Genomic DNA, 57,671 nt, shown 5'->3' with positions numbered 1-57,671 from the left:
TGCTGCCCAACATGCTGGGCGCGCGCGACCTGCCGTTTCCGCGCCTGTCCGCGTATTCCTACTGGATGTATGCGGTCGGCGGCCTGGCCTTCTATGCGACGCTGTTCTGGCAACTGGCACCGGACAGCGGCTGGTTCATGTATCCGCCGCTGAGCGGGGCGCGCTACTCGCCAGGACTGAACGCGGATTTCTGGTTGCTGGGGATCGGCTTCATCGAGATCTCGGCGATTGCCGGCGCCATCGAGCTGATCACCGGCATCCTCATGACGCGGGCGCCGGGCATGACGCTCAGCCGCATGCCGGTCTATGCCTGGTCGATGCTGGTGGTGGGTCTGATGATCGTGCTGGCCTTCCCGGCGGTGATTGCGGGCACCGCCTTGCTGGAGATCGAACGGGCACTGAACTGGCCGATCTTCGACGCCACCCGCGGCGGCGATCCGCTGCTCTGGCAACACCTGTTCTGGTTCTTCGGTCATCCGGAGGTCTACATCATCTTCCTGCCGGCGGCGGGTCTGGTCTCGACGATGGTGCCGGCGCTGGCGCGGACCTCGCTGGTGGGTCGCCATGCGGTGGTGGTGGCGCTGTGCGGCATCGGCGTGGTGAGCTTCCTGCTGTGGGCGCATCACATGTTCACCGCCGGGCTGGGCGGACTGGGCATGAGCCTGGTGTCGATCTTCAGCGTGGCCATCGCGGTGCCGGGCGCGCTGCAAGTGTTCGCCTGGATCGGCACGCTGTGGCGCGGCCGGCTGCGATGGACCACCGCCACCTGGTTCCTGATCGGCTTTCTCGTGGCCTTCGTGCTGGGCGGCCTGACCGGCGTGATGCTGGCGCTGCTGCCGGTGGACTGGCAGGTGCACGACACCTATTTCGTGGTCGGCCATTTCCACTATGTGCTGATCGGCGGCATGGTGCTGCCGATGTTTGCCGCGCTCTATCACTGGCTGCCGGTGTGGCGCGGGCGGCCGCTGTCGGAGCGCCTCGGCCGCTGGGTGTTCGGACTGATCTTCGGCGGCTTCAACCTCGCCTTCTTTCCGATGCACATCGCCGGCATTCTGGGCATGCCGCGCCGGGTGCACACCTACGACGCCGGCCTGGGCCTGGAACTGCCCAATCTGCTGTCCACCGTGGGCGCGGTGGTGGTGGCGGCCGGCGTGCTGCTGTTCGTGATCGATCTGGTCCGCAGCCAGATCGGCCCCGAGCTGGACCATGGCGACCCCTGGGATTCGCCGACGCTGGAGTGGCTGCCCTCCGAGAACTACGGCACCCGCAGCATTCCGCAGGTCAGCCACCACGAGCCGCTGTGGGATCAACCCTCGCTGCACCAGGAGGTGCATGCCGGCGCCCATTGGCTGCCGGGCACGGTCACCGGCGGACGGGAGACGCTGCTCACCAGCCCGGTCAGTGCCCGTCCGTTGCGGGTGGCGGTGCTGGCGGGCGACAGTCTCTGGCCGGTGCTCGCCGCGCTGGGCACGGCGGCCTTCTTCCTGCTGATGACGGTCAAGAGCGTCGCCGGCACGGTCACCGGCGGCGTGGTCGCCCTGGTGGCACTGTGGTGCTGGCTGTGGCGCACCGACCGCGCACCGCCCTTCGACGATGCCGAGGTGGCGGACGGCATCCTCCTGCCGCTGGGTGCCACCGGCTGGCAGGCGCCCTCGTTCTGGGGCGTGGTGATCCTGATCGTGGTGGAGGCCAGCATCTTTGCCTCGATGGCCTTCGCCCACCTGCATGTGGCGATGGCGCTCGAGGTCTGCCCACCGCCGGGCGTGGCGATGGCGTCGACGGGCAGCCTGGGAGGGCAGTCGCTGGCCTACCTGCTGAGCCTGGTGCTGGTGTGCGTGGCCGGCTGGGGTGCACGTCGCGCGCCGGTGGCGCGATGGCGCGCGCTGCTGTTGCTACCGGCGTTCGGTTTGGCGGCGATCGCGTTCCTGTGGGGGCTCTCCACCGCCTGGCCCGCCGAGCGGCCACCGACGCTGGACGCCTGGACTGGCACCCTGGCCGCGCTGCATGGGCTGCAAGGCATCCATCTGGGCGTGGCGGCGATGCTGGCGGCCTTCCTGGCCGCCCGCATCGGTCACGGCATGCTGCGCCCGCGCCAGCATGCGACCCGGGAAGCGGTCTGCCTGCTGTGGGGCTGGATCTGCGTGCAGGGGGTGCTGGTGCTGTGGTGGCCGCTGATGGCGGCGTGAGCTTGCTTCCGCAACTTTGCCAACCCCACGCCATCGGTTGACAAATCTTTTCAGCGACGACGCGGTTGGTGCCCTAGCCTACGGGCATCGCAACCCTCCCTGAGACCGATCCATGACATCCGTTCTGACTTCCCTCGGTGTCGCACTCGTCACTGCGCTCGCCATGACCGCCGCCGCCCCCGCCCATGCGCAAGACAGCAAGGCGGCGAAGGCGGCCCAGCAACTGGACGCGCGTTTTGCCGCAGCCGACAAGGACCACGACGGCAAGCTCACCAAGGCGGAAGCCGAGGCCGGCATGCCCCGCGTGGCCAAACGGTTCGACGAGATCGACACCACCAAGTCCGGTGCCGTCACGCTGCAACAGATCAAGGCCTATGGTGCGGAGCACATGAAGAAGAAGTGACCCCGAAGCGGGGCATTGCCCCGTGGCGCCACCGCGCGACACAGTGCCCGTTCAGAACCGTCGGGCAGCGACCGCTGCCGAAGGTGGTCGTGGTCGTAGTCGTGGTGGCTTGGGTGGCGGTCATGTCCATGACCGAGGCCCATGAAAAAACGCCCGGCGCTTCGCAGCGTCGGGCGTTTTTTTCATTGCTGGAGCGGGCGACACCGGCTGCGCTCGCCGCAGGGCGAGGCGCCGGGCGCCGCTCGACCGCAAGCGGCTTACTTGTTCACCGCATCCTTCAGCGCCTTGCCGGCGGTGAACTTGGCGGCCTTGGACGCCGGGATTTCCAGCACTTCGCCGGTGGCCGGGTTCTTGCCGGTGCGGGCAGCGCGATCGCCGACCTTGAAGGTGCCGAAGCCCACCAGGGCGATCGAATCGCCGGCGGCCAGCGCCTCGGTGATGGTCTCCAGGGTCGCGTCCAGGGTGGAGGCGGCCACTGCGCGGGTCACGCCGCTCTTGGTGGCGATGCTTTCGATCAGTTCACTTTTGTTCATCAGATTTCCATCTAGGTATCAGGATCCCGTTGCCGGGGGTCGCGATTATGGGGCCGGACCGCAGAGGGCCCGGTTTCGAGGTGCGACGGCGCCAGCGTTCCGAAGAGCGGCTGTCGCGCCGGGCAGCGTCCGCGGCTTGGCAAGTCCGAGGCCCGGTGCCCTGAAGCACAGGCCGCAGGACAGGCATTGTCAGACCTGTCGTCCCCGGATCGATCGGGCCGGAGCCGGAACCGATCCGGGGCAGCGTCCGCCAGGCGCCCGGGCCCCGAACTGTAGACGCTCCGCGCCGCCCGAGGGCGTTCCCCGCCTGCTTCCGGTGCTGTCGGCCGGGCGCGACCCGCACAGCCGTGCCGTTTCCAGCGCTTGCGGCGTCCGTCCCCAATGGCCTTGAGCGCCTTGAAGTGCTAGGCAACCCGGCCGACAGGGCTGGCAAGCCCGCACGGGCGCCTCGGCGAACCCGATATGATCCGCGCCGTTGGTGCTCGCGCCCGGCCCTCCGCCGGCGCAGTTCAACGGGAATCAGGAAGGGTCGCGCCAGGCATGGCCTCGACCCCCACCTGAGCTGCCCCCGCAACGGTAAGCGGAAGGCGGGTGATGTGCGTCATCGCCTGCGGCACGTGTCTGAGACCACTGGACGATCCGTCCGGGAAGGCAACACGGGTTCATCTTCCGACAGCCCGGATACCGGCCAACAGGCGGACCGCCCGCGCCTTGGCGCGGCCAGGTCCTTGTCGCATGCGGCCGCGGGGAAGCGGCCGTCCTGCCGTTTGATGTACCGCCGTACCCATGTCCTCCTTCCATCTTCGCGCCACCGCGAACGCTGCCCTGCTCGTCCTGATCACGGCCCCTGCCCTGCCCACTGCCTTCGCGCAGACCCGCATCGATCCGGTGGTGGTCACCGGCACGCGTGAAGCGCAACCCCTGCGCGACGCCATCGCCGACGTGGTGCTGATCGACACCGCCACCCTGCGCGACAGCGGCACCGCCAGCCTGGCCGATGTGCTGCAGCGCTACGCCGGTGTCCAGTTGCTGCGCAACGGCGGACCCGGCCAGACGACCGGCTATTTCGTGCGTGGCGCCAGCAGCAACAGCACCGTGGTGTTGATCGACGGGGTTCGGGTCGGCTCGGCCACGCTGGGGCAGACCGCGCTGGAGGCGATGAGCCTGTCGCAGATCGACCGCATCGAAGTGCTGCGCGGTCCGGCGTCCGGCCTGTACGGCGCCGATGCGGTCGGCGGCGTGATCCAGGTCTTCACCAGGAAGGGCCAGGGCGCGTTCAATGTCACGGGCTATGCCGCCGTCGGCGAGGACCGCTCCCGTGAAGGCAGCTTCGGCCTCAGCGGCGCACAAGGCGGCTTCGACTATGCGGCCGGACTCAGTCGCGAGACCAGCCACGGCCGGACCGCCATCCGACCCAACGACCAGTTCGGCAACTACAACCCGGACAAGGACGGTTATGGCCGCACCGTCGGCAGCGCGCGCCTGGGCTTCACACCGGCCGAAGGCCACCATGTGGGTGTCTCCTTCATCCAGAGCAAACTGAATGCGCAGTACGACGGTGCCGATTACCGGCCGGACTTTAGCGTGGATCCGTCGGCGGACTTCCGCAACCGCCTGACCACGCGCACGGTCACCGCCGACTACCGGGGCCAGTTGTCGCTGCTCTGGACCACGCAGCTGCAAGTGGCCAAGAGCACCGACGATCTGTCCTCCGGCGGCCAACTCGTCGACCGTTTCAAGACCGATCGCGACCAGATCAGCTGGCAGAACACGCTGCGCTTCGCGCCGGGCCAGCAACTGCTGCTCGCCTATGAACACCTGCGCGAGAAGGCGCAGAGCACCGTCTACCTTGCCAATGACAAGCGCACCAACAATGCGGTCTTCGCCGGCTACACCGGCCAGTTCGGCGCCGCGGGCGTGGAGGCCAGCCTGCGCAGCGACGACAACTCGATCTACGGTGGCAACACCACCGGCAGCCTGGGCGCCAGCTATGCCCTGTCCAGCACGCTGAAGCTGCGTGCCGTGGCCGGCACCACCTTCCGCGCGCCCACCTTCAATGACCTGGACTATCCCGGCTACGGCGTGCGCAGCCTGCAGCCCGAGGAAGGCCGCAGCGTCGAGCTGGGTCTGAACTGGCAGTCCGGCAACAGCAGCGCCGGCGCGACGGTCTACCGCAACAAGGTGCGCAACCTGATCGGCACCGAGAACGACCCGACCCGCTGCCCACCCGGCTATGACTTCGGCTGCGCCACCAACACCTCACGCGCCACGCTCGAAGGCGTGACGCTGACCGGTGCGCATCGCCTCGGCAACCTGAGCCTGCGTGCCACGGTCGACTTCCTGGATGCGAAGAACGACGACTCCGGCAGCCGGCTGATCCGCCGTGCCGCGCACCAGGAGAGCATCTCGGCCGATTACGACACCGGCGTGTGGAGCGCGGGCGCCTCGCTGACCGACGTGGGCGCGCGTCCCGACGGCGTCACCCTGGGCGCCTATGCGGTGCTGGACCTGCGCGCCAGCTGGCGCTTCCTGCCGCAGTGGCGTCTGGAGGCCAAGCTGCTGAATGCCGCCGACCGCGACATCCAGCCGGTGCGGGACTACCAGGGCCTGGGCCGTCAGGCCTGGGTGGGCGTGCGCTACGACATGAAGGGCTTCTGATCGAAGCCTGATCGACGTTCGATCGAGGCATGGCGGCGAGCGACGCTCGGCCATGCCCCGCTGCCCTCACCGTCGCGGCTTGCCCTCATCGACGGTGTCCGGCATCAGCCGCAGCAACGCCTGCAGAAAGCGCTGGGCCGCGACGTCCGAGGGCCACGGTTCCCAGGCGGCGCCGCCATACACCGCCTGCAAGGGATCGGTGTCCAGCACCGGATGGGAGATGCCCAGCACCTCCCGCACTTCCGTCACGGACCAGCCGGTGCAATGCACCGCTTCCGAGGCCGCGGCGATGCTGTCCGCGCGCTTGTGCAGCGCGTAGGTCTCGGTCGTCCAGTCCGGCAGTTGGTAGCGCATGGCGATGGCCTGCATCAGCCGATCGCCGACGATCCGGAACGGCTCCCCCAGCACCCGCTTCAACGGCGAGATGCAATCGAAGCCGAGGAAGCCTTCCTCGGCGTCATGCAGCAGTTCGGCCAGTGCGGCCGCGTTGGAGAGCGTCTCCCCCTCGGCCTGCGCCCACTGCTGGCGCAACTGCAGCACCAGCATCGAGTGCTGCGCCACCGACAGTGGCCACGGCCACACCGATTCCCCACCCCAGCGATAAGTCCGCGCCAGGCGCAGCGCCAGGTCGTGGTGCGTCCAGGCCTCAGGCGAGGGATGGATCAGGTCGAGTGCGGCCCCGGAGGGCAGGCGGATCCAGGCGCGGGTACGGTCGCTCATCCGGGACGTCCAAGGCGGGAGGGATGGAAGGACCTGCCAGTGTGCACGGGAAATCGTCCGTCCCTGGGCCATCGAACCAGAGGATTTGCGAAGGCGGCGATCTGCGAAGGCGGCAAGACATCTGCCAGTGCCACCGCCCCCCGACGCCTTGGCACTGGCAACGCCGCTTCACCGCTCACTTCAGGCGCACATGCGCGGCCCAGTACACGGTCTGTCCGCCGGTCGGCACGTTGTAGCCGCGCACCCGCACCTTCCACTGTCCGGACGGGACGGCCCCGGCCGCCCGCACCCGCTCGAACACGCTCGGAATCGAGACGCTGGAGCCCCGCACGACGCCAGACGGATCGATCAGGCTCAGGTCCACATCGTTATGGGCCTGAGAGGCGGTTTCGGGCCACCACAGCGCGGCGTCGAAGTTGTTGGGTGAGCCACCGGACACCTCGATCGGGATGTCGATCGTGCCGCCGTGGGTGATGGTCACCTTGCCCCACCAGGCCCAGCCGTTGATCGGCAGGTTCAGCTTGCCCGCACCGCTGGTGTTGTTGAACGGATAGGGTTGTTGGCCGGAGAGGATCAGTTGGGCATAGACCTGACCCGGATCGATGCTGAAGCTGGTGCCGCGCAGCCAGTTGCGCAGCAGCGCGGCGGCGCCTGCGGCATACGGCGTGGCCCCGCTGGTGCCGCCGAAGACGCGGAAGCCGGTGTCCGATCCACCGCTGGTGCAGTTCTGCTTCCAGCCGCAGCCGTTGCTCGCCGTCTCGGTGTTGGTGGGTGCCTGGATGTCCGGCTTGATGCGGTTGTCCGGCGCGGGGCCGCGGCTTTGGCCGTCCACCTGGTTGCCGGTCTGCACATCGAAATTGCCGACGCCGATCACCTTGTGGGCAATGGCCGGCTCATTCACCGTGGCGGCCGCCGAGCCGTTGTTGCCGTTGGCCGCGATGATCACGGCGCCGGCATCGAAGGCGTTGTCCGCCGCCACGGAGATGGTGCCGGTGTCGCTGCCGCCGGCCTGCATCTCCGCCACGATCACCCGGTCCAGGACCGCGACCGCCCGCTGAAAGCCCCGCACCGAGGCGCTGACGCTCAGATTGCCGGTGCACAAGTTGCTGCTGTTGAAGGTGGTGGGATAGACCTTGAAGCTGTCCAGCGTGATGCCGGTGACCCCGCGGAACGCATCGCCGCTGCGGTTGTTGCCGGAAATGATCGCGGCGCTGGAGGTGCCGTGATCCCAGCAGTCGTCGTTCGGATTGAAGCCACTGCCGCTGTTGCAATTGGCGCCGCCGTTGACGCAGTCCAGGCGGAAGTCAATGTGCGAGGGGCTGTTGAACAGGTTGTGGGTGAAGCGAGCGCCGGTGTCGAGCAGGCCGATCCAGCCACCAGTGAGGCCCAGCCCGAAGTACGGATCGCTCACCATGCGGGCCCGGCCGTCCTGCACATCATCATTGCTGTTGGCATTCTGAGGCGGAATGGTGCCGGTGTCGTCGAGCTCGATGGACAGCACATCATCGAGCGAGGACAGTTCCTTGGCCATGCGCAACGGCATCTCCACGGCCATGGCATTCACCAGCCAGAAGCGCTCCCTGACCTTGCCGCCGTACCGGTCACTCAGTAGCGCCACCAGCTCGCGCTGCTGGACATCGCGCCGTTCTCGGAATTCACTCAGCAGCGCATCGGCGCGCTTCATCGCGGCCTGGTTGACCTCCGCATCACGGCCTTTGTCGGTGTCCGGCTCGGGCAGCAGCGGCAGCGTCAGGTGGTCCCGAAAATTCACCACCAGCAGCGCCGTGGCGCTCGGGTCTTTCTCCAGCAGGCGCTGCAGACGGGGATTCAGCTTGTCACGCACCAGCTCGCGCGGCGGTTCGGGCTTGTCCTTCTTGAAGTCGACCCGCGTGCTGGCGTCGACCGGCATCGGGCGCGCGGTGTAGGTCACCGTCTTGCCGTCGGACAGCAGTGCGCCATGGATCACATCCACGGCGTCCGCGCTTTCGCGCAGCACCAGCGAGCGGTTTTGCGCTGCCGCGGGCAGGCTCACGCCGATCATCAGCAGCGGCGCCATCATCGCGGCCGATCCGCTCAGCATCCGGCGGCGCAGTCGCCGCGTATTCATTGCTCGTGTCATCTCAGTCTCCTTGGTTCCACAAGGTCCGATCGGTGTCTCACATCGAACCGGGGCGCATCGTGCGCCCGGCGGATGGACCCGGGCACCCCTAGGAAACCAGCTCATCCCTAGAACGCAAAAATCCGGAGAATACCGATGAACACGGGGCAAAAAGCCGACATGCGGGTCGCGGAGTTTGAAGGGACAAGGCCTCCCCCTTCAGTGGGATGGAAGGCGAGCATTCGATCGACGCGCGTTTCAGCTCGAGACGCCGTGCGCGGCGCTCTCGCGGGAAGTCTGCAGAAAGTTGCCAACTGTTGCGGCTTTAAGAGATCGAGATACGCGAGTGCATGAAACACTGCGGATCGCGCTGATATAGACAAACAAATGGCCGCAGCGCAATGCCGACGTGCTGCGATCTGCATTCGCGATGCGTCGACTCGAATGGCCGGCGACTGTCTGCACAGTTGCCGGCGAAGGCCGCGGCCTGGTGCATGGCGTTGTCGGTGCAACAACGATGCCACGCACATCGGCGGCCTTTCGCAAGACCGCGGGTCTGGCGGCCACGGCCATGGGCTGGTGGTTCGCCCCCGCCGATGTGTCAATTCATCCGATTCAGGAGACTCTCGATGCAATTCATTTCTACCCAGGTCCGCCGTGCGGCCATGGCGCTGTGTGGCGGTCTGATGTTGGCGCATGCCGGCGTTGCGCTGGCGGATGTCAGTCCCTTGTCGGTCAGCGGCAACAAGGTGTTGGCCGGAGGCCAGCCGGCCAGCTTTGCCGGTAACAGCCTGTTCTGGAGCAACACCGGATGGGGCGGCGAGAAGTACTACAACGCCAATGTGGTGAGCTGGCTGAAGAACGATTGGCGGTCCAAGGTCGTTCGCGTGGCCATGGGCGTGGATGAAAGCCAGGGTTACCTGTCCGACCCCGCGGCCAACAAGGCCCGGGTGAAGGCGGTGGTGGACGCGGCCATTGCCAACGACATGTACGTGATCATCGACTGGCACAGCCACCATGCGGAGGACTATCGCGCCCAGGCGGTGAGCTTCTTCGAAGAGATGGCCCGCACCTACGGCAAGAACAATCACGTCATCTACGAGGTCTACAACGAGCCGCTGAATGTGTCGTGGAGCGGCACGATCAAGCCCTATGCGCAGGCGGTGATCAGCGCGATCCGCGCGATCGACCCGGACAACCTGATCATCGTCGGCACGCCGAACTGGTCGCAGGATGTGGATGCGGCGTCACGCGATCCGATCAGCGGCGCCAACATTGCCTACACCCTGCACTTCTATGCCGGCAGCCACGGCCAATGGCTGCGCGACAAGGCGCAGACCGCGTTGAACAACGGCATTGCGCTGTTCGTGACCGAATGGGGTTCGGTGGGCGCCAGCGGTGATGGCGGCGTGGCCGAAGGCGAGACGCAGGCCTGGGTGGACTTCATGAAGGCCAAGGGCATCAGCAACGCCAACTGGGCGCTGAACGACAAGTCCGAAGGCGCGTCCGCGTTGGTGCCAGGCGCCAGCGCGCAAGGCGGCTGGTCGGCGGGTCAGCTCACCCGATCCGGCGCATTGGCCAAGCAGATCATCAGTGGCTGGTCGGGCACACCGCAGCCGCCGGCGGGTTGCTCGCGCGTGTCGGTGCCGGCGCAGATCCAGGCGGAGGCCTACTGCAACATGTCGGGCGTGCAGGTGGAAACCACCACCGACACCGATGGCGGCAGCAATGTCGGCTACATCGAGACCGGCGACTGGATGACCTATGACGTCAACGTGCCCACCGCCGGCACCTATGTGGTCAAGTACCGCGTGGCCAGTGCCTCGGGCGGCGGCGTGGTGCAACTGGAGCGTGGCGGCGGCGGTGCCACCTACGGCACGGTCAATGTCGGCGCCACGGGCGGCTGGCAGAACTGGACCACGGTCTCCCACAACGTGACGTTGCCGGCGGGTCAGCAGACGCTGGCGATCCTGGCGAAGTCGGGTGGCTTCAACATCAATTGGCTGGACATCAGCCGCCCCGGCGAGCCGCCTGCGACCGGCACCACCATCCAGGCCGAGAACTTCGACGCCATGTACGGCGTGCAGACCGAGGCCACCACCGATTCCGGCGGCGGCCTGAACGTGGGCTATCTGGATGCGGGTGATTGGCTGTCCTACCCGACGATCAACGTGCCCACCGCGGGCAGCTACACGGTGGAATACCGCGTCGCCAGCCTGAACGGCGGCGGCAACCTGCAGTTGGAAGAAGCTGGCGGCAGCGTGGTCTATGGCTCGGTCAACATTCCCGCGACCGGTGGCTGGCAGAACTGGGTGACGGTGAAGCAGACGGTGCAATTGCCTGCGGGCAATCGCAAGTTCGGCATTGCGGTGCGCAATGGCGGATTGAATCTCAACTGGTTCCGCGTCACCAAGAACTGAGCCACTGAAAGCGCACCTGCACCGGGATGATCCGGTGTGACGACGGACCGCCTGTGGCGGTCCGTTTTGCTTTCGGCGTGGGAGGGTCAGGTGTGAATGACGAGGATCTGAGTCATGGGTTTCGGGCTCATTGACGTGATGGGGCGAACCGAGTGCCGCCGCGGTCATTGTTCCAGCACGCCGGCATCGCCGACCGGCAGCCCCACTCACCACACCCCTACCCTGCCAGCGTCAACGTCCCATCGGGATACCGTGCAGCCAGGAACTCCACGAAGGCCTTGACCTTCGGGCTGGCCAGTCGCCGAGAGGTGTGCAGCACCCACAGCGCCACCTCCTTGCCGGGCACCGCGCCCCACTGGACCAACTCGCCCCGTGTCAGCTGGTTCCAGACGATGGACTGCGGCAACAGGCCCACGCCCGCACCGGCAATGACCGCGTCCCGCGCCATCAGCATGGACGACAGACGCAACACCGGCTGCGGCAGCAGCGTGAGGCTGGCCCCGTCCAGCACCCATTGATCCCCCTCGCGACCGGTCGTCACCACAGCCGGCACGCTCACCGGCGTGGGTCCTGAAGGCGGCATGGCGATCTCCGGGGCGGCGACGATCACCAGCCGATCGGTCGCAAAGCGGCGCCCCACCAACGCCGAATCCATGCGGGGATTGGGGCGGATGGCCAGGTCGAATCGCTCATCCACCAGATCGACCACCCGGTCCTCGGCCACGACTTCCACCGTCACGTCCGGATAGAGCCGGCGGAACTCCGCACAGAGCCGCCCCATGGCGAGCTGCGAGAACAGCAGCGGGGCCGCGATGCGCAGCGGCCCTCGCACGCGTTCCCCGCCCTCGATGGCCGACGCAAAGGCCTCCGTCACCTCCTGCATCGGACCCGCGGTGCGGTCCAGCAACTGCCGACCGGCCTCGGTGAGCTCCAGCCCCTTGGCGTTGCGCTCGATCAGCCGAACACCGAGCTGCTCCTCCAGCTCCGCCACCCGCCGAGACAAGGTGGCCTTGGACCGCCGCCCCGCACGACTGGCTCGACCAAATCCCCCGTGGGTCGCGACCAGATTGAAGTCGGCCAGCGCATTCAGGTCCATCACGTTCCAATATTGAGACACCCCATCTGAATTCTGGCGTCTGTGTTTATGAAGCGCAACACCCTATCGTTCATCCATCGCAACACACCCCCACAAGGAACCGACGATGAACACCCTCCGCGCCCTGACCCTGAACGCCTACGGCGGCCCTGACACCACCACCGTGACCACCCGCCCCGTTCCCACGCCGGGACAGGCCCAAGTGCGGGTCCGCGTCCGCGCCGCCGGTCTCAACGGTCTGGACTGGAAGCTGCGCGAAGGCTTGGTCCGCGACGCCTTCCCGATCCCGCTGCCCACCGTGCTGGGCCTGGAGTTGGCCGGCGTGGTGGACGCCGTCGGGCCGGGCGCGTCGCGCTTCTCCCCTGGCGATCGGGTGATGGGCCCGATGGGCGGACTGGGCGCCTATGCCGACCTGATCGTGATCGATGAAGCCCACCTCGCGCCGATCCCCGACGGCCTGGACGACCTGACCGCCGCCGCGATGCCAGTCGCCGCGCTGGCCGCCTGGCAGAGCCTGCACATGGCCGGTCCGGTGCTGCCGGGACAGCGTGTGCTGGTCCACGGCGCCGCCGGCGGCCTGGGCGCGTTCGCGGTCCAGTTCGCCAAGCAGGCCGGCGCCCATGTGATCGCCACCGCGTCCGGCGCCGATGCCGACGCGGTCCGCCAGCTGGGCGCCGATCAGGTGATCGACTATCAGACGCAGCGTTTCGATGCCCTCGTCAGCCACATCGACCTGGTGCTGGACTACGTCGGCGGCGAAGTGCTGGACCGCAGCTGGCGTGTGCTCTCTGCGCAGGGCGTGGTGGTCGGTACCTCGTCGCCCGCCATCCTGTCCCGCACGCCATCCGGCCTGCGCGGCCTGTGGTTTGTGATGAAGCCCGATGGCGCCCTGCTGGCGCATCTGGCCAAGCGGGTCGCTGCGGGCGCGTTGCAGGCCCGGGTCGGCGAAGTCGTGGCCTTCCAGGATCTGCCCGCCGCCATCGAGCGCCATCGACTCGGCCAGGTCCGCGGCAAGGCCGTCGTCGACTTCAGCGCCTGAAGGCCTGAGCGATCAAGGCCTGGCCCCCATGCCCAGGACCCGGCGTTCGCCCCACCGTGTCGCCTGTTCCGCTGGACGCCATTCCGTTCCCGTTCCTGTTCCCGTTCCTGATCACGTTCCGCTTTCCGCTTCATTCATTCATTCAAGGAGATTTTCATGAGCATCCTCGTTACCGGCGCTGCCGGCACCATCGGTTCCCTCGTTGTCCAAGGTCTGTCGCGACAAGGCGCCGCCGTGAAGGCGCTGGTGCGCCGGGCCGGACGCGCGCCGCTTCCGACCGGTGTGCAGGAGGTGGTCGCCGACCTGACGGACGTCGCCTCGATGCGATCGGCGCTCTCCGGCGTGCGCACGCTGTTCCTGCTCAACGCCGTCAACCCGGATGAGGTCACCCAGGCGCTGCAGACGCTGAGCCTGGCACGGGAGGCCGGCATCGAGCGCATCGTCTACCTCTCGGTGATTCACGCCGACCGGTTCGTCGACGTGCCGCACTTCACCGGCAAATTCACGGTGGAACGGATGATCGACACCCTGGACCTGCCCGCCACCATCCTGCGGCCCGCCTACTTCATGCAGAACGACCTGCAGGTCAAGCCGGTGATCGAAGGCTACGGCGTCTACCCGATGCCGCTCGGATCGGCGGGCGTGTCGATGGTGGACACCCGCGATCTGGCGGATGTGGCCGTCGCCGAACTACTGCGCCGCGATGCGGCGGCCACCCCGCAGCCCCGACTGCGCCTGGACGTGGTCGGCCCGGACAGCCTGACGGGTGAGTCCGCCGCAGCAATCTGGAGCGCCGCACTGCAACGCACGATTCAGTTCGGCGGCAACGACCTGCAGGCGTTCGAGGCGCAACTGGCCACGGCCGTCCCGGGCTGGATGGCCTATGACATGCGGCTGATGATGGGCCGCATCCAGCAGCACGGCATGATCGCCGAGCCCGGCACGGTGCAGACGCTGGAAGCCCTGCTGGGCCGGCCGCTGCGTCGCTATGCGGCGCTGGTGCAAGAGCTGGTGACAACGTCCTGACCGGGCTGGGGCGATGGCCAAGCCCCTGGCCGTCGCCCCAAACCCACGACGAAATGCTGACTCCGAGGCCCGACCTGCGGCAACATCACCTCCCTCGCGGAACCCGGACCCCTCATGAGTGAACTCGCTACAGCCCCTCGCCCATCGGTCGCGACGACGGCCTCGCCCCCGCCCCCGGCGGGCGCCGAGTCACCGATCGGTCCGGACACACCGGCGATTTCGGCCTGGCCGGATACCGAGCAGCTGTACCGCCGTCTGGCCGATCTGGTGGCCCAGCCGATGCGGCCGATCCGGCCCGATGCGATGTCCAAGGTGCTTCGCTGGTTCGACGCGCACTGCCAGGGCTCCAAGCAGTTGGCCGAACGCGCCTGCGCCGTGATCCCGGGCGGGGTGCAGCACAACCTGTCGTTCAACCATCCGTTCCCGCTGGCCATGTCCCGGGCGGATGGCCCGTATCTCACCGATGTCGACGGCAATCGCTACATCGACTTCCTGCAGGCCGGCGGGCCGACGCTGCTGGGCAGCAATCCCGCCGCCGTGCGCGAGCCGGTGAAGGCGTTGCTGGACCACTGCGGTCCGGTCACCGGCCTGCTGCATGAGTACGAGGTGAAGCTCGCCGAACTGGTCTGCCGTCACATGCCCGGCGTGGAGATGATCCGGCTGCTGGGCTCCGGCACCGAGGCGGTGATGGGCGCGGTGCGCCTGGCCCGCACGGTCACGCGCCGCCAACGGGTGATCAAGATCGGCGGGGCCTATCACGGCTGGAGCGACCAGTTGGTCTACGGCATGCGCCTGCCCAAGACCGGACGCATGGAGGCCACCGGCATTCCGCGCGGCGCCACCGCCCACACCCAGGAATGCCTGCCCAATGACCCGGAGGCCTTGCGTCGCCTGCTGCGCTGGAACCGGCTGCGAGGCGGCACTGCGGCCGTGATCCTGGAGCCGCTGGGACCGGAGAGCGGCACCCGGCCGGTCCACCGGAACTTCAACGCCCAGGTGCGCGCGCTGTGCGATGAGTTCGGCGCGTTGCTGATCTTCGATGAGGTGGTGACCGGCTTCCGCGCCGGCATGGGCGGCGCGCAGGGGTATTTCGGCGTCACGCCCGATCTGACGGTGCTGGGCAAATGCCTCACCGGCGGTTATCCGATGGCGGGCGCCATCGGCGGCCGCCGGGAGCTCATGATGTCCCTGGTGGGCGGCATCGGCAGCACCACACGCCGGGCGTTCGTCGGTGGCACCTTGTCGGCCAATCCGCTGACCTGCGTGGCCGGTTATCACGCCCTGCTGGAGACTGAGCGCACCCATGCGCCCGCGGTGGCCGGCCGCGCCGGCGACCGGCTGCGGCGCGGGCTGGACGAGATCATCCAGCGGCGCGGTCTGCCGTATGTGGCCTACAACATGGGCTCGGTGGTGCATCTGCAGACCTCCGGCGTCCTGCTGCTCGACACCAGCAGCCTCTGGAAGCTGATCAAGGTGAAGGCCGAAGCGCAACGTCGCAAACACATGATGGAAGAGATGGGCGCGGCCTACACCGCCCACGGCATCGTCAGCGTGGCCGGCAGCCGGTTCTACACCAGCCTGGCCGACACCGATGCGGTGATCGACGACGCCCTCCATCGCTTCGACGACGTCTTTGCCCTGGTCTGAGCCGCAGCGCGACACGGCGGCCCCGCCAGCGCCACCGACCACCGACTTGCTGGCGCACCCGTCGGAGCGGCGCCGCCTGCGCCGCCTGCTGGGCCGCCCCCGTTGACCGCGACGGCGCGAACGACCGCGCCTGATCGGACAGCCCACGAGATGCCTCAGCGCACGCCAATGGTGTCGCCGCCGAGGGCAACTGAATGACCTGACCCCAGGCAGCGCAGCGGCATCCCCAGTCCTCAAGCCCGATGGATGCGCAGAGGCGCCCGCCCTGATGGGCCATGTGCGCTGACCATCGGTGTTTGCACCAAGGACACCACATCGCGACGCCTGTGCCCGCGCAGCCGGCGGTGCGTCGCGAACCCGGCCGGCACGCCGCTGGCCGAGTTCGTCGCACCGGCCGCGCGTCACGATCGCGTCACGATCGCGTCACCAAGGCGTCGTCCCGGCGTCGTTCGGGCTTTGGCGCCACAGCGTCGCCCCGCTTTCTCCCCGTCCCCGCCGCGCCGCCCGCGCCTCTTAGGGAAACATCTACCCCTCCGTCTGAGGGGGGACCTCGTGTCGTCCCCCGTAGCGTTTCGTGACCTCCGTCACAGAATCAGGCGCCCCGAACGACCGCCGGTGTCCTCCCCGTCGACGGTCCAGCCGGACTTCTGCGCCACCCGTCACCCGGGGACGCGCACCTCCCCACCGTGCGGCGGACATCCCGTCGCTTTCGAAGAAGGATCTTGCAATGTTCAAGAAAGCCTCCGTGGCCTTGGCGCTGGTCGCCGCCGCGGCCTCGGCCCATGCGGACGTCTCCCTCCTGAGCGAGGGTTTCGACCAGGTGCCAGGCCTGACCAGCGCCGGCTGGATCATCACCAACACCGGCACGCCCGGTGGCGCCACGCTCCCCTGGGTCCAGGGCGACGGCAACATCTTCAGCGCGCTCACCGGCACCGCCGAGTCCTACATCAGCGCCAACTACAACAACGCGCCGGCCGGCGGCCTGCTGGGCAGCTGGCTGATCACGCCGGTGTTCTCCACCGCCGAGAACCTGGTGATCTCGTTCTGGGCCCGCAGCGACATCCTGGACGGCTATGCCGACCAGTTGGCGTTCGGCCTGGTGGATGCCAGCGGCGACATCAGCAACGCGCTGCTGGGCACCACCGTCACCACCACCGGGGCCTGGACCCAGTACAGCCTGTCCATCGCCGGCCAGGGCCTGGGCAGCAATGCCCGCTTCGCCATCGAATATGTGGGCGCTGCGGACGGCGCGAACTATGTGGGTGTCGACAACCTGGTCGCCACCGTGCCGGAGCCCTCGTCCTGGGCACTGGCCGGCCTGAGCCTGCTGGGTCTGGCCGCCATCCGTCGCCGCCGCCAGTCGCGTTGAGCCACCGTCTCGAGGAGTTTTCCATGCAGACCCGCACCATCCTGGGCCTGGCGCTTGCCGCCGCCCTGCCCCTGAGCGCGCTGGCCCATGAGGGCCATGAGCGTCAGGAGGCCCTGCCCGTCAGCGCCGCCGCAGCCGCCGACACCACCAACCAGATCGTCGTCGTGCGCGACGCCGAGACTGGCAAGCTGCGCGCCGCCACCGCCGAGGAGCATGCCGCGCTGCAGTCGCTGCGCAACGTGCGCCGCTCCGTGCTGCGCGCCGCACCGGTCACGCCGCAGATCAAGTACCACGCCAACGGCGCCACCGGCGTTCGGGTGACCGACGAAATGACCAGCTTCTCGGTCATGGTCCGCCGCGCCGACGGCAGCCTGGCCGAACGCTGCTTCGCCACCAAGGAAGAGGCCGAGGCCGCCGTGCGCAACGGCATCGTCGAGTCGTCCGCGCTGCCCACCAAGTGAGAGGTCCCATGCACAAGAGCATCAAGCAGACCGCCCTGCGCACCGCGCTGCTGGCCGCCTTCTGCGGCGCCGTGGGCGTGTCCCAGGCCGCGACCATCGTGATCCAGAGCCGCGACCCCGCGGGTGTGGGCTTCAACGACACCACGCCGGTGAGTCCCGTCGGCGGCAACCCGGGCCTCACGCTCGGCGAGCAGCGGATGTATGTCTACCGCTATGTGGCCGACATCTGGGAACAGGCGCTGCAGTCGCCGGTCACCATCACGGTGAATGCCGGCTGGGAGAGCCTGACCTGCACCGCCACCTCGGCCACGCTGGGCAGTGCCGGCGCCTGGAACATCTGGCATGACTTCCCCGGCGGTCAGCCCGGCACCTGGTATCCGCAGGCCCTGGCCAACAAGCTGGCTGGCGTGAACCTGTCGGACGGCCAGGCCGACGACGGCTCCGGCTACGGCAACGTCGACATCAAGACCCAGTTCAATGTGAACCTCGGCAACACCGGCTGCCTGGAGGGCTCGCCCTTCTACCTCGGTGTGGACGGCAATGCCGGCGACAAGGTGAACTTCGTCGAGACCCTGCTGCATGAGCTGGGCCACGGCCTGGGCTTCTCGGTGGTCTCGGTCTACACCGGCTCGGTCGCCTCGGCCGTGGGCTACCGGCTCAATGCCGCCGGCACCTCCTACGTCAGCTCGGGCGGCCTGCCCAGCGTGTGGGAACAGTTCATGTACGACAACACCGCGGGCAAGACCTGGCTCAACATGACCAGCGCCGAGCGCCGCGTCTCGGCCGTCAACCCGGCCGGACTGGCCTGGAACGGCCCGAACGTGGCGGCCGGTGCGCCGATGTTGACCGCCCAGCCGGTGCTGAAGATCGCCTCGCCGGCACCGGGTTCCGCAGGGCTGTATTCGTACAACACCGCCTCGTTCGGACCGACGGTCGCCACCGGCCTGAGCCTGGGGGCGCTGGCCACGATCAAGGCCGACACCGTCAACGGCCAGGGCTGCCTGCCCTTCGATGCCGCCGACACGGCGGCAGTGACCGGCAAGGTGGCGGTGATCGACCGCGGCACCTGCGGCTTCGCGGTGAAAGCCAAGAATGCGCAGAATGCCGGCGCCATCGGGGTGATCATCGCCAACAACGCGGCCGGCTCGGCCCCGGGCCTGGGCGGGACCGATGCGTCGATCGTGATCCCCACGGTCAGCGTGTCGCAGACCGACGGTGCGGCGCTGCGCGCGGCCATCACGGCGTCGGTGCCTTACGGCACGCGCGGCAAGCCGGGCTCGGCCTCGGCATCGCTCGCGGTGGATCCGAACCGTCGCGCCGGTGCGGACCTGGCGGGCCGTCCGCTGCTGTACACGCCCAATCCGCTGATCTCGGGCTCGTCGGTCTCCCACTGGGATGTCTCGGCCACGCCCAACCTGCTGATGGAGCCCAACATCAGCCGCGACCTCGGCACGGTGCTGGTGCCGCCGAAGGACCTGACCGTCCCGCTGCTGAAGGACATCGGCTGGTAAGCCGACGGCGTTGACGCGACGAGGCATTCACGCGCTGGCGCGTGGACGACTCGAGGCGTCGACCGAGACAGCCGGGCCGTTTCGCAGGCCCGACTGTGTCCCGGAACCCGACGAGGCCCGACCGAACCCGACGGTCGCCCGTCGGGTTTTTTCATTCACTGCGCGCGCTCAGCGGCGCCGTCCGAGCCTCGGATCCGCGTCTCCACCCGTGCGACGCTGTTGCAGCCATACGGTGCGCCGGTGTCGGACACCGGCGTCAACGCCCCCTGGGATCCTGCCGGTGGTGCGATCGCCGCCAGCCGCTCACACGCCGCTGCCGGCGCACCGGCCTCACGGCAAGCGGCGGACGTCGGCTCCGGCTCCGGCAAGGCCGCGCCCTCCATCTGGAGCTGCAACAGCAGATCACGCATCAGATAGGGCGTCACGCCTGACCCGCCTTGGGCCCCCGACTCCTGCAGCAGGGTGCGCGCCATCCCCAGCCGATCGGAGGTCCAGCGGCTGGCGCGCTGCAGGCCCGCCCAGGCGGCGGCCGACTGTTCCGGCTCCTCCTGTGCCCAGGCCATCCAATGCAGCGCGTTCTCAGGCTCCACCCGCACCCGCGCGCGCAGCAAGGTCAGCCGGCACGACGGTCCGTCGGCAGCGAAGGGACAGGCCGCAGCGGCCCAGTGCATCGCCTGCGCTTCACCGCTGTGCAAGGCCGCCCGCATCACCGAGGCGGCCCACACCTGCGCGGCGCCCTCGCCCGCCTCGTCGGCGGGACGTGACATCAACAGGCTCACCACCCGGGCCCGCGCGGTCCCCTGCATCAGCCGCGCCGCCACCTGTTGCCGCGCCTGTCGCAACGCGTCCTCGCCGAGCGACGGTGGCAGCTCGGCCGCCGATGCGCCCGCCCCCGGCGGCACTGGCATCTGGCCGAGACCGCACAGTTCCCAATGGGTCGGCCGCAGCGAGGCTTCGCCCTCGGCGGCCTCCGTGACCGTCGACGACGAGCCGGTATCGTTCAGGTCCGGCGAATCCACAGGCAGTGACGCCAGCACCGAGCGCGGCGCGAGGCGCACGCCTTCGTGTGCGGATGCGGTGTCGGCCCACCAGCGTGCGGCGAACACGGCGCCCACCGACAGCGCCACCGCCAACGCGCCCCGACCTTTCCAAGGCCGTGCGGCTCGCCGGGTCGATTTGCTTTTCATGGGTCTCCTCATCCGCCATCGTCGACCGGATGGCGGTTTTTCATTGTGTCCATCGGGGATGCAGCGACGGATGGTCTCAGATCGCCATCCCGTTGGATGCCCCTCGATCGCGTCGACGTCTGGAGGCGATCGGTGCTCATCGGCGTCAACCGCACCAGGCGATCGCCGTAGAGCAGGAGGGATCCATCACCGCCGGCTTGGCCGTTCAGGCCGTCCTCGTCCGCCACGATCACGCCGCGCAGATGTTCGGCGGTGCGGGTGAACACGCGTTGCCAAGTGGCGCCGTCATCGGCGCTGGTCAGCAGCACACCGTCTCGGCCGGGCATCCACCAACGCTGCCGGCGGTCATCGCGCACCGGCGCCCGCAGTCCGGCGGCGGTGCCGGTCTCGACCGCCTCCCACTGCCGCCCGCTGCGATCGCTGCGCCAGAACGCGCCGCGGGTACTGCCGACCATCAAGCGCTGTCCATCGGCGCTGCGCCGCACAAAGCGCCAGCCCCCCACGGTCGCCGAGGCGCCGGGCAGCGGCAGCAACTCTGCCGCGCCGGTCGGTTGATCGCCGTCGAGCGTCACCCGCCACAACTGTCCACTGTCGCCCGCCAGCACCACCGCCCGACCGTCCGGCGTCACGGCACCGGCATGCAAGGTCGAGCCGCCCAGCGACCGACGGAACCAGTTCGCGCCGTCCTCGCTGCGCCAAGTCAGCACGCCCTGTTCACCAAAGAGCAAGGGGCCTCGGTCCAGCATCAAACCGCCGAACAGGGTGGTCGTCGTATCGACCAGTTGGTGGCGCTGCCATCGTGCGCCGGCCGCATCGACCTGGGTCACCAGCCCCCCGCTGCCGAACAGCCAGACGTCCTCGCGGCCCGCGGCGGTCAACGCCTCCAGATGATCGGCGCCATCGCCCAGGCTGTCGCTGCGCCAGTGCTGGCCATCGGTCGACACCAGCACCGCCGCGTGACCGCCGCCCACCACCACGCGGCCACCCACCGCTTTGACTCTGAAGAGATAGGCGGGTTCATGCAACTGGACAAACTGGTGGCTGCGCCAATGCCGGCCGTGGTCGTCGGAACGGGCCATCCAGCGATCGGTCAGGCCCGCGACCAGCCGACCGTCGCCCAGATCCGCGATCTCATGCACATGACCGGACGGCGCGCTGTGCACGATGCGCCAGTCCCGCGCCGGGCCATCGGCACGCAGCACCACACCGGATTCGCCCGCGATCCACCAGGTGTGGCCGGACACCACGACCACCTGCAGGCTGCGACCCCGCACTTGCGGATCCTGCAGCACAGGATGGCGCACCGATCGCCACTGTCGCCCCTGGGTGCGGCTTTCCATCAGCAGGCCGCCCTCGCCGGCGGCCATCCAGCGGCTGGTGCGGACGTCCGCGGCCAAGGCGAGCACGGTGGATGCGGTCGGCAGTCGGCAGCTGTGCAAGACCGGGCGCGCGGCGAGCGACGTGTCGCGCCACCACAGGCAGCGCCCGTGGCTGCCGAAGGCGACCCAGCGGTCGCCGATGCGCTGGATGCGGTGATAGCGGTGGTCTCCGGCGCTGATCAGCGCACGGGTCCAGCGATGCGATGGCGGCACGGCGTGGCGCGGTGACCGGGCTGCGGACGCTGCGTCGGCGGTCCGGGGCAAGTGGGGTTCCGACTGAGGCGAGGCCATCGACACCAACGACCAGAGTCGGCCATCCACCGTGGCGGCCCAGGCGCGGTCCCCGTCGGCGCTCAGCGCTTCGACGCTCGCCCCCAGGCGCTGCATTCGCCAGGCGGCGAGATCGGTGTCGGTGTGCCAGACCTGCCCTTGCGCGGTTGACAGCCACCATTGGCCACGCCCATCCGGGGCCACGCCGGTCCATTCACTGCCGACCGCTTCGGCGGGCATGGGGAATGGCCTCCAGTGCCGGCCGCCGTCGGCACTGTGCACCAGCGCGCCCTGGTCGCCGATCACCAGCACGTCTCTGCCCTGGTGCGCAATGCCGAACCAGTGCCGCGTTCGAAAGAGGTCGCTCTCGGCGGCAGGAGCAGAAGCGCTTCCTTCCACCATCGCGCCGGTGTCCTGCACCGTCGGCAACGGCACCCGCCAGTGCCTGCCGGCGTCCTCGCTGTGCAGGAACAGACCCTGGGCGCCGACCGCCACTGCATCCTGCCCATCGGACAGCAGCGCCAGGTCATGGATCGCGCCGCTGTGCGGCAGATCGATCAGGTCACGGTCTGCATCGAGCGAGACCTGCTTTGCTTGCGCAGCAGCGCGGCCCTCACGCTCACGTTCACCGGGTGCTGCCGAGTCGCCCGGCGTTCGCCGCAAGCGCCACAGCATCGCATCCGTGCCCCACATCAGCGCACCGCCATCGGCCGGCAGGGCCAGGCCCGCGCGCCAATGCGGATTGAGGACTTCTGCCCGCCAGGCGGAGGGCCCGCTCGTGTCGGACGTGCCGGGTGAGCGGACGTCGCGGCCCGAGTCGGCCGCCACGCCGGAGGCCGCGCCGCACGCACCCGCGATCACCAGCATCGCGGAAACGACGGCGCGGCGCATCCCGGACTCAGAACTTCGTGATGTCGGTCTTGCTCACATTGCAGGTGGTGGTGCCCCACTCCACCGGCAGTTCCTTGGCTTCGCCGTTGCCCTTGATCACGCCGTTGAACGGCACGCAGACCTTGGTCTTGTTGACGTCGAAGTTCTTCCACTTCACCTTGCGGATGCTCACCGTGTCGCCGTAGTTCTTGTTGACGCCCGCCAGGCCCGACTTGATGGTGCCGTTGACCGTCACATCGGTGATCGCGCCGGTGCGCTTGCCCTGACTCGAGCAATTGCCGCAGGTGCGATAGAGCTTGCCGTTGGTGCCGTTGACGGTGACATTGGAAATGTTCACCTTGCTGCCGATGCCGTTGTGCTGAAAGATCTTGTCGTCGGCGTTGTTGACCGTGGCGCCATTGATGTTCATGGTCTTGCCCGAGCCGCCCTTCATGGTCGCGGCGTCTTCACAGACGTCCTCCCAGGTGACGTTCTTCAGGGTGCAACTGCCTTCGCAATGGATGCCGTCGGCCGCCTTGCCGGCCGCCAGCACCACATTCGAGACCGTGCCGCCGTCCTTGATCAGGATGACGGGTTGCTGGCTCTCATCGCCGCCCGAACAGGACGTGCCGACCTTCTCACCGCCAAAGTCCCGGGAACCGGTCACCGTGATGGTGGCCATCGCCGCGCTCGCACCACACATCCAGGCCGCCGCGACAGCCCATCGTTGCCATTGCTTCATCTCTGTGTCTCCATGCCCGTTGAGGGCTCTTCGGCAAGCACCGGCCGGGCCGACATCGGCACCGACCTTCCACAAACTGTCAGCGTGCTTGCCTGTCGCTGACAGTTCGAAGGCGTTCGGTCCCGAAGATGGAGCATTCGACGCAGTAAACCTTCGTTCGCCGCCTCCGAGTCGTTGTCATCGGAGAAGATTGAATCGAGGTTGCGTCTTTATTGAAACGGCGTTTCTATTATTGGACGAGCGAATGTGGCTGCTGAATGGGGGATTACCCGAACCCGGAAAACACCGGCGCAGCGGCCCTGAACGCGCGCTCGGATCACCCGCAGATCGACGGTCCTCCCGATCACCTTCAACGCCTTCCCGGCGTGGCTGGGTGCATCGTGCGCAAGACTGTGCGGCAGTCCGGCGCTCGCGCTAGCGGGCTCAGTCGCCGTCGCCGCGATGTGGACGACAGACGGGGACCTTCAAGCGGAGATCAGGCCGCAGCGGGCAACCCCACCGCTGCGGCCTGGTTCATCGATGCCGAGCGCTCTGCGCTCTGCGCTCTGCGCTCAGCGCTCAACCTTCAGCATCAGCCCTGCGCGCGGGCCGATTCCAGCGTGGCGATCGCCTCGGCGGTGTCGCCATGCCGCACCAGCCAGATCGCCTGCTCCAAGCCACGAACCTTGCCCGCCGCCGCCTCGTCGCGTTGCGCCAGCAACTGCCGGCGGGCCTCTCGCATCATCGACATCGCCTGCTGCGAGTGGTCGCAGTAGAGCTCGACTTCCACCGCACGCAATTGCTCGTTCACCTGCGCTCGACGGTCCGCGCGTCGGTCCAGCTCTTCCGTCACCGGCGCCGCTTGCGCCGAGGCCGCTGCGAACGCGGCAACCAAAGTCCAGGCCGAAGTCGTTTTGCTCATGATCAAACTCCTTGTCGTCAGCCCGTGGCGGAACAACCGTCGCGGTGTCTGGTTGGCATCCGTCGGCGGGATTGCCTGGGATGCCATGGCCCTACGGTCCCACCTGCGCATTAGGGAACGCTTAAGAACCATCGCTTGCTGTGCGCATAGTCGCGCTTCTGCGGTCGCGTCTTTTCGGTCGCGCCGCTGCAGTCGCATCGCGGCAGATGAGCGGCGCCAAGTCACTGCCTGTAGCCCCCTTGGTTCGCAGGTCGCGCAATGCCGCCTCCTTAGGGCCTTCTGTGTCGCTCTGAAGCCCTTGCATCCGAACGTAACCATGCCCTAGGTGTTTCTCCCGCATTTATTTCGTGCAACGGTCGAACTAATATTCATCCCAGTCTGCGGCTTGACCCGTGGACATCAAAAACAGGAGACAACGGTGCAGCAGCCCGAATCTGGCGGAAGCCAACAGCTGTTGAAGGTCATCAACCGGATGGCGCTGGTGCGCCATCTGTGCGTCCATCCCGGACTGTCGCGCGCCGATCTGGCGGCGGAAGTCGGGCTGACGAAGTCGACCATCAGCCTGCTGGTGCGCGAATTGATCGCCGAAGGCTGGCTGATCGAGAGCATCGTTGTCCCCACCGGCGACCTCGGCCGCCGCCCCACCCCGCTGTTCATCAATCCTGAGCGCCTGCTGCTGCTGGGCGCGGAAGTCGGCATTGAATCGGTGCGGGTGGTGGCCACCTCGCTGACCGGTGAGATCCGTGCCCGCGCGGTCGCCCATTACGGCGCCAGCCGCTCGGCCAAGTCCAGCATCGGCGTGCTGGCCTCGTTGCTGCTCAAGGTGCGCGGGCAGCTCGAAGCCTCGCACCGCATCATCGGCATCGGCGTGGGTCTGCCCGGCGGGGTGGACGAGAACCTGGGCGTCCTGCACTTCGCGCCCAACCTGGGCTGGCGGGACCTGCCGGTGGGCGCCTGGCTGGCCGACAAACTGCAGGACACGCCGCTGGCCGACACGCCGCTGTATCTGCAGAACGAAGCCGATGTCGCCGCGCTCGGCGAGATGGAATTCAATGCCGCCGCCAAGCCGGTGGATCCGCTGCTGTACGTCAGCATCAACCAGGGCGTGGGCGCGGGCGTGATCGTCGGCGACCGGTTGCTGACCGGCCATCGCGGCTTTGCGGGCGAAGTCGGCCACATGGTGCTGCAGATCGATGGCCCGCGCTGCTCCTGCGGCCGCCGCGGCTGCGCCGAAGCGCTGATCGGCATGCGCGCCATGCTGCGGCCCGACGAGGCGGCCGAGCCCGGCCCGCATTCGCTGGCGGAGGTCCGCGCCCGGCTGGTCGATGGCGACCCCGGCACCTTGCTGTCGGTGGCCGCCGCCGGTCGCTACCTGGGCGTGCTGCTACAGAACCTGGCCACCGCCTACGACCCCGCCGCCATCGTGTTGGGCGGCGCGGTGGTGGAACTGGGCGAGGACTTCCTGCAGCCTGCGCTCACCACCCTGAATGACTATGCCCAGGCCGCCAATCTGGCGCCGCCGGTGGTCCGCACCTCCCGCTTCGGCGCGGATGCGGTGGCCGCCGGCGCCGCCGCGCTGGCGCGCTATCGGGTCACCCGTCCGCAACTGCCGCTGGCCAGCGGCAGCCGCTCTGCCCTACCCACCACCACCGAAGACGCCGAGGAGTCGCTGTAATGTTTTTGGGAATCGATCTCGGCACCTCCGAAATCAAGCTGCTGCTGCTGGACGGCCACGGCCAGGTGCGCGGCCGTGCCGCCGCGCCGCTGACCGTGTCCCGGCCGCAGCCCTTGTGGTCGGAACAGGACCCCGAACACTGGTGGACCGCCACCCTGCAGGCCGTGGCCCAACTGCGCCAGGCCGCGCCGGACGCCTTTGCCCAGGTGCGGGCGATCGGCCTGTCCGGCCAGATGCATGGCGCGGTCCTGCTGGGCGAGGCCGACCAGGTGCTGCGTCCGGCCATCCTCTGGAACGACGGCCGCAGCCATGCGGAGTGCGATGAGCTGACCCAGGCCGCGCCGCGTCTGCACGAGATCGCCGGCAACCTGGCGATGCCCGGCTTCACCGCGCCCAAGCTGCTGTGGGTGCGCCGCCATGAGCCCGAGCTGTTTGCCCGCACCCGCACCGTGCTGCTGCCCAAGGACTATCTGCGGCTGCGCCTGACCGGCGAGAAATGGAGCGATCCGTCCGACGCCGCCGGCACCCTGTGGCTGGACGTGGCGGCGCGCGACTGGTCCGATGAACTGCTCGCCGCCGGCGGCCTGACCCGCGCGCACATGCCGCGCATCGTCGAGAGCAATCGCGCCAGCGCCTCCCTGCGGCCGGAACTGGCCCGCGACTGGGGCCTCGCGCCCGAAGTGGCGGTGGCCGGCGGCGCCGGAGACAACGCGGCCAGCGCCATCGGCATCGGCGCGACCGCGCCGGGCGCGGGCTTCATCTCGATGGGGACCTCTGGCGTGCTGTTCGTCGCCAATGACCGGTTCCGCCCCAATCCGTCCTCGGCGGTGCATGCGTTCTGCCATGCCCTGCCCGACCGCTGGCATCAGATGAGCGTGATGCTCACCGCCGCCAGCGGCCTGCGCTGGTTCTGCCACTTCAGTGGTGCGGCCGACGAGGCCGCGCTGCTGGCGGAAGTGCAAGCGCTGAACGCGCAAGACCTGGCACGCGCCCCGCTGTTCCTGCCCTACCTGGCCGGCGAACGCACGCCGCACAACGACGCCTTTGCCACCGGCTCGCTGCATGGACTGACCCACGAAACCACCCGCGCTCACGGCGGTTATGCGGTGCTCGAAGGCGTGGCCTTCGGCATGGCCGACGGCCTGGCAGCACTGCAGGCCGCGGGCACCCAGGTGCGTGAGCTGTCCTTCGTGGGCGGCGGTGCGCGGAGCAATTTCTGGGCGCAGTTGATGGCCGATGCGCTGGGTGTGGAGATCGTCCAGCATGCCGACGCCGATGCCGGCGGCGCCCTTGGCGCGGCCCGCCTGGCCTGGATGGCCGCCGGGGCCAGCGAATCGCAAGCCTGCGTGCGCCCCGCCGTGACCCGACGTTTCGAACCGCAGCCGGCACGCCAAGGCGTGCTGGCCGAACGGCTGACCCAGTTCCGCGCGCTGTATCCGGCGCTGCGATCGGTCCGCCCATCGACCTCCTCCGCCGGCGCCTGAGCGCCGCTCCCCCACACCGATCTTCCGGGATCCCTACCCGCCGCTGACAACGGCCTCGCCCCCATGAGCAGCTATTTCGACGCCATCGCCCCGATCCGTTATCAGGGCCCCGCCACCGACGAGGCACTCGCCTTCCGCCATTACGACAAGGACCGCATCGTGCTGGGCAAACGGATGGAGGAGCACCTGCGCTTTGCCGTCTGCTACTGGCACAGCTTCTGCTGGACCGGCCTGGACCCGTTCGGCAGCGGCACCTTCGAACGCCCGTGGTTCGAAGGCGGCTCGCCGATGGAACTGGCCAAGCAGAAGGCCGATGCCGCCTTCTCGTTCTTCTCCAAGCTCGGCGCGCCCTACTACTGCTTCCATGACCGCGATGTCGCGCCCGAAGGCGCCACGCCCAAGGAAAGCCATGAGAATCTGCTGCGCATGGTCGACGTGCTGGGCGAGCACCAGCAGCGCACCGGCATGAAGCTGCTGTGGGGCACCGCCAACCTGTTCAGCCATCGCCGCTTCATGTCGGGCGCGGCCAGCAATCCGGATCCGGCCATCTTCGCCCTCGGCGCCCTGCAGGTGCGCGACGCGATGGACGCCACCATGCGACTGGGCGGTGAAAACTACGTGCTGTGGGGCGGCCGCGAAGGCTACGAGACCCTGCTCAACACTGACCTCTCGCGCGAGATGGACCAGCTCGGCCGCTTCCTGTCCATGGTGGTGGACTACAAGCACAAGAAGGGCTTCAAGGGCACCATCCTGCTCGAACCCAAGCCGCGCGAGCCGTCCAAGCACCAATACGACTTCGACAGCGCCACCGTCTACGGTTTCCTGACCCGCTACGGTCTGGAAAAAGAGGTCAAGGTCAACATCGAGGCCAACCACGCCACCTTGTCCGGCCACAGCTTCGAGCATGAGATCGCCACCGCCGCCGCCCTCGGCATCCTGGGCAGCATCGACATGAACCGTGGCGATCCCCAACTCGGCTGGGACACTGACCAGTTCCCCCACAACGTGCCAGAGATCGCGCTGGCGCTCTATCACATCCTGCAAGCCGGCGGGCTGGGCAGCGGCGGCCTGAACTTCGATGCGAAGGTGCGTCGCCAGTCCATCGATCCGCAAGACCTCTTCCACGGCCACATCGGCGGGATGGATGTCTGCGCCAAGGGCCTGCTGATTGCTGAACAGATGATCCAGGACGGCCGCCTGCAGCAGGCGCTCGACCAGCGCTATGCCGGCTGGGACGCGCCGGAAGGCCGCGAGATCCTGGACGGCCAGCTCAGCCTGGACCAGCTCGCCGACCGCACGCTGACACGCAATGCCGATGTCGCTCCGCGGTCGGGTCGCCAGGAATACCTGGAGAACCTGGTCAATCGCTTCTGCGTGGGCTGATCCGGCGCCCATGGCCGCCTGGCGCGGCCGTGGGCGGCCTGACTCAGGCCCCGCCCCTTCCGCTCTCTTTCCATCGGTCCGGCGGCTGACCCGCCGGGCCTTCAGCAGGGTCGTCCGCCGGGTGCGGCGATCGACGGCCGCGGGCTCCACCGCTGGCCTGGGTTCGCTCCGCAACGACGGAGCCCTCTCGGAGTTTTGAGCAGTACCGATCGGCAGTAACGACCGCCCGCGTCGGCCTCAGGGCCCTGGCCGCCGGGCATTTGCACTCGCACCTCCCCGACGCCGCACTCGACGTCGTTGCGCCCGTGAATCGCCTCATGAGGCCTCGCCACCGAGCAAGAGGCCCACAACAGACACAAGATTGGAGACAACATGAGCACCCCTCAACGGACCGCGGTGTCCCTCGCCGCCGCCCAAGCCGCGCTGCTGGCGGGCAGTCTGGCCGGCAGCCTCGCTTTCTCCGCCGGCGCCTTTGCACAAGGCGCCCAGACCGCCCCACCTTCGGCCACCGCGCCCGCCGCTGCAGCGTCCGAGGCCAGGTCGGACAACCGCAGCAACACCGCGGCCACGTCCGCCAATGCCGACGCCGGCAAGGACAGCCCGACCCGCGTCGAGACCGTGATCGTCAGCGGCAAGCGCGCCGCCCTGAGCTCGGCCCAACGCATCAAGCAGAACTCCGACGAGATCGTCGATTCCATCGTGGCCGACGACATCGGCAAGCTGCCCGACCGTTCGGTGACCGAGGTGCTGTCGCGCATCGCCGGCGTGGCAATGGACCGCACCATGTCCAAGAGCGATCCGGAGCACTTCTCGGTCGAAGGCTCCGGCGTGACGATTCGCGGCCTGACCTGGGTGCGCTCCGAGATGAACGGTCGCGATTCGTTCTCGGCCAATGGCGGTCGCTCGCTCAACTATGAGGATGTCCCGCCCGAGCTGATGGCGGCGGTCGATGTCTACAAGAATCCATCGGCTGAGCAGATCGAAGGCGGTCTGGGGGGCCTGGTGAACCTGCGCACCGCCTTGCCCTTCGATTTCGACGGCCTCAAGACAGCGTTGTCGGTGCAGTCCACCTACTCGGACCTCAGGGGAAAGTCGTCTCCCAGCGTCTCCGGCCTGGTGAGCAACCGCTGGAACACCGACCTGGGCCAGTTCGGCGCGCTGCTGCATCTGGCGAATTCGCGCAGCGGCACCCGCACCGATGCGTTCCAGGTCGAGCCCTACTATCCGCTGGCCAACGCGGTGGACGGCCAGCCCGCCGGCAGCTACCTCTGGGTGCCCAAGGGATCGGCCTGGCGGACGCTGAATTTCGATCGCAAGCGCGAAGGCCTGTATGGCGCGCTGCAATGGAAGAACCAGACCGTCGACTCCAGCCTCACCTACTTCAAGAGCAAGTACAAGATGCAGTGGGACGAGCGCGCCATCTTCGCGCAGTCCGATCCCTACAAGCTCAAGGTCAGCAACGGTGTCTTCGGCAGCAACGGTGAATTCCTGGCCGGCACCCTGAGCAACAGCGACGGCTCCGGCATCAACTTCGGGGCCGACACCCGCAGCGCCAACCGCAACTCCCAGACCGAGGACCTCGGCTGGCGGCTGAACTGGAAGCCCAACAACCGCTGGCAGCTGACGTCGGACCTGCAGTACATCCGCGCCACCACCGATTCCTTCGATTCCACGGTCGCCACCGGCGTGCAGATGGACAAGGAAACCATCGACCTGCGCGGCAGCCGTCCGCAGCTGATCTTCGACGACGCGGACCGCGCGGCACTGGTCGATCCGTCGCGCTACTACTGGGCCTTCACCCAGGAACACCGCGACAAGAGCAAGGCCACCGAAAAGGCCTGGAAGGGCGATGCCCGGTTCCGCTTCGAAGACGGCGTGCTGCAGGATCTGCGTTTCGGCGTGCGCCTGGCCGAGCGTGATGCCACCACCATCAACACGATTCCCAGCTATTTCTGGTCGCCCATCTCGCAGACCTGGCAACTGGGCTGGGACATCAATCAGCTCGCCTACCTGAACGATCCCCGGTTCAGCGGCAACACCTACGTCTACAACTTCAACAACTTCTTCGGCGGCAAGGCCTCGGTGCCGTCGCTGATCTTCCCGACGCTGAACACCGCGACCGGCTACCCCAGCAGCTATGCCGCGCTGCACAAGTACCACGACATCCTGTGCGCCGAAGCCCACGGCGGTTCCAGCGCCTCCTGCACGCCCTGGGCGCCGGCGAGCTTCGGCACCGATCCCGCCGGCACCAACGACCAGAGCGAGAAGACCCAGGCGGCCTATGCGCAACTGCGCTTCGCCTTTGACGACCTGCCGCTGCCGGTGGACGGCAATGTGGGCCTGCGGGTGGTGCGCACCCGCTCCGAGGCCAGCGGCTACACCGTGTTCACCGGCAAGCCGATCCCGGCGGGCTCGGTGGGCGTGCCGGTGCCGGTGATCGCCGACTTCTCCGAGCAGAACAGTTTCACCCAGACCTACACCAACAGCCTGCCCAGCCTGAACCTGCGCATGAAGGCCACCGAGAAGCTGCAGTTCCGCTTCGCGGTGTCCAAAGCGGTGTCGCGTCCGGACTTCGACAAGCTGCAGGCCTACACCACCCTGTCGCAGGACTTCACCTCCACCACCGATGCCAACGGCGTGACCACCGTCAGCAACGTGACCCGCAGCGGCACGGCGGCCGGCAATCCGATGCTCAAGCCGATCCGCGCCACGCAGGCCGACCTGACCGCCGAGTGGTACTTCAGCCGGTCCGGCTCGCTCACCTTCGCGGCCTTCCACAAGGATCTGAAGGACGTCATCATCAATCAGACGACGTCCAAGACCCTCATCGACAGCAGCGGCCAGGGCCAGAGCTTCACCGTCACCTCGCCGGTGAACGGCGCCAAGGGCAAGGTCACCGGCTTCGAGCTGGCCTTCCAGACCTACTTCGACGCGTTGCCGGGCTGGCTCTCGGGCTTCGGCGTGCAGGCCAACTACACCTATGTGGACAGCAGCACCAAGCTGTACAACCCGGTGAACTCGGTCTACTGCGCCGGCGGCAACAACACCGCCAACCTGAACCTGAACCTCAACGGCTGCGACACCGATGGCCGCACCTTCGGCAACCTGCCCTTGGCCAACCTGTCGAAGAACTCCTACAACCTGTCGCTGATGTATGACCGCGGCCCGATCTCCGCGCGCCTGGCCTACAGCTGGCGCTCGAAGTATCTGCAAGCGGTGAATGTGAACGGCACCAACGGCGGCGACGGCCTGGACACCAATCCGGCCAGCCCCACCGTCGGCCAGACCAACGTCGGCTGGGCGCTGCCGACCTGGGCGGACGGCTACGGCCAGCTCGATGGCGGCGTCTATTACAAGTGGAGCGACCATCTGACGCTGGGCCTGGAAGCGCAGAACCTGACCAATGCGACCTACAAGCAGTTGATGCAGCAGCACATCGGCACGATGGGGCGCGCCTGGTTCGACACCGGCCGGCGCTACACCGTTTCCGCCCGCATGAGCTTCTGAGCCGCGTGCGGACCGCTCCGCGCCGGCCGGGGCGGTCCGCACGGCACAACAGCTGCCGCTCCTCGGCCCTTGGCGGACAGTCCGCCGCCACCGCGATCGATGGGCCCGTCGCCCTCGTCCTATCAGCCAAAGGAAGTTCCGTTGAACAAGGTCTCGTCCCGGTCCCTCGTCTCGCGCCTCGGTCAGGTCCGCGTAGCGCCGCGCCCCCCCGCGACCCCGCGCCGTCCGGCCATCGGCCTTCGCACGTCGATGGGACGCCTGCGCGCCCTCGTGCGCGCCACCGCCCTCGCCCTTCCGATGATGCTGGCCGCAGCGATCGCGACCGGACCGACCCTGGCCGCGGCCGCCGAGCTGCCACGACTGGTCGAACGCGACGGTCGGCACGCCTTGCTGGTGGACGGTCAGCCCTACTTGATCCTGGGCGCCCAGGTCCACAACTCCAGCAACTCGGCCGAGGCCCTGCAGCAGGTCTGGCCGGCGGTGAAGGATGCGCAGGCCAACACTGTGGTGGTGCCGGTGGCCTGGGAGCAGGTGGAAGCGGTCGAGGGCCGATTCGATTTCAGCTTCGTGGATACGCTGCTGGCCCAGGCGCGGGAGCGCAACGTCCGGGTGGTGCTGCTGTGGTTCGCCACCTGGAAAAACACCAGTCCGCAATATGTGCCGGCGTGGGTGAAGTTCGACAACCCGCGCTTTCCCCGCATGCGGGATGCACAGGGCAAGTTCAACTACTGCCTGTCGCCATTCGGCGCGCAGACGCTTGAGGCGGACAAGCGGGCTTTCGTCGCCCTGATGGGCCATCTGAAGCAAGTGGATGAAGCCACCCGCACCGTCATCATGGTGCAGGTGCAGAACGAGGTCGGCACCTACGGCCTGGCGCGCGACCACGGCCCCGAAGCGCAAAAGGCGTTCGAGGCCGACGTGCCCGGCGAGGTGCTTCGGCAGCAGAAGGCCCCGGTGCCGGGCGCGGCCCGTGGGAATTGGAAGGCCGTCTACGGCGACTATGCCGAGCAGTACTTCCACAGCTGGGCCATTGCCCGCTACATCGGTGAAATCGCCGCCGCCGGGCGTCGCGTCTACGACCTGCCGATGTTCGTCAACAACGCGCTGCGGGATCCGCTGGCGCCGATGGCGCCGTGGAAGGAAGACTTCGCCAGCGGCGGCCCGACGCATGACGTCATCGGCCTCTACAAGGCCGCAGCGCCGAAGATCGACATCGTCGGCCCGGACATCTACATGCCCGAGTCGCCCAAGGTCGCGGCCATCCTCCAGCAGTTCCAGCGGCGGGACAACCCGCTGTGGGTACCGGAGATCGGCAATGCCGCCACCTACGCCCGCTACCACTACGCCATCCTCGGCCAAGGCGCGATCGGCGTCGCGCCGTTCGGCGTGGACTATGCGAACTACAGCAACTATCCGCTGGGATCGCCCTATACCGATGCCCGCATGACCGCGCCCATCGCCGCCGTCTACGGGCTGTTCCGACCGATGGCCACGCAATGGGCGCAGTGGGCGCTGGAAGGCCGCACCCACGGCGTGGCCGAAGGCGATGATCGCCAGCCGCAGACCGTGGCGCTCAAGGGCTGGACGGCGAAGGTCAGCTTCGGCGAATGGCAGTTCGGCGAGCGCAGCTGGCCGCAGTTGAAGGACGATGCACCACCCTCGGCCAGCCGTCCCAACGGCGGCGTGGCGATTGCCCAGATCGGCGACGACGAATTCATCGTCGCCGGCCAGCAGGCCCGGGTGCGCTTCGATCCGGACGCCTCGTTCAAGGGCTTGGGCACGATGCTGGTCCATGCCCAGGAAGGCCGCTTCGGCCCGGATGGCCACTGGATCATCAGCCGCCACTGGAACGGCGACCAGGTGGACTGGGGCCTCAACCTGCCCGCCACGCCGACCGTGCTGAGGATCAAGCTCGGCCGTTACTGACGGCTTTCCCAGCCCGCCACCACCCGACGACCACCCTCGCCGCCTTCAACGCGCTCACGGCCTTCACCGCACCGCACACAGGATCCACGCCCCATGCAACGTCGACGCTTCATCGCCCACACCGCCGGCATGGCCGCCCTCTCCGGCGCCGCCCTGCCCGCCGCGATGGCGGCCGACGCGGACGCCTCGGCCCGCCCCACCGTCGAGCCCTACGACTGGCGCAGCGTGCCCTTCGGCGGCGGCGGCTACATCGACGGCTTCCTGTTCCATCCCCGCGAGGCCGGCCTGCTGTACTGCCGCACCGACATCGGTGGCGCCTACCGCTTCGATCCGCAGGCGCGTCGCTGGTGGCCGTTGCTGGACCATCTCGACAAGGCCGATGCCGATCTGATGGGCGTGCTCAGCCTGGCGGTGGACCCGCGGGATGCGGATCGTCTGTACGCCCTGTGCGGCCTCTACCTGTCCAAGGAGGTGCGCGACGGCGCGCTCCTCGCTTCGACCGACCGCGGACGCAGCTGGACCGTGCATGAGCTGGGCGTCAAGGTCGGTGGCAACTCGCCGGGCCGCGGCAGCGGCGAGCGGCTGCAGGTGGATCCGTGGGCTGGCGAGGTGCTCTATCTCGGCAGCTCGCAGGACGGCCTGTTGAAAAGCACCGATCGCGGCCGCCGCTTCCGCCAGCTCGACCTGCCGGTAAGGCACGTCTCGCTGGTACTGATGGATCCCGCCAGCGGCAGCGCCGGCAAGCCGGCCTCGCGGCTCTATGTCGGCAGCCACGACCAGCCGGGCCTGTATGTCTCCGACGACGGCGGCAAGACCTTCCAGCGCGAACCCGGCACGCCGGCCCAGGCACCGCAGCATGCGGCGATCGGACCGGATGGGGTGCTCTACGTGGCCTTTGCGATCGGGGATGGCGTCCATGTGGCCAATCCCAGCTATGCCACCACGGGCGGCATCTGGAAGCGCGACCCCGGACACGGTCGCCCGGTGTGGACGGAGATCACTCCGGTCAAGCCCGGTATCGGGCTGAAGGGCTTCGGCTACTCCGGCCTGGATGTGGATCGCCAGCAGCCGGGTCGGCTGATCGTCTCCACCATCGAACGCTGGGCGGAGGGCGACGACCTGTTCCTCAGCGAGGACGGCGGCGCGCACTGGACGGCCCTGGGCGCCCGATCGCGCCACGAGGTCGCGGCCCGCCCCTGGCTGGCCAACTACAAGCGCGCCACCCGGCGTCCCGATCCCATGGGGCACTGGATCGCGGATGTGAAGATCGACCCGTTCAACAGCGCCCGCGCGGTCTACGGCACCGGCTACGGCCTGTGGATGACGGACAACCTCACGCAAGCCACCCAGGCCGCCCGCACGGCCGGTGCTGCCGGTCCTTCCGACGTCGCCAATGCCGCCGATGCCGCGGGCACCGTGAACTGGCGCTTCGAGGTCAACAACATCGAAGAAACCGCCACGCTGGAAATCCGCAGCCCCTCGGGCGGCGCAGCCTTGCTGGCCGCCATGGGCGATGTCTCCGGCGCCGCCTGGGACGACCTGACCCAATCGCCGGCCACTGGCCTGTTCGCCCCCAGCAACGAGACGAATCGCTCGGTCGATGTCGCCGAACTGGAACCGCGCGTGCTGGCCCGCACCTCGGACCATGTCGCCACCGGCGGCTATGCCTCGATCGACGGCGGCAAGAGCTGGCGTGCATTCGGCCCCTCCGACCGCGTGGCCAAGACCGCGCAAGGCCATCGCGCGCCGACCGGCCTGGTCGCCGTCAGCGCAAAGGGAGGCTTCATGGTCTGGGCACCGGAACGCCAACCGGCGCTCTGGTCCAAGGACCAGGGTCGCCGTTGGGCCCGCTGTGACGGCTGGCCCGCCGACCCCGGCCCGCTGCTGGCGCCGGTGGCCGATCGCGCGGTGGAAGGCGTGTTCTACCTGCTGGACCGCGCGCAGGGCCGGGTGCTGATGAGCGTCAACGGCGGGCAGTCCTTCGCCCCCGCGCTCACCGGCCTGCCCGCGCTGAACGACGGCCAGAACGCGCAGTTGATCAGCGCCCCGGGCCGCGGTCGCGACCTCTGGCTGGCGCTGCCTCACGGCCTGTTTCGCCTGTCCGGCACCGAGAACGCGCTGGGGGCGCCCAGCGCCATCCCGCCGGTGGCCGAGGCCTGGATGGTCGCGCTGGGCAAAGCCGCCCCTGGCGCGCCGTACCACGCGATCTATGTCTGGGGCAGGGTCTCGGCGGGCGGCGCCTCGCCGGTGGAAGGCTACTTCCGCAGCGATGACGAAGGCCGGCACTTCGTGCGCATCGGCGATGCCTTGCACCGCTATGGCCGGCTGCTGTCGATGACCGCCGATCCGCTCACCCACGGCACCGTGTTCCTGGCGCCGCACGGCCGCGGCGTGATCATCGGTCGTCCGCAGTCCAAGGCGAAGGCTCAGCCATGAGGCTTCCGACCGTCTCCCCCCGTCACAACCCGATGACCACGTCCCATCGTTCCTCCGACGTCGCCCATCGCCGCCCGGCATCGCCGACGCCGCGCCTGGCACGCGCACGGGCCGCCACCGCGTCGGCGCTGCTGGCGGTCACCCTGTGGCTGCTGCCACTGGCGCCGCTGGCCTTGATGGTGGCCCCCGCGGCGGCGACGGCCTCGGACCTGCGCCTGCACTACACCGCCCCCGCGCCCGACACGCCGCAGGGCTGGGAGCGTCAGGCCTTGCCGATCGGCAACGGGCGCCTGGGCGCGATGCTGTTCGGCGGGCTCGCGCAGGACCGGGTGCAGTTCAACGAGAACTCGCTGTGGACCGGCGACAGCCGTGTCATGGGCGCCTACCAGCCCTTCGGTGATCTGATGCTGAGCCTGCCCAGCCACGACGTCCACACCGACGACTACCAACGCAGCCTGGACATCGGCGACGCCATCCATCGGGTCGACTACCGCCGGGGCGATGTGCGGTTCCGGCGCGAAGTGCTGGCCAGCCATCCGTCGCAGGTGATCGTGCTGCGCCTGAGCGCCGACCGGCCCGGGCAGTACAGCGGCAGCCTGGCGCTGCGGGATCGGCATGGTGCGCACCTCGTGGCCGCCGGCCAGCGGCTGTATGCCACCGGCTCGCTCGCCGGCTATGTGGTGCCACGCACCGATGGCCAGCCCAACGACCAGACGCCCAGCACCAACCGCCTGAGCTATGCGGCCCAGGCGCAGGTCGTGGCGGAGGGCGGCTCGGTGCGGGTCGACGGCGACCGCCTGGTGTTCACCGGCTGCGATGCGCTCACCATCGTGCTGGGCGCGGGCACCAGCTATGTGCCGGATGCGGCCCGCGGCTTCCAGGGCGAGCATCCGCTCGCGCGGGTCACGGCGCAGGTGGATGCTGCTGCCGCATTGCCGTGGCCGGAGTTGCGGGCACGGCATGTGGCCGACCACCGCCGCTATTTCGATCGGCTCTCGCTGCGCCTGGGTCGCAGCGACGCCGCGCGGCGCGCCCTGCCCACCGACGAGCGGCTGCAGCGCTACACCCGCGACGGCCGGGATCCCGAGCTGGAGGCCCTGCAGGCGCAGTTCGGCCGCTACTTGCTGATCGCCAGTTCCCGCGATGCCCTGCCCGCCAATCTGCAGGGCCTGTGGAACGACAGCCTGACGCCGCCGTGGAATTCGGACTATCACACCAACATCAATGTCCAGATGAACTACTGGCCGGCGGAAACGGCCAACCTGGCGGAGATGGCGCAGCCGTTCCTGCGCTTCGTGCAAAGCCAGGTGCCGGTCTATCGCCGGGCGGTGGCCGAGGTCGCCGCTCAATCGGTGAAAGCGCAGGCGCAGGCGCAGGCCCAGGCACAGGCACAGGACAAGGCAGCGGGGCCGGCGGCGTCGTCAGCCTCCAGCGAGCCGATCCCGATCGATGCCCATGCCGGCAATGCCCGTCCGCCCGAAGAGCGCTTCCTGGATGCGCAGGGCCGGCCGGTGCGCGGATGGACGGTGCGCACCGAGTCCAATCCGTTCGGCGCCATGGGCTACCTGTGGAACAAGACCGGCAATGCCTGGTATGCCCAGCACTTCTGGGAACACTATGCCTTCGGCGGCGACAAGCGCTATTTGCGCGAGGTGGCGCTGCCGCTGATGAAGGAGGTGGTGAGCTTCTGGGAAGGCCAGCTCAAGACCTTGCCGGACGGCACCTTGGTCGCGCCGATGGGCTGGTCGCCCGAGCATGGCCCGGTGGAGGATGGCGTCAGCTACGACCAGCAGATCCTGTGGGACCTGTTCAACAACGCGGTGGCCGCTGCGGATGCGCTCGGCACCGAGCCCGCCTGGCGCCGTCGGGTGGCATCGCTGCGGGACCGGCTGGCAGGACCGAAGGTCGGCCGCTGGGGCCAGTTGCTCGAATGGCGGGAGGAGAAACGCGATCCGGTGCTGGACACCCCCGGCGACACCCATCGCCATGTGTCGCATCTGTTCGCCCTGTTCCCGGGCCGCCAGATCTCGCCTGCTCGCACGCCTGAATGGGCCGCCGCCGCGCGCCGCACCCTGGAAGCCCGCGGCGACGCCGGCACCGGCTGGTCCATGGCCTGGAAGATGGCCTTCTGGGCGCGCCTGGGCGACGGTGACCGTGCCTACCGCATGCTGCGCGGCCTGCTCGCCACGCCCGGTGCCCGCGCGGCCGAACAGCGCGACACCGGCACCGAGCACAACAACGCCGGCGGCACCTATGCCAACTTGCTGGATGCGCATCCGCCGTTCCAGATCGACGGCAACTTCGGCTATACCGCCGCGGTCGTCGAGATGCTGATGCAGTCCCACGACGGCGACATCGCCCTGCTGCCGGCGCTGCCCTCGGCCTGGCCCGATGGCGAAGCGACCGGCCTGCGGGCCCGCGGCGGTCTCGAGGTCGACCTGCGCTGGGCGGCCGGCCGCCTCACCCAGGTCCGGCTGCGGGCGTCGAGCAACGGTTTCAGCGGGGCCCGCCCAGTGACATTGCGCGTGGGCGATCGCCGCATGACGCTCAGCCTCCAGCCCGGAGACGTTCGCCAGCTTGATGGCGAACTTCGACCGATCCGATGACGGACCACCGCGCCTGCATGCGCCCGGGCCCCGACCTCCCCACGATCTCAACGCCAACCCACCCATGACGCTGTCACCCCTCCTCATGACTGTCACCACCGCCGCCCTGCTGTCCGCGGGCGCCTCGGCCCTGGCGGCCGATGGCACCTCTGTCGCTGCCGCTGCTGCCGCCGCGGCCGCCACGGCCGTGTCCCCGTCCACGGCCGCCGCTGACGAGTTGCGGCTCTTCGTGGGTCAGCCGCTGCCCGGTTATCGGGTGACGGTGGGGGACTTCGAACAGAGCCAGACCCTGAGCGGCGACACAGCCGAGGTGCCCAAGCCGGCGCAGCCGAAGGTCGAGGCCAGCCAGGTCGGTGCCCGTCGCAGTGCCAAGGACAGCGCCCGCGATGCGCTGACCCTGCAGTGGAAGGACGCCTGGTCGGCCAACCTCCGGCTGGAAGGCGGCCCGCCGGTGGACCTGCGCCCGTACCTGGCCCACGGCACGATCGAATTCGACATCCAGGTCAAGGACCTCAGCCAGGCCGGCCTCGTCTTCAAGCTGGCCTGCGGCGACGGCTGCGAGCGCAAGGTCAACTACCTGATCCCCGGCCGCGCGCTGGAGGGCAAGGGCTGGCAGCGGCTGTCCTTCGCCTTGTCCTGCTTCCATCGGGAGGGCGATGATTTCAGCCGGGTGACCCAGCCCTTCGCGGTGGACACCAGCGGTCGCGGCGAGCTCTCGATCGCGAATGTGCGGGTGCTGCGTCGCGGCCAGGCCAATGCGGTCTGCGCCGACTACCGCACCGAATCGGTGACGCCGTCCCCGCTGCTGCAGGCCTGGGCGCTGGAGTGGTGGATGCCGCGCCATGAGCAGAAGCTCGCCGAGATCCGTGCGCTGCGCGAGGCCGGCAAGAACCCGGAGGTGGTGTTCATCGGTGACTCCATCACCCACGGCTGGGAAGACGCCGGCAAGGCCGTCTGGGCCGAGCATTTCGCGAAGTACCAGGCGCTGGACCTGGGCTTTGGCGGCGACCACACCGAGAACGTGCTGTGGCGGCTGCAGCATGGCGAGATCGACGGCATCGCCCCCAAGGTGGCGGTGATGATGATCGGCACCAACAACACCGGCGACCGCCAGGAAGACCCGCGCACCACCGCCGCGGGCATCCGCCGGCTGATCGACGAGATCCGCATGCGCCAGCCCGCCACCAAGATCCTGCTGCTGGCGATCTTCCCGCGCGACCCCAAGCCGGACAGCCGCCTGCGCGCCATCAACCACCAGATCAACCAGTTGATCCGCGGTTTCGCCGATCAGCAGGTCGTCCACTTCCTGGACATCAACGCCGCCCTGATGAATGCCGACGGCACGCTCTCGGCCGACGTGATGCCCGACTGGCTGCACCTCAGCGAACGCGGCTACCGCCAGTGGGCCGAGGCGCTGCATCCCACGCTGACCCGGCTGCTGGCCGAGTCCCGCTGAGGCCGCCCTCGCGCCCTGGCCCTGGCCCTTGCCCTCCCCTTCACTTTCCACCAAGAGCAGTCCCTTGACGTCCACCACCCCCACGCCCCCCGCCGACCGTCCGACGCCGTTCGGCTACGCCTCGCCCTTCCCTGACCGCTTCGTGTTCGGGGTGTCCGCTTCCGCACCGCAGATCGAAGGCGCGGCCTTCGAGGGCGGCAAGGGCGAATCCAACTGGGACCGGTTCGCCCGCCAGCCCGGTGCGGTGCACGGCGGCGACACGCTGGACGTGGCGGTGGACCACTACCACCGCTTCGACGAGGACTTCGCGCTCATGGCCTCGCTGGGGGTGAAGGACTATCGGCTGTCGATCGCCTGGCCACGCATCATTCCGGACGGCACCGGTGCGGTGAACGAGGAAGGCATCGCCTTCTATCACCGCCTCTTCGCCAGCCTGAAGAAGCACGGCATCACGCCGTGGGTCACCCTGTTCCACTGGGACCTGCCGCTGGCGCTGGAAGCGCGCGGCGGCTGGACCTCCCGCGAGACGGTCGATGCCTTTGCCCGTTATGCCGAGGTGGTGGTCAAGGCCTTTGCCGGCGAGGTCAAGCACTGGATCACCCTCAACGAGATCCGCTGCTTCACCATGCTGGCCTACGGCTTCGGCACCAAGGCACCGGGACGCCGTGAATCGGCGGCGGTGGTCAACCAGACCTATCACCATGCGATCGTCAGCCACGGCCATGCGGTGCGGGCGGTGCGCCAGTTCGGCGGTCCGGGCGCCCAGGTCGGATTGACCGACAACAGCGATGTCTGCGTGCCAGTCACCGAGACCGAGGCCGACATCGCCGCCGCAACGGCCTGGTTCCGCGACCGCAATGCCCACATCCTGGGCGCGATCCACGCCGGCCACTATCCGCCGAGCTACCTGAAGCGGGCGGGAGCGGACGCCCCGACCGTGCTGCCGGGCGACTTCGAGCTGATCAGCCAGCCGACCGACTTCCTCGGCCTGAACATCTACACCGCCCACTATGTGCGCGCCGCCGACAACGAACTCGGCTACGAGCAGCTGGTGCTGCCGGCCAACTACCCGCGCGCCGATCCGCCCTGGCTGCACCTGGTGCCGCAATCGATCTACTGGGCGCCGCGCCTGGCCACCGAGCTGTACGGGCATCGTTCGATCTACATCACCGAAAACGGCTGCGGCTATGACGACGAGCCGGTGCGCAACGGCGAGGTCCACGACCTGCACCGCCGCGACTTCCTGCGCAGCCATCTGCGCGAGGTGCATCGCGCCATCGGCGACGGCGTGCCGATCGACGGCTATTTCCTCTGGTCCTTCATCGACAACTTCGAGTGGGAAGACGGCTACCAGCGCCGTTTCGGCATCGTGCACTGCGATTACGAGACACTGCAGCGCACGCCCAAGCTCTCCGCGCGCTACTACGCCGAGGTGATGCGGGCGCGTCGCATCCTCTGATGCGCCCGTCCACCCAGCCGCTCCGGCGGCTGCCACCGCAGAGACCGTCACCATGAGCACGCCCCCCTCCAGCACCAAGGCCCGCACCACCCGCCATGCCGCGACGCTGGCGGACGTGGGCCGCGAGGCGGGCGTGTCCGCCATGGCGGCCTCCGCTGTGCTCAATGGCGCCAAGACCTCGGCGCGCATTTCCGACGAGACGCGGGATCGCATCCTGGAGGCGGCGCGGCGCCTGAACTACCGGCCCAATGCCACGGCCCGCGCCCTGACCCACCGCCGCATGAACACGCTCGGCCTGGCGACGACGCTGTCCCGCGATGAACTCAACCAGTACTTCCTGGAAGTGTTCAACGGTGTGATCGAGGCGGCGGCGGAGCTGGGGCAGAACACCACCGTGTTCGCCCTGCCCGACTGGGCCCAGGGCGCGGCGCGCATTCCGCAGCTGTGCGACGGCCGCATCGACGGGCTGATCCTGCTCGCGCCGCTGCTGGGTGCGGAAGATGCGCGCTTCCTGCCGGACCACACCCCGATCGTCAGCATCCATGCCAACGTGGACTTCCCCGGCGTGATCAATCTGGAATCGGATGAAGAGGCCGGTGCGCAGGCGATGGTCAGCCATCTGCTGGCGCTGGGGCATCGGCGCATCCTGCATCTGGCGGGGCCGTCGCATTCGCTCGGGGCCCGGCGCCGGGTGGACGGTTATCGGCGGGCGCATGAACTGGCGGGCATCGAGCCGCCGCCGGACCATGTCGTCGTCGGCGACTTCAACACCGAATCGGGCCGGCGGCTGCTGACCCAGTGGCTGCAGGCGCACCGCGGCGAAGAGATGCCGCAGGCGATCTTCGCCGGCAATGACGCCATCGCCATGGGCTGTCTGGACGTGCTGACCGCCCGCGGCATCGCCGTGCCGCAGCAGGTGTCGCTGGTGGGCTTCGACGACACGGTGCTGGCCCGCGCGGCGCGGCTGGCCACCGTGCGTCAACCGCTGCGGGAGCTGGGCCAGCGGGCCGCGCGCCTGCTGGTGGACAGCGTGGATGCCAAGCTGGGCGACGCTGCGCCGCCCACCGTCACCAACCTCGTGCTGCCGACCGAACTCGTGGTCGGCACCACGCTTGGCGCACCGCGGTCCCAGCCGCTGCGCATCGAATGAAACCCGGGGTCACCCCGCCAACGCCATGAGCGCCACACCTTTGACTCCCCATTCCCCTGCCGACGCCGAGGGGCCTGCCGGCGCAGCCGCAGGGGCCCCGCCGTCCGGATCCCGCGCCGGCGACCGCGTGCCGACGCGGCAGAAGGTGGGCTACGGCCTGGGCTCGCTGATCGACATGTGGGGCCATTGGCTCTATCCGTCGCTGGCCTTCCATGTGTTCAACGTCTTCCTGGGGGTGGCGCCGGGCCTGATCTCGACGGCGCAGATGATCAAGATCTTTGTCGACGCGGGCTCCGACGCGCTGTTTGGCTGGATCTCCGACAACACCCGCACCCGCTACGGGCGGCGTCGGCCATTCATCCTGGTCGGCGGCGTGCTGGCGGGCATCGGGCTGCCGCTGATGTTCGCGGTCGGCCGGGGCTGGACCGACACGCAGTACTTCATCTTCATGGTGGTCTCCACCATCATCTATGTGCCGGTGATGAGCTGCTTCAACATGCCCTGGCTGAGCCTGGGTGCGGAGATGACGCCGGACTATCACGAGCGCACCCGGGTCATGCAGGCCCGCAACGCGATCCAGAAGGCCCCGGAGCTGGCGATGTTCTTCGCCGCGCAGTTCACCACGCTGGCGATCTTCCGCGGCGCCGATGGCAAGCCCGACATCCTGCTGGGCGCGCAGACCTACTGCGCCATCCTGGGCGCGATCATGGTGGCGGTGTCCATCATCATGTTCTTCGTGGTGCGGGAGCGCTATTACGTCTCGCTGGTGGCGCGCACCCAGAGCCACATTCCGTTTGCCGACACCCTGTGGCGCACCTTGCGCTGCAAGCCCTTCCGCTATGTGCTGCTGATGATGCTGGCCTACGGCATGGGCACCGCGATGGTGGCGGCACTGGGCTACTACGCCACGGTCTATTACGTCTGCCATGGCGATGTGGCCCTGGCCACCAAGTGGAACACCGCCATGGGCCTGTCGGGCATGGTGTTCGGCTTCCTGGGCATTCCGTTCTTCGGCAGCGTGGCCAAGCGGCATGGCAAGCGGGCGGCACTGGCGCTGGTGCTGATCCTGGCCATCTGCGCCTTCATCGGCGACTGGTGGCTGTACGACCCGGCGCGCCCGGCGCTGCAGCTGCTGGCCTGCGGCTTCGTGGCCTTCACCGGTGCCGGCTTCTGGACGCTCTACGGCTCCACCGTGGCGGACGTGGTGGACTACGACGAACTGCAGACCGGCCAGCGCCGCGAGGGCTCGTTCTCGGCCTGCCAGTCCTGGATCTCGAAGGTGGGCATCGCGCTGGGCGTGGGCGCCTCGGGTTGGATCCTGCAGTTCACCGGCTTCGATTCCAAGCTGCCGGCTCAGTCGGAGCATGCGATCTTCATGATCCGCATCCTGCTGTCGGGCATTCCGGTGATCGGGCTGGTGCTGGCGCTGGTGGCGCTGATGCGCTTCGAACTGACGGAGAAGCGGATGCTGGAGATTCGCGATGCGCTGGAGGCGCAACGCGGCGTGGTATGAAACGGCACACAACGGTGGGATGAGCTGGATAAACTGATCGCCAGCCCTCCCAGGAGAACGTTGTGCTTGCTTCCACTGCCTCTGAGTCCGATCTGGCGTTTCAGCGTGAAGTCGAAGCGGGCGATGTGCCCGCCTCCGCGTTCGATCACCTGGCGCACTTGCGGCTGGCCTATGTGTACCTGTGCCAAGGGGATCTGGCGCAGGCGCAACACAAGATGCGCCGAGCACTGCGCTCGTTTCTCGAAGCCAACGGCATTCCGGCGGCCAAGTACCACGAGACCCTCACCAGGGCCTGGGTCATGGCGGTGTCGCACTTCATGAATCGACGAAGCAGCCCGTCGTTCTCAGCGTTTGTGGCGCACAGCCAGCCGCTTCTGGACACCCAGGTCATGCTCACCCACTACTCGGCCGCCGCGTTGTTTTCCGAGCGCGCCCGCGCGGCCTTTGTCGAGCCCGACCTCGAGGCGATCCCTGGGTAGTCCAAGCGGCGTTCCGATCGCCCTACCGCCCCACGGACGCAGACGTTCGAAATCATCGAACCTGTCAGGTACCCACCTCCGGGAGCGTCAGCCCGCCGCCCCGGCCACCCCTTCCACCTGGGCACGCAAGCGGGCGTTCTCCGCCTCCAACGCCGCCAAGCGCTCATTCAGGGGCTGGATCGCCTCGGCCACTTCGGACTCGGTGAACCGAGGCACGATGTGGCGCGGGCAGTTCCAGTCAAAGTTCTGCAAGCGCAACCGGATGATCCGTTCCACCTTGGTGCCCTTGCCGCCCTGCCCGCCGGGGCCGTCCAAGACCAAGGCGGTCAGCGCAGGATCGGCGTCCAGCGCCACCGCCTCGGCATGGGCGTAGATCTTCAGACGGGTGCGGTGGCGGTAGTCCATCAGGAACAGACAGGCCTTGTCGCTCGCCGCCAGGTTGCCGACGCTGATGTACTGGAAGTTGCCCCGATAGTCGGCAAACGCCAGGGTGCGGTCGTCCACCAGCTTCAGGAAGCCCTTGGGGCCGCCCCGGTGTTGCACATAAGGCCAACCCGTCTCCGAGGTGGTGGCAAGGTAGAAGCTGTCGCGGTCGGCAATGAACTCGGCCTCGCCGTCGCTGAAGCGATCGAACTCGCGGTGGCCGAGAAAGCCCTCCCACATGTGCGCCACCCCTTGCGCCTGTTGAACCGCCTTCACCGCCGGCGTGACCGCCACATCCAGGAATCCGTAAGCCATGGGCCTCTCCAGTTCGACTGACAATTCGTCCGCCGTCAGGGAGACGATATCGGGGCGGCGCCCACGGAACAATCCGCTGAACTTGAGCAACACCTGCGCACGGAGTGAGGAGATCGATGGACAGACTGGATGCGATGGCGCTGCTGCTCGACACCCTGGACGCCGGCAGCTTCTCAGCCGCTGCGCGGCTGCGGGGCATTCCGGTGGCCACGCTGACCCGCCACATCGGCCAGTTGGAACAGCAACTGGGCGCCGACCTGCTGATTCGCAGCACCCGTCGGCTGACCCTGACCGAGGCCGGGCAACGTTACGTCGCCAGTGCGCGGCAGGTGCTGATGCAGGTGGACGAGATGGAGCGGGATGCGGCGGGCGAGTTCGTGGCGCCCACCGGGCGACTGGTGATCAGCGCGCCACGGGCGTTCGGACGCCTTCACCTGCTGCCGCTGGTGCGGGAGTTCCTGCTGCAGCATGAGGGGATCCAGGTCGACCTGCAGTTGGCAGATCATCACGTCGACCTGGTGGGCGGCGCGGCCGATCTGGCGCTGCGGATCGGCACCCTGCCCGACAGCGGCCTGATTGCGACCCGTCTCGGCACGATGCGGTCGGTGATCGCGGCCAGTCCGGCGCTGCTGGCCCAGTGGGGCCCGGTGAATCAGCCCGAGGATCTTGCGCCCTGGCCCGAGGTCGCGGTGGACATTCCCTTGCCCACCCTGGCGACGCGGGGCGCAGGCGTCGGCCAGGAGCGGTTCGGGCGGCAGGTCCGGCTGACAGTGTCTGGTGCAGAGGCCGCGGCGGACGCCGCACAGAGCGGCATCGGCTTCGTTCGCCTGCTTCATTACCAGGTGGCCGATGCCGTGCAGGCTGCTCGCCTGGTGCTGCTGCTCACCGCTTCGGAGTCGGCGCCCGTGCCGGTGCATTTCGTCCACGCGCCGTTGACCCAACTGCCGCTCAAGACGCGTCGCTTCCTGGACTTCGCCAGCGACCGGCTCCGTGACGCGTTGCGCGCGTTGGCGCGGATCGGTGCGCCGGGCTGAACCCAGCGTCTTGATCGGCAGCCCGGACCCGCTGCACGGCAAGGTCGCGCAGGGTCAGGTCTCACCCTGAACGGGCTGCTCCGACTTCCCGGGCGGCTTCGGTGTCGCCGGTGTCTCCACCTTCTCGGCCGTCTCCGTCTTTTCAGTCTTTTCAGCGCTTTCGGCCCCCTCGACCTTCACCGCCTTTTCAGGAGCGCCGGACGCATCCTGGCGTCGCTTCTCCAGACGCGCCCGCAGCACACCGTTGACTTCGGCGCCGTAGATCAGCGTGGTCGCGCTCATGTAGAGGAAGACCAGCGTCGCGACCACGCCTGCGAAGCTCCCATACAGCAGGGCGAGCTTTCCCGCGCTGCGCAGCGTGTACGACAGCACCGCCGCGGCGGCCACCCAAAGCACCGCCCCCACCACCGCACCCGGCAGCACGGTGCGCAAGCGCTGCGGCGTGTCGGGCAGCCAGCCATACAGCAGCGCATAGAGCAGCACCAGCACCGGCAGCGCGACGCCATAGCGGACGCTGTGACGCAGCCACAGGGTGTCCTGACCCGCGCCGACGCTGCGCTCCAGCGCCTCCCAGACATACGGCATCACGATCACCGAGCTGAAGATGAGCAGGATCCCGCCGCCCACCACCACGGTAAACAGAGTGACCTTGAGCCGCGCCTTCCAGAAAGGCAGGCCGCGCTGGATGCCGTAGGACCGGTTCAAGGCGGTGCGCACCGCCTGCATGCCGGACGAGGCGGTCCACAGCGTCACGAACAGCCCGATGGCCAGCAGCGCCTGACTGCGCTGCGCCAGCACCTGGTTGACCACCGGCTGCAAGGCGCTGCGCACCAGCGGCGGCGCGTACTCCACGGCACGGGTGGCCAGTGCGGCAGCATCCCCGGGCGAGCCGATGTAAGCCGCGCCGGCGGACAGCAGCAACAGCAGCGGAAACATCGACAGGACCGACGAGAACGCCATGCTGCCGGCCTGGTTGGCGCTCTGGTGCAGCACATAGTTGCGGATGGCCTGCAGCAGTACGCCGATCACCGGCAGGCGCATGACCGACCGCTGGAGGCGCTGGAAGCGGTCTTTCAGGCGCGACATGGCCGCCCCGCCGAATCCGCCGGATTCTCTAGAGCGGCCAGACCGACCAGATCGGACCTCTCCAGATCTGGCCTCTCCGATAAGGCAGTCAAGGCGGGCCTGGGCGGTGCGCCCGGTGCGAGGCACCACAGCAAAGGGACGGCGAGGTTCACGGACAGACCTGGGTTGGCGCTGCTGAGGAGGTCCGGCGTGACCCGACCGGCGCGAACGACGGGAATGACGACGCGATCGGGCGGACACGGCGGAGGCGGCGTGGCGGTCTCAGCAAACAGCGCGCCCGAGTGCCGTCAGGTGGCGTCAGGTGGCGTCAGGTGGCGTCGGATGGCGTCGAATCGAGTCGAGCGATCCCGGCGGCAAAAGCGTCCGAAAAGTCGAGCTTGCGCGAGGACGTCCGGATTGCGCTAGGGTGAGGCCAAATTTGGGAACCCTCATGACCAACCACGATCAAGACCACCCCGCCCACCGCGCCGATCCGGCCTCTGCCGCTTCCTCCATCGTCTCCGTCGCGCCGCTGGGCATGCCCTGGGAAACACTGGATCCGTTCCTGTTCTGCGTCCACCATGACGATGCCTACCCGCCGGGGAACGGGCGGTACGGTCCGGATCCGGCCCTGCTGGCGGGCCGGCAGATCGGGTCGGACTTCTCCGGCAAGAACGGCTGGAGCATGTACCACGGGCAGCAGGTGCCGGGCTTCCCGGCCCATCCCCACCGCGGCTTCGAGACGGTCACGATCGTGCGTAAGGGTCGCATCGACCATTCCGATTCGCTGGGCGCCGGCGCCCGCTTCGGTGGCGGCGACGTGCAATGGCTCACAGCCGGCAAAGGCATCGTCCATGCGGAAATGTTCCCGCTGCTGCGCACCGATCAGCCCAATGCGCTGGAGCTGTTCCAGATCTGGCTCAACCTGCCGGCCGACAGCAAGATGGTCGAGCCGCACTTCACCATGTTCTGGTCGCAGGACATTCCTCGGCAGACGTTCCTCGATGACGCGGGCCACGCCACCGAGGTGGTGATCATTGCCGGCGCCCTGCCCGTCCCGGACTCCAGCAACGGCCACGGCAGCGCTCCAGACTCCCTGCACGGCGGCGTGGCGAAGCCGCTCGCGCCGCCGCCGGACTCATGGGCCTCGCGCCTGCACTCGGACCTGGCGATGTGGACGCTGCGGATGGCGCCCGGCGCACGATGGGTGCTGCCGCCGGCCCTGGGCGACGGCACACGCCGCAAGCTCTACTTCTTTGCTGGCAGCCGCATCCGCGTCGATGGTCAGTCGGTGCCGGTGAGTTCATCGATCGAGGTCCGCGCAGGCGCGACCGTGGAATTGGTCAACGGGGATGAGCCTGGGGAGCTGCTGATGCTGCAAGGTCGTCCGATCGGCGAGCCGGTGGCGCAGTACGGGCCGTTTGTCATGAACACCGAGCAGGAGCTTCGCCAGGCGTTCGAGGACTACCGCCGCACCGAGTTCGGCGGCTGGCCCTGGCCGGACACCGCCCCGGTGCATGGAGAGGAAGACGGCCGCTTTGCGCGACATGCGGATGGGCGAACGGAGCGGCATCCGTCGCAGGACTGACGGGCGACTGACGCCCGCCTGAGGTTCGCTCAGTCGGCGCGGTCGCCCCTCAAGATGAATTGGCGCCCGTCATTGAGCGCGACTCGGACGGCCAACTGTCCGTGCTCATTGACCGAGACGGGATTCAAGGCGAAGTCCGTCACTGTCGCCCCGAAGAGCGAGTCACCGCGCCCCAGCAGGCGCTGCGGCTCGTCGCTGCCGGCATAGATGCCAAGCTGGCCGCCCACGGGCGTGCCATAGAACGCCACCAACCCGGCGTTGTTGATCAGAACGCCGCGCAGGCTCTCGAACTGTGAGCCGGCGTTGACCAGGCAGTGCCGTTCATCGTGGTCCTGCAAATAGATGCCCCAGCCGCCCGATGCCTGTCTCGCGGCGAACGCCACCTGGCCAAGATCGTTGAGGATGGGAAAACGGCCCAGCTCACTGAACGCCGGACCCGTCGCCGCGATCCGGCGAGGCTCGCCGTCGTGCTGCAAGAAGAGGCCCTGTTGCCCATCGGTCAGATTGGCGCGGTAGACGATCGCTCCGCGCTGATTGATGACCGGCAACCCTTCGAATCCGGCGATGGATCCGCCGGCTGCGGCGATCGTCTCCCAGGTGTCTCTGCGCCAAATCTGGGTGAAGGCCTGGCCGGAGCGACCGACCGCTCGCACCGCCACCTCCTGGCGGTCGTTCATCGTGGGGCCGAGCGGGCCGATGGACTCAGCCGGCGCTAACGGACGAATGGCTTGCAAACCTCGCTCCGCGTCGATCAGCACCAGCGCCGCCTCGCCGCCCTGCAGGGTCGCGTAGATCGACAGCGACGCGCGGGCATCCAGGTCCGGATGGCTGGCGAAGCGTTCAACCGGGCTGCCTGGATCGGTACTCAGCGCGACAGCCATGACGTCGCGTCCATTGCTCACGAACACCCCGGTGCCGCCTGCCTCCAGCGCAGCCTGGAACGCGACCCGCCCTTCATCGTTGATGGACGGGACATACGGAGAGAAATCGGAGAAGTGGTCGGCGTTCGTGGCCAGGACGGTCCAGGTCCAATTGCGAGATTCAAGGTCCATTCACACCGTCCAAACGCCAAATCAATGGATCGATTGTGAGGGAATCTGGATGGCACGATCCTGCAGCACCCGTGTCCGGATCTACGGATGCAAATGAAGCGGATGCGCGATCAAGACATCAGCGGCTTTGCCGCGCGATCAAAGGACTTCACTCGTCCTGCTGGGGCCATCCATCACAGGTCGTCTCCTGGATGTCGCAGATTCGATTCACCCAGACTCTGAATCGGCCCGGCTTGACGCCCTGTCTGGCCTGAGGGTGAATTCGCATCGTGGCACGAAGGTCTTTGGGAATCGCGTTTTCTCGAAACTCCAGCCGTACCCAGTGACCGGAGCAGTCTACCGGCCGGCTGGCGTCCATCAGCGCATCGCTGTCGAGGGTCTCGCCCTCTCCCACCTGCATCAGTACCGATGAATCGCTGCGGGGCGCCGAACGCCCCACGCTGGCCTGGGATTTGACCAGCATCTTGTTGCCGCTAATCCAGCCCTCCTCGGCATACGTCGGACGCGGCTTACGAGCCGACAGGCCACTGAAGTCGACGGCCTTTCGAATCTGAAACCATCCCTGCCTGCTGCTGATCACGTCGACTTCCACCCGCTCTTGCAGGCTGTCGGTCTTGCTGAACCAGGTCGGCGGCAGCGTGCCAAGAATCGTCGCGGTGCTGCTTGGCGCTGACCGGACGTTCACGCCCGCAGGGTCACGCTCTTCAATGAATGCGCCGAATGAGCAGCTCTTTGATTCATCAGCGCGTGCGTCCGCAGGTGCCAGGGCCGTCAATGCCGTTCCCAGCACCACCGCATGCACAACCTGTCGGTGCGCAGAGGCCATCAACCAAGCCATGGTGGAAACGGCTGAAGTGATGAGGGAAAGATCGAAAGCATCGGCCAAGATTCCGCAGGATGGGCTGCTCTTGCCGGTCGAAGTCGACCGTCGTCATCGCCCATCCCGCGAGTATCGCTCGCCGAGACCCGCGCTCCTACGAGCCATCAGGCGCGGCATCGACGATCATCCTCGGAACGCTCGACGCGCTCATCCCTTGCGCTTGTTGTAGACATCCACGAACACCGCCGCCAGCAGCACCAGCCCCTTGATCACCTGCTGGTAATCGATGCCGATGCCGAGGATGGACATGCCGTTGTTCATTACGCCCATCACAAAGGCGCCGATCACCGCGCCCATGATCTTGCCCACACCGCCGGAGGCCGAGGCGCCGCCGACAAAGCAGGCCGCGATCACGTCCAGCTCAAAGCCCAAACCCGCCTTCGGCGTGGCCGTGTTCAGGCGCGCCGCGAACACCAGTCCCGCCAGCGCGGCCAGGGCTCCCATGTTCACGAAGGTGAGGAACGCAATCCGCTGCGTCCGCACGCCCGACAGCCGCGCCGCCTTTTCGTTGCCGCCGACCGCATAGACGCGGCGTCCCAAGGTGGTCCGCCCCGCAATGAAGTCGTAGGCCAGCGTCAGGGCGACCATGACCACCATCACCGTCGGCAGGCCCTTGTAGGACGCCATCAGCCAGCTCATGGCCAGCACCGCCACCACAATGATGGCCTGACGGGCGATGAAGACCGGCGAGGGTTCCGTCTCCATGCCGTGACGGATGCAGGCATTGCGATGGCGCCAGGACACGATCACCGCCGTCACCGCCAGCAGCACGCCCAGGCCGAGCGTGGTCGGACGCGGATCCTCCTGGCCGAACAGCTCCGGCAGGAAGCCGGCGCTCAGGGCCTGGAAGGCGTCCGGGAACGGGCCGAGCGACTGGCCCTGCAGCAGCGCCAACGCCAGGCCCTTGAACACCAGCATGCCGGCCAGCGTGACGATGAACGAGGGAATGCCCAGGTAGGCGACGAACCAGCCTTGTGCGCCACCAATCACCGCGCCCACCAGCAAGCACACCAGCCCGGCGGGCAGCGCGGGCCAGTTGTAGTTGACCATCAGCACCGCCGCGAGTGCGCCGATGAAGCCGCAGACCGAGCCCACCGACAGGTCGATGTGCCCCGCCACGATCACCAGCAGCATGCCCAGCGCCATGATGACGATGTAGCTGTTCTGCAGCACCAGGTTGGTCAGGTTCAGCGGCTGCAGCAAGGTGCCGTCGGTGAGCACCTGGAACAGCAGCATGATGCCGACCAGCGTCAGCAACATGCCGTAGTCGCGCAGGTGGCGCTTGAGGAAGTGGGCCACGCCGTTGGCGCCGTGGCCCGATCCGGGCGGCTTGGGGGACGGCGCCGCACGGGTTTCGGTCGGCGTGCCCTTGCCCTGGGCACCATGGGCCGGGGCGGTCATCAGGGTCTCAGGCATAACTGGTCTCCTTGGCGCCGACGATGGCGCCCATGATTCGTTCTTGTGTCGCCTCGGTGCGGTCCAGCTCGGCCACCAGGCGCCCTTCATTCATGACATAGGTGCGGTCGCACATGCCCAGCAGCTCGGGCATCTCCGACGAGATCATCAGGATCCCGCAGCCGCTTTCCGCCAACTGCGCGATCAGGCCGTAGATCTCGAACTTGGCGCCGACATCGATGCCGCGGGTCGGTTCATCCAGGATCAGCAGCCGCGGTTGGGAGAACAGCCACTTGGCCAGCACCACCTTCTGTTGATTGCCGCCCGACAGATGCATCACCTCCTGGCTGACATCGGCGCAGCGGGTGGCCAATTGCCGGCGGTAGTCCTGCGCCACGTTGTGCTCGCGGGCTTCGTCCAGCACGCCGAAGCGGGACACGCCCGGCAGATTGGCCAGGCTGGTGTTCCAGGCAATCGAATCGTTGAGCAGCAGGCCGAGGGACTTGCGGTCCTCGGTGACATAGGCGAGTCCCGCCGCCACCGCCTTGGGCACGGTGGACACATCGATCACCTGGCCGTCCATCATCGCGGTGCCGGTGATCCGGCGGCCGTAGCTGCGACCGAACACGCTCATCGCCAGTTCGGTCCGCCCCGCGCCCATCAGGCCGGCGATGCCGACGATCTCGCCGCGACGCACCGTCAGATTGACGCCCTTCACCACCTCGCGCCCGGTCTGCACCGGATGCTGCACATGCCAGTCGCGCAGCTCGAACAGCAGCTCGCCGATCTTGGGCACGCGGCGGGGGAAGCGGTCGGCCAGGTCGCGGCCGACCATCGCCTGGATGATGCGGTTCTCGCTCACCGGCTCGTGGCGGCAGTCCATGGTGGTGATGGAGCGGCCATCGCGCAGCACGGTCAGCCGGTCGGCGACGCGGGTGATTTCCTTGAGCTTGTGGGAGATGAGGATGCAGGCAATGCCCTGCGCCTTCAGCTCCATCAGGCGGTCCAGCAGCGCATCGCTGTCGGACTCGTTGAGGCTGGCGGTCGGCTCATCCAGGATCAGCAGCCGCACCGACTTGGCCAGCGCCTTGGCAATCTCCACCAGCTGTTGCTGACCGATGCCCAGGTCCGCGATCCGGGTGTCCGGCGATTGGCGCAGGCCCACACGGGCCAGCAGTTCGCGGGCACGATCGTGCATGGCCAGCCGGTCGATCACGCCCAGGCGGGCCGGCTCATGGCCGAGGAACAGGTTCTCGGCAATCGAGAGCTGCGGCACCAGCGCCAGCTCCTGGTGAATGATGATGATGCCCAGGGCCTCGCTGTCGGTGATGCCGGCAAAGCGGCGCTCCTCACCCTGGAAGCGGATCTCGCCCTCGTACGACGGATGCGGATAGACGCCGCTGACGACCTTCATCAGCGTGGACTTGCCGGCGCCGTTCTCGCCGACGACGGCATGGATCTCGCCGGGATGCACCACCAGATGGACGTTCTCCAGCGCGGTCACGCCATGGAAACGCTTGGTGATGCCCCTTAATTCGAGCATGGGCGCGGCCGCTTCGGCGCCGCGCGGGTTGGGCATGGCGCCGGCAGGCACCGTGCTGGATTCGGCTTCAGACATCAGCCCCTCCAAAGAGTCAGACGGACACTGACGGCGCCACAGGGGGACCGTCAGCCTCGCTCGATCGGCTCGGACCAGGCGCCTCGAAGGCACCCTACCCGGCCCCGGGAACACGCGCCGAGCATCGGCGCGGGGTCACGCAGGCGATCGGTCCGGATGCGGAGCGTCGCGGACCGATCGGGCAGGACACATGCCCACCCGCTCAGCCCCACGCACGTCCGACACCAGCGGCCCGATCACCGGGCAGCCGGCCCTCAGCGCACCTGGCTGTCCTTGTAGTAGCCGCTGTCGACCAGCGTGGCCTTCCAGTTGCCGGTGTCCACCGACACCGGCTTGAGCAGGATGGCCGGCACGACCTTCACGCCGTTGTTGTAGGTCTTGCTGTCGGTGATGGCCGGCGTCTTGTTGGTCAGCACCGCATCCACCAGCGTGGCGGCCGACTGGGCCAGCGCGCGGGTGTCCTTGAAGACGGTGCTGGTCTGCTCGCCCTTGAGGATGGACTTGACCGACGGGATCTCGGCGTCCTGGCCGGTCACGATCGGGCACGGCAGGCTCTTGCTGCAATAGCCGGCGCCCTTGAGCGAGGACAGGATGCCGATGCTCATGCCGTCATACGGCGACAGCACCGCATGCAGGCGTTCCTTGCCGTAGTAGGCCGACAGCAGGTTGTCCATGCGGGCCTGGGCGGCGGAGGCATCCCAGCGCAGCGTGCCGACCTTGCCCATGCCCAGCTGCTTGCTGCGCACCACCAGCTTGCCACTGTCGATGTAGGGCTTGAGCACCGACATGGCGCCGTCGTAGAAGAAGGTGGCGTTGTTGTCGTCCGGCGATCCGCCGAACAGCTCGATGTTGAACGGGCCCTTGCCCTGTGCGAGGCCGAGCTTGTCGATGATCGACTGGCCCTGCATCACGCCGACCTGGAAGTTGTCGAAGGTGACGTAGTAATCGACGTTCTTGGTGCCGCGGATCAGGCGGTCATAGGCGACGACCTTGATGCCGCGGTCGGCGGCCTTCTGCAGCACGCCCGACAGCGCCGATCCGTCGATGGAGGCCACCACCAGCACCTTGGCATTCTTGGTGATCAGGTTCTCGATCTGGGCGAGCTGATTCGGGATGTCGTCTTCGGCGAACTGCAGGTCCGCGCGGTAACCCTTGTCCTTGAAGGCCTTGACCATGTTGTCGCCGTCGGCGATCCAGCGGGCGGAACTCTTGGTCGGCATCGCGATTCCGACCAGGCCCTTGTCCTGCGCGTGGGCGGCGGTGCCCAGGGTCATCATGCAGGCCGTCATCAGGCCGCCCAGCGCCAGGCGGCGCGTGATGCTGTGAAGTGTCATGTCTTCGTCTCCGTTGTTGCTTGTCTGACAAGGAGACCCTCACGGCCCCCTGTCCGTCCGCATTCAAATCGTTCATTGCGATCGCGCGGCGCCCGAGCATCGCATGAACAACCACTGAATGCATCCTGAACATTCCCTGAATGAATCAAGGGTGGCTGCCACTCGGCAAGCGGCGTACCAGCCCCTTGAGAGGCCGACCAGGGCGCCACGCCTGCCCACCATCGCGGTCAGAGCCCGCCAGCACGCGGTTCTGGAGCGCGGCGCTTTTTCGGAAGGGCTGCCAGGAAACTGCGCACATGGTCGCGTTTCGATATCGATCTCGGTATCGATGCCGACATCGAATTCATCGCCCACACAGCAGGCTGACGCCACCGCAGCAGCCCAGGCCGCCTACGCCGCTGACGCCGCCCGCATCGTCATTGCTGCCGTCGCCGTCATTTCCGTCATCGCCGTCCCACCGTCACTGCGAGTTGCTTCGCCCAGGGCTGGCCGGTTTCTTCACGCGCGTCCCCGCCGGATCCCGAGTGTTCTGACCTTCGGGTCGCAGCGTGACCAGCACGATGTCATTGCTGCGCATCGGCACACGCCAGTCGAGTCGGCCCTTCGCGCCGATCCGGATCGTCTGGCTCGTTTCGGGACGGTCTTGCGTCAGCCCCTGCAAGCGGCTCAATTGATCCGCATTGAGGGATACCGGCGAGCCCATCTCCAGCCAGGCGGTGAACGCATCATTGCGTTGATGCCCGGTGCGCCGCACCTCCACCCGATAGCGCCCCGGGGTCAGGGCATGCCATTGCAAATGGACCGGTCGGGCCTGTCCAGCGGGCACTGGCCGGCCGAAGAAAGTCCGGTTGCTCACTGGCTGATCCGGCGTCTGCCAATCCCAGACCAGGGCGGTGGCTTGATCCCCGTCGCGGGTGGCCAGGACTTGATCGTCGGACGGGACGGGTGTGCCGCCCTCCGCCGGCCTCACCGGGATCTCCAGGCCGCGCAAGGCGTTCAGGTATTTGTAGGCGAACCATGCCGGCTTGCGGACGCCTTCGCGCGTCATCAGACCGAAGCCGCCATGGAACGGTGCGGGCGGTGGACCGGCTTCCTCGAACAGGTCGCTGTAGGTCCAATAGCTCATGCCCTGCGCCAGGCCGCGGGTCTGGCGCAGCTTGGTGAGGATGTAGGGCGCGCTGATGTAGCTGTCATGCACCAGGTCGCGCGGGTTGTAGCTGGTGCTCCATTCGGTGATGAAGAGCGGCAGCCCGGGAAAATCCGAGGCCTGGATCTGCTCACGCACCCGACGCACATCACCGACGATCGCGTCGGGCGACGGTGAAAGCTTGCGATCCTCCACGCCGTGTTCGTCAAGGAAGCCGCCGTCCACGCCGT

At 68.1% G+C, this 57,671-nt stretch carries 40 protein-coding genes and 1 riboswitch (2 of these 41 cut by a window edge); of the genes, 24 read left to right on the top strand and 16 right to left on the bottom strand.

Annotation, left to right across the window (positions count from 1 at the left end; translation table 11 throughout):
- On the top strand, window positions 1–2,186 hold the 3' portion of the coding sequence (locus tag N4261_RS12990; RefSeq protein ID WP_261760553.1) for a cbb3-type cytochrome c oxidase subunit I. 325 nt of this gene lie to the left of the window's left edge; only the last 2,186 of its 2,511 coding nucleotides appear in the window; its start codon lies beyond the left edge, outside the window; the stop codon is at window positions 2,184–2,186.
- 112 nt (window positions 2,187–2,298) lie between these two features.
- Entirely contained in the window at window positions 2,299–2,589 is a 291-nt protein-coding gene (locus tag N4261_RS12985; RefSeq protein ID WP_261760552.1) for an EF-hand domain-containing protein, read from the top strand.
- Between the two features lie 257 nt (window positions 2,590–2,846).
- Here N4261_RS12985 and N4261_RS12980 read toward each other — a convergent pair whose 3' ends face one another.
- Complete coding sequence (locus tag N4261_RS12980) at window positions 2,847–3,122, bottom strand: HU family DNA-binding protein (RefSeq protein ID WP_261760551.1); 276 nt, start codon at window positions 3,120–3,122, stop codon at window positions 2,847–2,849.
- A gap of 459 nt (window positions 3,123–3,581) precedes the next feature.
- Window positions 3,582–3,828: riboswitch (cobalamin riboswitch) on the top strand.
- Between the two features lie 80 nt (window positions 3,829–3,908).
- Here N4261_RS12980 and N4261_RS12975 point away from each other — a divergent pair.
- Complete coding sequence (locus N4261_RS12975) at window positions 3,909–5,780, top strand: TonB-dependent receptor domain-containing protein (RefSeq protein WP_261760550.1); 1,872 nt, start codon at window positions 3,909–3,911, stop codon at window positions 5,778–5,780.
- A gap of 66 nt (window positions 5,781–5,846) precedes the next feature.
- Here the strand turns inward: N4261_RS12975 and N4261_RS12970 are convergent, their stop codons facing one another.
- Both N4261_RS12970 and N4261_RS12965 read right to left on the bottom strand, forming a co-directional pair.
- On the bottom strand, window positions 5,847–6,500 hold the full coding sequence (locus tag N4261_RS12970) for a phosphohydrolase (RefSeq protein WP_261760549.1): 654 nt from the start codon (window positions 6,498–6,500) through the stop codon (window positions 5,847–5,849).
- A 175-nt stretch (window positions 6,501–6,675) separates the two neighbouring features.
- Window positions 6,676–8,619, bottom strand: a complete 1,944-nt coding sequence (locus N4261_RS12965; RefSeq protein WP_261760548.1) for a S8 family serine peptidase — start codon at window positions 8,617–8,619, stop codon at window positions 6,676–6,678.
- A gap of 608 nt (window positions 8,620–9,227) precedes the next feature.
- Here N4261_RS12965 and N4261_RS12960 point away from each other — a divergent pair.
- Window positions 9,228–11,018 (top strand): carbohydrate-binding protein, encoded by a 1,791-nt coding sequence (locus tag N4261_RS12960; RefSeq protein ID WP_261760547.1) that lies wholly within the window; start codon window positions 9,228–9,230, stop codon window positions 11,016–11,018.
- Between the two features lie 217 nt (window positions 11,019–11,235).
- Here the strand turns inward: N4261_RS12960 and N4261_RS12955 are convergent, their stop codons facing one another.
- Entirely contained in the window at window positions 11,236–12,114 is an 879-nt protein-coding gene (locus N4261_RS12955) for a LysR family transcriptional regulator (protein ID WP_261760701.1), read from the bottom strand.
- A gap of 106 nt (window positions 12,115–12,220) precedes the next feature.
- Here N4261_RS12955 and N4261_RS12950 point away from each other — a divergent pair, with 106 nt between their 5' ends.
- The 6 genes from N4261_RS12950 (at window position 12,221) to N4261_RS26065 (ending at window position 19,167) form a co-directional block, all read left to right on the top strand.
- Entirely contained in the window at window positions 12,221–13,153 is a 933-nt protein-coding gene (locus tag N4261_RS12950) for an NADP-dependent oxidoreductase (RefSeq protein WP_261760546.1), read from the top strand.
- Window positions 13,154–13,309: 156 nt separating this feature from the next.
- Window positions 13,310–14,179, top strand: coding sequence for an SDR family oxidoreductase (locus tag N4261_RS12945; protein WP_261760545.1), 870 nt, complete (start codon window positions 13,310–13,312; stop codon window positions 14,177–14,179).
- Window positions 14,180–14,293: 114 nt separating this feature from the next.
- Window positions 14,294–15,826 (top strand): aspartate aminotransferase family protein, encoded by a 1,533-nt coding sequence (locus tag N4261_RS12940; RefSeq protein WP_261760544.1) that lies wholly within the window; start codon window positions 14,294–14,296, stop codon window positions 15,824–15,826.
- A gap of 727 nt (window positions 15,827–16,553) precedes the next feature.
- Window positions 16,554–17,195: a choice-of-anchor J family PEP-CTERM protein gene (locus N4261_RS12935; protein WP_261760543.1), complete on the top strand. Its 642-nt coding sequence runs from the start codon at window positions 16,554–16,556 to the stop codon at window positions 17,193–17,195.
- A gap of 23 nt (window positions 17,196–17,218) precedes the next feature.
- Window positions 17,219–17,656 carry a post-PEP-CTERM-1 domain-containing protein gene (locus N4261_RS12930; RefSeq protein ID WP_261760542.1) on the top strand — a complete coding sequence of 146 codons (438 nt, stop codon included), beginning with the start codon at window positions 17,219–17,221 and terminating at the stop codon, window positions 17,654–17,656.
- Between the two features lie 8 nt (window positions 17,657–17,664).
- Window positions 17,665–19,167, top strand: coding sequence for a PA domain-containing protein (locus N4261_RS26065; protein ID WP_290428860.1), 1,503 nt, complete (start codon window positions 17,665–17,667; stop codon window positions 19,165–19,167).
- A gap of 155 nt (window positions 19,168–19,322) precedes the next feature.
- Here N4261_RS26065 and N4261_RS12920 read toward each other — a convergent pair whose 3' ends face one another.
- From N4261_RS12920 to N4261_RS12905, 4 genes are all read right to left on the bottom strand, one after another.
- A complete protein-coding gene (locus tag N4261_RS12920; RefSeq protein WP_261760541.1) occupies window positions 19,323–20,354 on the bottom strand; it encodes a hypothetical protein in 1,032 nt (343 codons plus the stop codon).
- 8 nt (window positions 20,355–20,362) lie between these two features.
- Entirely contained in the window at window positions 20,363–22,894 is a 2,532-nt protein-coding gene (locus N4261_RS12915) for a hypothetical protein (RefSeq protein ID WP_261760540.1), read from the bottom strand.
- A 7-nt stretch (window positions 22,895–22,901) separates the two neighbouring features.
- Window positions 22,902–23,615, bottom strand: coding sequence for a pectate lyase (locus N4261_RS12910; RefSeq protein WP_261760539.1), 714 nt, complete (start codon window positions 23,613–23,615; stop codon window positions 22,902–22,904).
- A 571-nt stretch (window positions 23,616–24,186) separates the two neighbouring features.
- Entirely contained in the window at window positions 24,187–24,516 is a 330-nt protein-coding gene (locus N4261_RS12905; RefSeq protein WP_261760538.1) for a hypothetical protein, read from the bottom strand.
- Window positions 24,517–24,934: 418 nt separating this feature from the next.
- Here N4261_RS12905 and N4261_RS12900 point away from each other — a divergent pair, with 418 nt between their 5' ends.
- The 12 genes from N4261_RS12900 (at window position 24,935) to N4261_RS12845 (ending at window position 45,590) form a co-directional block, all read left to right on the top strand.
- A complete protein-coding gene (locus N4261_RS12900; protein ID WP_261760537.1) occupies window positions 24,935–26,191 on the top strand; it encodes an ROK family transcriptional regulator in 1,257 nt (418 codons plus the stop codon).
- A complete protein-coding gene (gene xylB / locus N4261_RS12895; protein WP_261760536.1) occupies window positions 26,191–27,675 on the top strand; it encodes a xylulokinase in 1,485 nt (494 codons plus the stop codon). The genes N4261_RS12900 and xylB overlap by 1 nt, the downstream gene beginning before the upstream one ends.
- Before the next feature lie 63 nt (window positions 27,676–27,738).
- Window positions 27,739–29,058: a xylose isomerase gene (gene xylA / locus N4261_RS12890; RefSeq protein ID WP_261760535.1), complete on the top strand. Its 1,320-nt coding sequence runs from the start codon at window positions 27,739–27,741 to the stop codon at window positions 29,056–29,058.
- 372 nt (window positions 29,059–29,430) lie between these two features.
- Window positions 29,431–32,565, top strand: a complete 3,135-nt coding sequence (locus N4261_RS12885; RefSeq protein ID WP_261760534.1) for a TonB-dependent receptor — start codon at window positions 29,431–29,433, stop codon at window positions 32,563–32,565.
- A 249-nt stretch (window positions 32,566–32,814) separates the two neighbouring features.
- Window positions 32,815–34,491: a DUF5597 domain-containing protein gene (locus tag N4261_RS12880; protein WP_261760533.1), complete on the top strand. Its 1,677-nt coding sequence runs from the start codon at window positions 32,815–32,817 to the stop codon at window positions 34,489–34,491.
- A gap of 93 nt (window positions 34,492–34,584) precedes the next feature.
- Window positions 34,585–36,927, top strand: a complete 2,343-nt coding sequence (locus N4261_RS12875) for a hypothetical protein (protein WP_261760532.1) — start codon at window positions 34,585–34,587, stop codon at window positions 36,925–36,927.
- Window positions 36,924–39,533: a glycoside hydrolase family 95 protein gene (locus N4261_RS12870; RefSeq protein WP_261760531.1), complete on the top strand. Its 2,610-nt coding sequence runs from the start codon at window positions 36,924–36,926 to the stop codon at window positions 39,531–39,533. The genes N4261_RS12875 and N4261_RS12870 overlap by 4 nt, the downstream gene beginning before the upstream one ends.
- Window positions 39,534–39,618: 85 nt before the next feature.
- Window positions 39,619–40,989 carry a GDSL-type esterase/lipase family protein gene (locus N4261_RS12865; protein WP_261760530.1) on the top strand — a complete coding sequence of 457 codons (1,371 nt, stop codon included), beginning with the start codon at window positions 39,619–39,621 and terminating at the stop codon, window positions 40,987–40,989.
- A 64-nt stretch (window positions 40,990–41,053) separates the two neighbouring features.
- Window positions 41,054–42,448, top strand: coding sequence for a GH1 family beta-glucosidase (locus tag N4261_RS12860; protein ID WP_261760529.1), 1,395 nt, complete (start codon window positions 41,054–41,056; stop codon window positions 42,446–42,448).
- A gap of 52 nt (window positions 42,449–42,500) precedes the next feature.
- Window positions 42,501–43,598: a LacI family DNA-binding transcriptional regulator gene (locus N4261_RS12855; RefSeq protein WP_261760528.1), complete on the top strand. Its 1,098-nt coding sequence runs from the start codon at window positions 42,501–42,503 to the stop codon at window positions 43,596–43,598.
- A gap of 25 nt (window positions 43,599–43,623) precedes the next feature.
- Window positions 43,624–45,111, top strand: coding sequence for an MFS transporter (locus N4261_RS12850; RefSeq protein WP_261760527.1), 1,488 nt, complete (start codon window positions 43,624–43,626; stop codon window positions 45,109–45,111).
- 62 nt (window positions 45,112–45,173) lie between these two features.
- Window positions 45,174–45,590 (top strand): hypothetical protein, encoded by a 417-nt coding sequence (locus tag N4261_RS12845; protein WP_261760526.1) that lies wholly within the window; start codon window positions 45,174–45,176, stop codon window positions 45,588–45,590.
- Between the two features lie 87 nt (window positions 45,591–45,677).
- Here the strand turns inward: N4261_RS12845 and N4261_RS12840 are convergent, their stop codons facing one another.
- Window positions 45,678–46,328: a pyridoxamine 5'-phosphate oxidase family protein gene (locus tag N4261_RS12840; RefSeq protein ID WP_261760525.1), complete on the bottom strand. Its 651-nt coding sequence runs from the start codon at window positions 46,326–46,328 to the stop codon at window positions 45,678–45,680.
- 116 nt (window positions 46,329–46,444) lie between these two features.
- Between N4261_RS12840 and N4261_RS12835 the strand changes: the two genes are divergently transcribed.
- Window positions 46,445–47,362 (top strand): LysR family transcriptional regulator, encoded by a 918-nt coding sequence (locus N4261_RS12835; protein ID WP_261760524.1) that lies wholly within the window; start codon window positions 46,445–46,447, stop codon window positions 47,360–47,362.
- Window positions 47,363–47,416: 54 nt separating this feature from the next.
- On the opposite strand, the gene N4261_RS12830 is transcribed toward N4261_RS12835, so the two are convergent.
- On the bottom strand, window positions 47,417–48,448 hold the full coding sequence (locus tag N4261_RS12830) for a YihY/virulence factor BrkB family protein (protein ID WP_261760523.1): 1,032 nt from the start codon (window positions 48,446–48,448) through the stop codon (window positions 47,417–47,419).
- A gap of 430 nt (window positions 48,449–48,878) precedes the next feature.
- Between N4261_RS12830 and N4261_RS12825 the strand changes: the two genes are divergently transcribed.
- Window positions 48,879–50,015, top strand: coding sequence for a pirin family protein (locus N4261_RS12825; protein WP_261760522.1), 1,137 nt, complete (start codon window positions 48,879–48,881; stop codon window positions 50,013–50,015).
- A 29-nt stretch (window positions 50,016–50,044) separates the two neighbouring features.
- On the opposite strand, the gene N4261_RS12820 is transcribed toward N4261_RS12825, so the two are convergent.
- The 6 genes from N4261_RS12820 to N4261_RS12795 form a co-directional block, all read right to left on the bottom strand.
- Window positions 50,045–51,067: a choice-of-anchor tandem repeat NxxGxxAF-containing protein gene (locus N4261_RS12820; protein ID WP_261760521.1), complete on the bottom strand. Its 1,023-nt coding sequence runs from the start codon at window positions 51,065–51,067 to the stop codon at window positions 50,045–50,047.
- A gap of 148 nt (window positions 51,068–51,215) precedes the next feature.
- The gene (locus N4261_RS12815; RefSeq protein ID WP_261760520.1) at window positions 51,216–51,953 is read right to left on the bottom strand and encodes an SH3 domain-containing protein; all 738 of its coding nucleotides are present in this window, start codon (window positions 51,951–51,953) and stop codon (window positions 51,216–51,218) included.
- A 141-nt stretch (window positions 51,954–52,094) separates the two neighbouring features.
- Window positions 52,095–53,348 (bottom strand): multiple monosaccharide ABC transporter permease, encoded by a 1,254-nt coding sequence (gene mmsB / locus N4261_RS12810; RefSeq protein ID WP_435532063.1) that lies wholly within the window; start codon window positions 53,346–53,348, stop codon window positions 52,095–52,097.
- A 7-nt stretch (window positions 53,349–53,355) separates the two neighbouring features.
- The gene (gene mmsA, locus N4261_RS12805) at window positions 53,356–54,885 is read right to left on the bottom strand and encodes a multiple monosaccharide ABC transporter ATP-binding protein (RefSeq protein WP_261760699.1); all 1,530 of its coding nucleotides are present in this window, start codon (window positions 54,883–54,885) and stop codon (window positions 53,356–53,358) included.
- A 329-nt stretch (window positions 54,886–55,214) separates the two neighbouring features.
- The gene (gene chvE / locus N4261_RS12800; RefSeq protein WP_261760698.1) at window positions 55,215–56,249 is read right to left on the bottom strand and encodes a multiple monosaccharide ABC transporter substrate-binding protein; all 1,035 of its coding nucleotides are present in this window, start codon (window positions 56,247–56,249) and stop codon (window positions 55,215–55,217) included.
- Window positions 56,250–56,754: 505 nt separating this feature from the next.
- On the bottom strand, window positions 56,755–57,671 hold the 3' portion of the coding sequence (locus N4261_RS12795) for a GH39 family glycosyl hydrolase (RefSeq protein ID WP_261760518.1). The gene runs 751 nt beyond the window's last position; the window shows 917 of its 1,668 coding nt (coding positions 752–1,668); its start codon lies beyond the right edge, outside the window; the stop codon is at window positions 56,755–56,757.

Origin of the sequence: Roseateles amylovorans, assembly GCF_025398155.2 — a bacterium.
Lineage (GTDB): Bacteria > Pseudomonadota > Gammaproteobacteria > Burkholderiales > Burkholderiaceae_C > Roseateles > Roseateles amylovorans.
Note: the sequence above shows the minus strand (reverse complement) of the source record. Positions and strands in the feature narration are given on the sequence as shown.

Excerpts from the sequence above, each read along its gene's own strand:
- N4261_RS12985 (WP_261760552.1), top strand. The coding sequence starts at position 2,299 with ATGACATCCGTTCTGACTTCCCTCGGTGTCGCACTCGTCACTGCGCTC.
- N4261_RS12970 (WP_261760549.1), bottom strand. The coding sequence starts at position 6,500 with ATGAGCGACCGTACCCGCGCCTGGATCCGCCTGCCCTCCGGGGCCGCA.
- N4261_RS12940 (WP_261760544.1), top strand. The coding sequence starts at position 14,294 with ATGAGTGAACTCGCTACAGCCCCTCGCCCATCGGTCGCGACGACGGCC.
- xylB (WP_261760536.1), top strand. The coding sequence starts at position 26,191 with ATGTTTTTGGGAATCGATCTCGGCACCTCCGAAATCAAGCTGCTGCTG.
- N4261_RS12825 (WP_261760522.1), top strand. The coding sequence starts at position 48,879 with ATGACCAACCACGATCAAGACCACCCCGCCCACCGCGCCGATCCGGCC.
- N4261_RS12915 (WP_261760540.1), bottom strand. The coding sequence starts at position 22,894 with ATGCGCCGCGCCGTCGTTTCCGCGATGCTGGTGATCGCGGGTGCGTGC.
- N4261_RS12850 (WP_261760527.1), top strand. The coding sequence starts at position 43,624 with ATGAGCGCCACACCTTTGACTCCCCATTCCCCTGCCGACGCCGAGGGG.
- N4261_RS12905 (WP_261760538.1), bottom strand. The coding sequence starts at position 24,516 with ATGAGCAAAACGACTTCGGCCTGGACTTTGGTTGCCGCGTTCGCAGCG.
- N4261_RS12830 (WP_261760523.1), bottom strand. The coding sequence starts at position 48,448 with ATGTCGCGCCTGAAAGACCGCTTCCAGCGCCTCCAGCGGTCGGTCATG.
- N4261_RS26065 (WP_290428860.1), top strand. The coding sequence starts at position 17,665 with ATGCACAAGAGCATCAAGCAGACCGCCCTGCGCACCGCGCTGCTGGCC.
- N4261_RS12865 (WP_261760530.1), top strand. The coding sequence starts at position 39,619 with ATGACTGTCACCACCGCCGCCCTGCTGTCCGCGGGCGCCTCGGCCCTG.
- N4261_RS12965 (WP_261760548.1), bottom strand. The coding sequence starts at position 8,619 with ATGACACGAGCAATGAATACGCGGCGACTGCGCCGCCGGATGCTGAGC.
- N4261_RS12885 (WP_261760534.1), top strand. The coding sequence starts at position 29,431 with ATGAGCACCCCTCAACGGACCGCGGTGTCCCTCGCCGCCGCCCAAGCC.
- N4261_RS12960 (WP_261760547.1), top strand. The coding sequence starts at position 9,228 with ATGCAATTCATTTCTACCCAGGTCCGCCGTGCGGCCATGGCGCTGTGT.
- N4261_RS12820 (WP_261760521.1), bottom strand. The coding sequence starts at position 51,067 with ATGGACCTTGAATCTCGCAATTGGACCTGGACCGTCCTGGCCACGAAC.
- N4261_RS12950 (WP_261760546.1), top strand. The coding sequence starts at position 12,221 with ATGAACACCCTCCGCGCCCTGACCCTGAACGCCTACGGCGGCCCTGAC.
- N4261_RS12855 (WP_261760528.1), top strand. The coding sequence starts at position 42,501 with ATGAGCACGCCCCCCTCCAGCACCAAGGCCCGCACCACCCGCCATGCC.
- N4261_RS12935 (WP_261760543.1), top strand. The coding sequence starts at position 16,554 with ATGTTCAAGAAAGCCTCCGTGGCCTTGGCGCTGGTCGCCGCCGCGGCC.
- N4261_RS12955 (WP_261760701.1), bottom strand. The coding sequence starts at position 12,114 with ATGGACCTGAATGCGCTGGCCGACTTCAATCTGGTCGCGACCCACGGG.
- N4261_RS12930 (WP_261760542.1), top strand. The coding sequence starts at position 17,219 with ATGCAGACCCGCACCATCCTGGGCCTGGCGCTTGCCGCCGCCCTGCCC.
- N4261_RS12975 (WP_261760550.1), top strand. The coding sequence starts at position 3,909 with ATGTCCTCCTTCCATCTTCGCGCCACCGCGAACGCTGCCCTGCTCGTC.
- mmsA (WP_261760699.1), bottom strand. The coding sequence starts at position 54,885 with ATGCTCGAATTAAGGGGCATCACCAAGCGTTTCCATGGCGTGACCGCG.
- xylA (WP_261760535.1), top strand. The coding sequence starts at position 27,739 with ATGAGCAGCTATTTCGACGCCATCGCCCCGATCCGTTATCAGGGCCCC.
- N4261_RS12875 (WP_261760532.1), top strand. The coding sequence starts at position 34,585 with ATGCAACGTCGACGCTTCATCGCCCACACCGCCGGCATGGCCGCCCTC.
- N4261_RS12920 (WP_261760541.1), bottom strand. The coding sequence starts at position 20,354 with ATGAAAAGCAAATCGACCCGGCGAGCCGCACGGCCTTGGAAAGGTCGG.
- chvE (WP_261760698.1), bottom strand. The coding sequence starts at position 56,249 with ATGACGGCCTGCATGATGACCCTGGGCACCGCCGCCCACGCGCAGGAC.
- N4261_RS12910 (WP_261760539.1), bottom strand. The coding sequence starts at position 23,615 with ATGAAGCAATGGCAACGATGGGCTGTCGCGGCGGCCTGGATGTGTGGT.
- N4261_RS12880 (WP_261760533.1), top strand. The coding sequence starts at position 32,815 with ATGGGACGCCTGCGCGCCCTCGTGCGCGCCACCGCCCTCGCCCTTCCG.
- N4261_RS12840 (WP_261760525.1), bottom strand. The coding sequence starts at position 46,328 with ATGGCTTACGGATTCCTGGATGTGGCGGTCACGCCGGCGGTGAAGGCG.
- N4261_RS12945 (WP_261760545.1), top strand. The coding sequence starts at position 13,310 with ATGAGCATCCTCGTTACCGGCGCTGCCGGCACCATCGGTTCCCTCGTT.
- N4261_RS12870 (WP_261760531.1), top strand. The coding sequence starts at position 36,924 with ATGAGGCTTCCGACCGTCTCCCCCCGTCACAACCCGATGACCACGTCC.
- N4261_RS12980 (WP_261760551.1), bottom strand. The coding sequence starts at position 3,122 with ATGAACAAAAGTGAACTGATCGAAAGCATCGCCACCAAGAGCGGCGTG.
- N4261_RS12835 (WP_261760524.1), top strand. The coding sequence starts at position 46,445 with ATGGACAGACTGGATGCGATGGCGCTGCTGCTCGACACCCTGGACGCC.
- mmsB (WP_435532063.1), bottom strand. The coding sequence starts at position 53,348 with ATGACCGCCCCGGCCCATGGTGCCCAGGGCAAGGGCACGCCGACCGAA.